Source organism: Pseudomonas sp. 21LCFQ010, assembly GCF_024129905.1.
Classification (GTDB): domain Bacteria; phylum Pseudomonadota; class Gammaproteobacteria; order Pseudomonadales; family Pseudomonadaceae; genus Aquipseudomonas.
This window is the reverse complement of record NZ_JAMYDZ010000012.1, coordinates 57,672-115,342: the sequence shown is the minus strand read 5'-3', so window position 1 is coordinate 115,342 and position 57,671 is coordinate 57,672. Positions and strand designations below refer to the sequence as shown.

General features: G+C 60.7%; 41 protein-coding genes (1 of these 41 only partly in view). 25 read left to right on the top strand and 16 right to left on the bottom strand.

Annotated features, from left to right (window positions below):
• The 3 genes from NJC38_RS15635 to NJC38_RS15625 all read right to left on the bottom strand — a co-directional run.
• Positions 1-171: the 5' portion of a biopolymer transporter ExbD gene (locus tag NJC38_RS15635; RefSeq protein ID WP_045481128.1), read on the bottom strand. Its footprint begins 261 nt before the window's first position; only the first 171 of its 432 coding nucleotides appear in the window; the start codon lies at positions 169-171; the stop codon falls past the left edge of the window.
• Positions 168-842, bottom strand: coding sequence for a MotA/TolQ/ExbB proton channel family protein (locus NJC38_RS15630; protein ID WP_045481131.1), 675 nt, complete (start codon positions 840-842; stop codon positions 168-170). Before NJC38_RS15630 ends, NJC38_RS15635 begins: the two co-directional genes overlap by 4 nt.
• 71 nt (positions 843-913) lie before the next feature.
• Positions 914-3,130 (bottom strand): DNA internalization-related competence protein ComEC/Rec2, encoded by a 2,217-nt coding sequence (locus NJC38_RS15625; RefSeq protein ID WP_253115585.1) that lies wholly within the window; start codon positions 3,128-3,130, stop codon positions 914-916.
• Positions 3,131-3,332: 202 nt separating this feature from the next.
• On the opposite strand from NJC38_RS15625, the gene tssI reads away from it, so the two are divergent.
• From tssI to NJC38_RS15600, 5 genes are all read left to right on the top strand, one after another.
• On the top strand, positions 3,333-5,348 hold the full coding sequence (gene tssI / locus NJC38_RS15620; protein ID WP_253115583.1) for a type VI secretion system tip protein VgrG: 2,016 nt from the start codon (positions 3,333-3,335) through the stop codon (positions 5,346-5,348).
• Positions 5,345-6,196, top strand: a complete 852-nt coding sequence (locus NJC38_RS15615) for a DUF4123 domain-containing protein (protein ID WP_253115581.1) — start codon at positions 5,345-5,347, stop codon at positions 6,194-6,196. Before tssI ends, NJC38_RS15615 begins: the two co-directional genes overlap by 4 nt.
• Positions 6,193-9,477, top strand: coding sequence for a toxin VasX (locus NJC38_RS15610; protein ID WP_253115578.1), 3,285 nt, complete (start codon positions 6,193-6,195; stop codon positions 9,475-9,477). The genes NJC38_RS15615 and NJC38_RS15610 overlap by 4 nt, the downstream gene beginning before the upstream one ends.
• Positions 9,478-9,514: 37 nt before the next feature.
• Positions 9,515-10,405, top strand: a complete 891-nt coding sequence (locus NJC38_RS29175; RefSeq protein WP_366856018.1) for a DUF6708 domain-containing protein — start codon at positions 9,515-9,517, stop codon at positions 10,403-10,405.
• A gap of 203 nt (positions 10,406-10,608) precedes the next feature.
• The gene (locus tag NJC38_RS15600) at positions 10,609-11,535 is read left to right on the top strand and encodes a DUF6708 domain-containing protein (protein ID WP_253115576.1); all 927 of its coding nucleotides are present in this window, start codon (positions 10,609-10,611) and stop codon (positions 11,533-11,535) included.
• 19 nt (positions 11,536-11,554) lie between these two features.
• Here the strand turns inward: NJC38_RS15600 and NJC38_RS15595 are convergent, their stop codons facing one another.
• From NJC38_RS15595 to NJC38_RS15585, 3 genes are all read right to left on the bottom strand, one after another.
• Positions 11,555-12,343: an ABC transporter permease gene (locus NJC38_RS15595; protein WP_045481157.1), complete on the bottom strand. Its 789-nt coding sequence runs from the start codon at positions 12,341-12,343 to the stop codon at positions 11,555-11,557.
• On the bottom strand, positions 12,343-13,275 hold the full coding sequence (locus NJC38_RS15590) for an ABC transporter ATP-binding protein (RefSeq protein WP_045481161.1): 933 nt from the start codon (positions 13,273-13,275) through the stop codon (positions 12,343-12,345). The genes NJC38_RS15595 and NJC38_RS15590 overlap by 1 nt, the downstream gene beginning before the upstream one ends.
• Positions 13,276-13,444: 169 nt before the next feature.
• A complete protein-coding gene (locus NJC38_RS15585; RefSeq protein WP_253115575.1) occupies positions 13,445-14,068 on the bottom strand; it encodes a glutathione S-transferase in 624 nt (207 codons plus the stop codon).
• Between the two features lie 135 nt (positions 14,069-14,203).
• On the opposite strand from NJC38_RS15585, the gene NJC38_RS15580 reads away from it, so the two are divergent.
• Together NJC38_RS15580 and NJC38_RS15575 are read left to right on the top strand one after the other, a co-directional pair.
• On the top strand, positions 14,204-16,651 hold the full coding sequence (locus NJC38_RS15580; RefSeq protein ID WP_253115573.1) for an acyl-CoA dehydrogenase: 2,448 nt from the start codon (positions 14,204-14,206) through the stop codon (positions 16,649-16,651).
• A 66-nt stretch (positions 16,652-16,717) separates the two neighbouring features.
• A complete protein-coding gene (locus tag NJC38_RS15575; protein WP_045481171.1) occupies positions 16,718-17,128 on the top strand; it encodes a PA2817 family protein in 411 nt (136 codons plus the stop codon).
• Between the two features lie 108 nt (positions 17,129-17,236).
• Here the strand turns inward: NJC38_RS15575 and NJC38_RS15570 are convergent, their stop codons facing one another.
• A complete protein-coding gene (locus NJC38_RS15570) occupies positions 17,237-19,537 on the bottom strand; it encodes a FimV/HubP family polar landmark protein (RefSeq protein ID WP_253115650.1) in 2,301 nt (766 codons plus the stop codon).
• A gap of 147 nt (positions 19,538-19,684) precedes the next feature.
• Positions 19,685-20,122, bottom strand: a complete 438-nt coding sequence (locus tag NJC38_RS15565) for a MarR family transcriptional regulator (RefSeq protein WP_045481173.1) — start codon at positions 20,120-20,122, stop codon at positions 19,685-19,687.
• A 208-nt stretch (positions 20,123-20,330) separates the two neighbouring features.
• On the opposite strand from NJC38_RS15565, the gene NJC38_RS15560 reads away from it, so the two are divergent.
• Positions 20,331-21,392, top strand: coding sequence for a transposase (locus tag NJC38_RS15560; protein ID WP_253115572.1), 1,062 nt, complete (start codon positions 20,331-20,333; stop codon positions 21,390-21,392).
• A 13-nt stretch (positions 21,393-21,405) separates the two neighbouring features.
• Here NJC38_RS15560 and recQ read toward each other — a convergent pair whose 3' ends face one another.
• The gene (recQ, locus tag NJC38_RS15555) at positions 21,406-23,544 is read right to left on the bottom strand and encodes a DNA helicase RecQ (RefSeq protein WP_253115571.1); all 2,139 of its coding nucleotides are present in this window, start codon (positions 23,542-23,544) and stop codon (positions 21,406-21,408) included.
• A 201-nt stretch (positions 23,545-23,745) separates the two neighbouring features.
• On the opposite strand from recQ, the gene NJC38_RS15550 reads away from it, so the two are divergent.
• The 3 genes from NJC38_RS15550 (at position 23,746) to NJC38_RS15540 (ending at position 25,047) form a co-directional block, all read left to right on the top strand.
• Entirely contained in the window at positions 23,746-24,333 is a 588-nt protein-coding gene (locus NJC38_RS15550) for a YecA family protein (protein WP_045481178.1), read from the top strand.
• 1 nt (position 24,334) lies between these two features.
• A complete protein-coding gene (locus tag NJC38_RS15545) occupies positions 24,335-24,739 on the top strand; it encodes a YbaN family protein (RefSeq protein ID WP_253115569.1) in 405 nt (134 codons plus the stop codon).
• Between the two features lie 149 nt (positions 24,740-24,888).
• Positions 24,889-25,047, top strand: coding sequence for a hypothetical protein (locus NJC38_RS15540; RefSeq protein WP_158497577.1), 159 nt, complete (start codon positions 24,889-24,891; stop codon positions 25,045-25,047).
• On the opposite strand, the gene pap is transcribed toward NJC38_RS15540, so the two are convergent.
• On the bottom strand, positions 25,048-26,547 hold the full coding sequence (pap, locus tag NJC38_RS15535) for a polyphosphate:AMP phosphotransferase (RefSeq protein ID WP_045481184.1): 1,500 nt from the start codon (positions 26,545-26,547) through the stop codon (positions 25,048-25,050).
• A 128-nt stretch (positions 26,548-26,675) separates the two neighbouring features.
• On the opposite strand from pap, the gene mnmC reads away from it, so the two are divergent.
• The 5 genes from mnmC (at position 26,676) to NJC38_RS15510 (ending at position 33,677) form a co-directional block, all read left to right on the top strand.
• Entirely contained in the window at positions 26,676-28,661 is a 1,986-nt protein-coding gene (mnmC, locus tag NJC38_RS15530; protein ID WP_253115567.1) for a bifunctional tRNA (5-methylaminomethyl-2-thiouridine)(34)-methyltransferase MnmD/FAD-dependent 5-carboxymethylaminomethyl-2-thiouridine(34) oxidoreductase MnmC, read from the top strand.
• A gap of 103 nt (positions 28,662-28,764) precedes the next feature.
• Complete coding sequence (locus tag NJC38_RS15525; protein ID WP_045481191.1) at positions 28,765-29,457, top strand: MBL fold metallo-hydrolase; 693 nt, start codon at positions 28,765-28,767, stop codon at positions 29,455-29,457.
• 21 nt (positions 29,458-29,478) lie between these two features.
• Positions 29,479-30,147, top strand: coding sequence for an ABC transporter ATP-binding protein (locus NJC38_RS15520; RefSeq protein WP_045481194.1), 669 nt, complete (start codon positions 29,479-29,481; stop codon positions 30,145-30,147).
• A gap of 1 nt (position 30,148) precedes the next feature.
• Positions 30,149-32,617, top strand: a complete 2,469-nt coding sequence (locus NJC38_RS15515; protein WP_253115565.1) for an ABC transporter permease — start codon at positions 30,149-30,151, stop codon at positions 32,615-32,617.
• Entirely contained in the window at positions 32,607-33,677 is a 1,071-nt protein-coding gene (locus NJC38_RS15510) for a lipocalin-like domain-containing protein (protein ID WP_253115563.1), read from the top strand. The genes NJC38_RS15515 and NJC38_RS15510 overlap by 11 nt, the downstream gene beginning before the upstream one ends.
• 298 nt (positions 33,678-33,975) lie before the next feature.
• Here NJC38_RS15510 and NJC38_RS15505 read toward each other — a convergent pair whose 3' ends face one another.
• The 6 genes from NJC38_RS15505 to NJC38_RS15470 form a co-directional block, all read right to left on the bottom strand.
• Positions 33,976-36,108 carry an HlyD family efflux transporter periplasmic adaptor subunit gene (locus NJC38_RS15505; RefSeq protein ID WP_253115561.1) on the bottom strand — a complete coding sequence of 711 codons (2,133 nt, stop codon included), beginning with the start codon at positions 36,106-36,108 and terminating at the stop codon, positions 33,976-33,978.
• Positions 36,109-36,118: 10 nt separating this feature from the next.
• Complete coding sequence (locus NJC38_RS15500) at positions 36,119-37,477, bottom strand: HlyD family efflux transporter periplasmic adaptor subunit (RefSeq protein WP_045481203.1); 1,359 nt, start codon at positions 37,475-37,477, stop codon at positions 36,119-36,121.
• Entirely contained in the window at positions 37,474-44,235 is a 6,762-nt protein-coding gene (locus NJC38_RS29050) for a DUF4347 domain-containing protein (RefSeq protein ID WP_290447271.1), read from the bottom strand. The genes NJC38_RS15500 and NJC38_RS29050 overlap by 4 nt, the downstream gene beginning before the upstream one ends.
• A gap of 76 nt (positions 44,236-44,311) precedes the next feature.
• Positions 44,312-45,157 (bottom strand): sulfotransferase, encoded by an 846-nt coding sequence (locus NJC38_RS15480; protein ID WP_253115559.1) that lies wholly within the window; start codon positions 45,155-45,157, stop codon positions 44,312-44,314.
• Positions 45,158-45,175: 18 nt separating this feature from the next.
• Positions 45,176-45,964: an efflux RND transporter periplasmic adaptor subunit gene (locus tag NJC38_RS15475; protein WP_253115557.1), complete on the bottom strand. Its 789-nt coding sequence runs from the start codon at positions 45,962-45,964 to the stop codon at positions 45,176-45,178.
• On the bottom strand, positions 45,961-47,535 hold the full coding sequence (locus NJC38_RS15470; protein WP_253115555.1) for a TolC family protein: 1,575 nt from the start codon (positions 47,533-47,535) through the stop codon (positions 45,961-45,963). Before NJC38_RS15470 ends, NJC38_RS15475 begins: the two co-directional genes overlap by 4 nt.
• A gap of 715 nt (positions 47,536-48,250) precedes the next feature.
• On the opposite strand from NJC38_RS15470, the gene NJC38_RS15465 reads away from it, so the two are divergent.
• From NJC38_RS15465 to NJC38_RS15425, 9 genes are all read left to right on the top strand, one after another.
• A complete protein-coding gene (locus tag NJC38_RS15465) occupies positions 48,251-48,895 on the top strand; it encodes a tail fiber protein (protein WP_253115553.1) in 645 nt (214 codons plus the stop codon).
• An 85-nt stretch (positions 48,896-48,980) separates the two neighbouring features.
• Positions 48,981-49,637 carry a phage tail protein gene (locus tag NJC38_RS15460; protein WP_253115551.1) on the top strand — a complete coding sequence of 219 codons (657 nt, stop codon included), beginning with the start codon at positions 48,981-48,983 and terminating at the stop codon, positions 49,635-49,637.
• An 87-nt stretch (positions 49,638-49,724) separates the two neighbouring features.
• Complete coding sequence (locus NJC38_RS15455) at positions 49,725-50,384, top strand: tail fiber protein (protein WP_253115549.1); 660 nt, start codon at positions 49,725-49,727, stop codon at positions 50,382-50,384.
• A 70-nt stretch (positions 50,385-50,454) separates the two neighbouring features.
• Positions 50,455-50,937: a GNAT family N-acetyltransferase gene (locus NJC38_RS15450; protein ID WP_253115547.1), complete on the top strand. Its 483-nt coding sequence runs from the start codon at positions 50,455-50,457 to the stop codon at positions 50,935-50,937.
• Entirely contained in the window at positions 50,934-51,650 is a 717-nt protein-coding gene (locus tag NJC38_RS15445) for an aspartyl/asparaginyl beta-hydroxylase domain-containing protein (RefSeq protein ID WP_253115545.1), read from the top strand. Before NJC38_RS15450 ends, NJC38_RS15445 begins: the two co-directional genes overlap by 4 nt.
• Positions 51,640-52,689 carry a sulfotransferase gene (locus NJC38_RS15440; RefSeq protein ID WP_253115543.1) on the top strand — a complete coding sequence of 350 codons (1,050 nt, stop codon included), beginning with the start codon at positions 51,640-51,642 and terminating at the stop codon, positions 52,687-52,689. Before NJC38_RS15445 ends, NJC38_RS15440 begins: the two co-directional genes overlap by 11 nt.
• Before the next feature lie 94 nt (positions 52,690-52,783).
• Positions 52,784-54,556: an N-acetylglutaminylglutamine amidotransferase gene (locus NJC38_RS15435; RefSeq protein WP_253115541.1), complete on the top strand. Its 1,773-nt coding sequence runs from the start codon at positions 52,784-52,786 to the stop codon at positions 54,554-54,556.
• Between the two features lie 3 nt (positions 54,557-54,559).
• Positions 54,560-56,308, top strand: coding sequence for an N-acetylglutaminylglutamine synthetase (ngg, locus tag NJC38_RS15430; RefSeq protein ID WP_045481219.1), 1,749 nt, complete (start codon positions 54,560-54,562; stop codon positions 56,306-56,308).
• Between the two features lie 101 nt (positions 56,309-56,409).
• Positions 56,410-57,606 (top strand): osmoprotectant NAGGN system M42 family peptidase, encoded by a 1,197-nt coding sequence (locus NJC38_RS15425; protein ID WP_045481221.1) that lies wholly within the window; start codon positions 56,410-56,412, stop codon positions 57,604-57,606.
• Positions 57,607-57,671 lie beyond the last annotated feature (65 nt).

Sequence of the window (57,671 nt, the reverse complement as noted above, 5' to 3'; positions counted from 1 at the left end):
ATCGTCATTGGACGCACCGGTCACGGCCTGGGGCAGATCGACACGCAGTTGGGTTTCACGGGTGAAGGTGGTGGTCAGGATGAAAAACAGCAGCAGAATGAACACCACATCAATCAGCGCTACCAGATTGATATCGATATTGTCGCGCTGCTTGCGGCGGCGAAACTTCACTTGCGCTTGCCTCCGGTCCTGGCAAGGGACTTGAGATCGACCGGTGCGTCGACCAGGTCTACCTCGCGGTCGCCCTGCACCACTTCAACCAGACGAATCGCCTGCTGTTCCATGCCGACCACCAGCTCATCGACCCGGCTTTGCAGGTAGCGATGGAAGAAAATCGCCGGGATCGCCACCATCAGGCCCGAGGCAGTACAGATCAGCGCCTTGGAAATACCACCGGCCAACACCACGGCATTGCCGGTATTACCGGCTGAATTGAACGAAGCGAAGATGTCGATCATGCCCAGTACAGTACCGAGCAGGCCGAGCAATGGCGCCATGGCCGCCACCGACCCGAGTGCCGCGAGGTAGCGCTCCAGCTCATGGATCACCCGTGCCGCAGCCTCTTCGATGCTTTCTTTCATGATCTCGCGACCATGCCGGGAGTTGGCCAGGCCAGCGGCGAGAATCTCGCCCAGCGGCGAATCAGCGCGCAATTGCTTGAGCTTTTCGCCGTCGAGCTTGTTTTCCTGAATCCACTGCCAGACCTGCCCGAGCAAGTGTGGCGGGGTGATTCGGCTGGCACGCAGGGTCCAGAGACGTTCAATGACGATGCCGGCCGCGACAATCGAACTCAGTATGATCGGCAGCATCATCCAGCCGCCGGATTTGACCAGTTCCCACACAGTGCCGACTCCCTTGAAAAAATTGGCGCCACTTTAACATAGGGTCGAAAGAGGGTGCTTGAGATTGCCGGTCAATCTCGCCAGAAACGCCGGTTTTCACGTTCACCCCGCGGTTGCTCGAACGCTCCCAGGCGCCAACTGATCGCGCCTTGCCCGGCGCTGTCGTGAATATCGATGCCCAGCGCCCGATAGCGCGCAACCACTATCGGGTGCGGATGGCCGAAGCTGTTATTGCGGCCACGGGAAATCAGCACGCCTTCAGGCATTACCCGGCGCAACAAAGGCGCTGAAGACGAGGTGCGGCTGCCATGATGCGGTGCCTGAAGCCAGCGGGCACGCAGGTCGAAGTCAGCCTGGCGAATCGCCCACTCAGCCCCGGCTTCAATATCACCGGTCAACAGCAGCCGCTCACCGCTGGCATCGATCCTCAACACACACGACGCCTCGTTGCTGTTGTAGGCCTTATCCCAACGCCAGGTCTCGAAACGCACGCCGTCCCACTCCCAGCGCTCGCCGGTGCGGCACGGCTGCGCGTGTAGCGATGCGTGCATTGCCTCGGGCTCGCCGCCAAGTACCCGCTCAACCGGCACACTGCGCTGCACCGCCAGGGCGCCACCGGCATGATCGGCATGTGCATGGCTGATTACCAGCGTGTCGAGGCGGCGCACGCCGGCCTTGCGCAACACCGGCACCACCACCCGCTCGCCCAGATCAAACTCACCCGAGGCAGGGCCTGCGTCATACAGCAGGTTGTGATGGCGGGTGCGTATCAGGATCGCCAGCCCCTGGCCGACATCCAGTTGCAACACCTCAGCCTGACCCGGCGCAATCGGTTGTCTGGGTACAAACACACAGAGTAATAATAAAGGCCAACCCAACGGTCGCAGTGGCACACCGGCTGGCAGCAACAACAGCACAGCCCCCAGCAGACACAGCAACCACACCCAGAGCGGCAAGGCCTCCGGCAACCAGGCCGGCAGCCAGGCGGCAACCCAGCCCAGCGCAACAAACAGCAATTGCATGCTGCCCCCGGCCAGCCATAGCAGGCTTGCCCCCAACCAAGGCACAGGCAGCAGCAAAGTACCGAGCAACGCCAGCGGCAACACCACCAGACTGACCCAGGGCACTGCCAGCAGATTGGCCAGCGGCGCACTGAGGCTGACCGGCAGCTCAAGCACAATCAGAAAAGGCAGCAGACCGATTGCGATCAGCCATTGGGCACGGCTCCAGGCCTGCCACCAGCGCCAGCTCCCCAAACGGCCGGCGAAAACCAGAATCAGCACCGCCACTGCCGCAAATGACAACCAGAAGCCCGCTTGCAGACTGGCCAGCGGCTCGAAGATCAGCACCAGATTCAGCGACACCAGCCAGGGCCAGAGCAGACCAAGATGCCGAAAGCGCAAGCGCCAGAGCAGCACCATCCCGACCATTACACAGGCACGCCGCACCGGCACCTCGAAACCTGCAAGCAGGCCATAGCCCAGCGCGGCAACAAAGGCCAGCCCACACGCCCAAGGTAACCAGGGCAAGGCCGCAGGCCACAGCCCCCGGCGCGCCAGCGCAGCAATCAACAGATACACCGCGCCCGCCAGCAAACCGACATGCTGCCCGGAAATCACCAGCAAATGCACCGTGCCGGTTTCTTGCAGTATCTGCCAGTCATCCCGTGACAGCCCTGAACCATCGCCCAGCACCAGGGCCGCCAGAGCGCCTTCACGGCCTTGTGCATCAACGGCCAGCAAACGCTGGCGGATAGCATCACGCCAGGCGGCACGGGCAGGTGCCAGACGCTGACCATCGAGCACTGTCCCGGTCGCACCAATACGCTGTGCCAACAGCCAGGCCTGATAATCAAAGGCGCCTGGATTGACCAACCCGTCCGGCCGCCGCAACTTGACCGCCAGTCGCCAACGCTCGCCACTGGCCACCGGCGGCCCGCCATACCAGCTCACCCGGATACGTTGCGGCAAACGGGCACGTCGCGACTGCGGCTGATCCAGCTCAAAACGCGTCACACCATCGTTCGCACTCGGCAGCCCCACCACCCGCGCTTCCAGCCATAGCGTACCGCCATCCAGGCGCGGCAGCAGCCGGTCATCCAAGGCATTCTTGGCCGAAAAACAGGCCCAGCTGAACCCCAGCAGCCATAACGCAACAGGATAAGTGCGCCAGGGCAATAGCATCAGGGCCAGCACCGGCATCAGCAGCAATAGCCAGCCAGGCGGCAGGGCCGGCAAAAAGCGCAGGGTCAGCAAGCCCAGCGCCAGTGCGACCAGCGCAGTACGCATGGTGAATCCTCAAGGGCAAAAAGGTCTTGAGGATGGGCAAATCAGTGAGGGGGTGCAGGCGCAGATTATTGCGGGATTTGACCGGCGAATGTTCGCTCAGTCGTGCACCGACTTCCTACAAATACCGCAGAAGCATCCTGCATTTTTCCGTGTGGCCGCTTGGTAGGGTTTCAACTTTGGCGCCTTGAACGGGTAACAGCAGATGCATGCCACAGATCAGCTATTGAGCCTGCACCTCAAGAATCCGCAGCACGACCTGCAAGTGCTTTCGTTTAGCGGCGAAGAAGCCATCAGCATGCCCTATCGATTCAATATCGAAGCGGTCAGCGAAGACCCGCAACTGGATCTGGACGCATTGCTGCATCAGATGGTCTTTCTGGCTTTCAACAGCCAGGGCGCAGGCATTCACGGCCAGATCCAGCGGGTCGAGCAAGGCATCAGCGGCATGCGCCTGACACATTACAGACTGACTCTGGTGCCTCGTCTGAGCTATCTGCAATACCGTATCAACCACCGCATCTTCCAGGCCCGCTCAGTTCAACAAATCATTGAGCAGATCCTCAAAGAGCATGGGCTGTTCAGCGATACCTGCCAATTCCGGCTCACAATGAAATACAAACCTCGCGAATATTGCGTGCAATATGGCGAAAGCGATCTGCAATTCGTCCAGCGCCTGTGCGCGGAAGAAGGCCTGCACTACCACTTCGAGCACAGCAGGGATATGCACATTCTGGTGTTCGCCGACCACCAGACGATGTTTCGCAAACTGGGTTTCGAGCTGCGCTACCAACCGGTCGCAGGCCTGCAAGCCGAAACGCAGGTGGTCCGGCGTCTGGGTGTGCGCCTGGAAGCACGCACCGCCCGCACCACACGCCGTGACTATGACTTCCGCAAAGCCGGCCGGCGTCTGGAATATCAGGCAGGTCCCGACCCGCAGATCATCCAGCCGAATCTGGAAGACTATCGCTGGCCAGGGCGCTTCACGGGTGAAGAACGCGGCAAACCCTTGACCCAGCGGGCGCTGGAAAGCCGCCGGGCAGACTACCGTCAGGCAGATGGCGAGAGTGACCATCCCGGCCTGGTCAGCGGGCATTTCGTAGCACTCACCGATCACCCCCGCACGGAGTGGAACGATACCTGGCTACTGACCCGGCTTGAGCATCAGGGCTACCAGCCGCAGGTACTTGAAGAAGCCGCACGCAAAGTCGACGGTATGGTAGAAGGCTATCGAAACCGTTTTACGGCAACACCCTCGGACACGTTCTTTCGTCCACCGCTGCCCCACAGCCGACCCAAAATTGCCGGCAGCCAGACTGCCCGGGTAACAGGCCCTGACAACCATGATGTTCATTGTGATGAATACGGGCGAATCAAGGTGCAGTTCCATTGGGATCGGAACGACCAAGCGGGCGAGTTCAGCAGTTGCTGGCTGCGAGTAGCCTCCAGTTGGGCTGGCGATACATTTGGCGCAACGGTCCTCCCTCGGGTCGGCATGGAAGTGTTGGTGAGCTTTCTCGAAGGCGACCCGGACCACCCGATTGTCAGTGGCTGCCTGCCCAACAACCTCAACATGCCGCCCTACCCACTGCCCGAGCGCAAGACCCGTAGCGTGCTGCGCAGCCACAGCACACCGCACAATGGCGGTTTCAGCGAGCTACATATCGAAGACCTGGCCGGCCAGGAACTGATCTACCTGCGCGCCCAGCGTGACATGGAACAGAAGATCAACCACGACAGCCGTCTCGAGGTGGGCAACGACCGGCAGGAAACCATCAAAGGCAACAGCACCAGCGTGCTGGAAGGTGAAGAACAGCGCACGGTCAACGCCGACCGCAAGACACAAATCAAAGCCGACGATTATCTGCAGGCTGACCAGAACCGCCATGTTCGGGTCGGCCAGATTCTGACAGTTGAGGCTGGCCAGCAGGTGCATATCAAATCCGGCGCGCACCTGATTATCGACGGTGGCGCCAGCATCACCCTCAAGGCCGGCGGCCAGCACTTGCTACTCGGCGCTGGCGGTATTTTCAGTAGCAGCCCAATCCTGCCCGGCGGCGTCCCGCTACCCGGCGCACCGGCGTTAGCGGCGCAGCCCGCACCGCTGACAGCACTGCAAAACCTGACCCTCAATGTACAGAAACAGGCATTGCGCAACGCCGCAGGCAAGGCCGCCCCGGTATGTGCTGTGTGCCACAAACTCAAGGAGCGCAATGCATGAGGCGTTCCTACCTGCTTCTGGACAGCGCGCAGATCGACGGTCTGGATCAACACTTATTACAGGTTGGCGAGTTCATGGCATGCCATCCGCTGTACCTGAACACAGCCTATGCCGAGCTGGCCGACTGCGGCCCGCTACTGGTTCCCGTAGTCGCTGGCAGCAAGCTTGCAGACCTGTTCCACACGCAGTGGCGCTCGCGAGCAGGAATCTGGCTTGAAACCGAGGCCAGCGAAACCGAGCTGCTGGATCACCTGCGCAGCCTGGTACATGTCAACCTCGACGGCGACGTGACAGTGTTATTCCGCTATTACGACCCACGTATTACCCGCCTGTGGCTGGCAGACCTGCAAACGTTCGAACAAGACCGTCTCATGGGCCCCGTGCAATTGATCCGCCTGCCCGACGATGACAACAACGAACTGCTGATCAACCGCAGCGAAACTGCAGCAGACAGCCAGCGTTACCAGGCAAAACCCTGGCTGCACCTGAGCGCAGAACAGCTCGATGTCCTTGGCCAGGTGCAACGCCAGCAGTTCGATCAACACTTGATTGAGCATTGCCGCCGCTACTTCCCCTTCGCTTTGGCCGGCATGGACACCACCGCGCATCGTGCATGGGCAAAGGCATGCAGGCTCAGTGCCGCTCGCCATGGCTATGGCACGGATGACCAGGTCACTCGCTGGGTCAGCCTCTATGCCCATCTAGGCCCTGATTTTCCTGCGGCACCTGCGCACCAGGCATACCGCCAGATCCTTGAAGCACCCAGCTCCAGCCCCCAGCAACGCCTGGATGCGCTGCTTGAAGAATTGACCCTGCAACTGACCCGCACGGCGCAAGCAAAGACATGACCGACAAATCCTCTTCATCCGCACTGCTGAACCTGAGCCAGGCCGAACGGGCTGCCGGGCAACGCCCTCGTCAGGATATAGACAGCCTGGTTGCTACCTGCCCGGCCAGCCAGGGCAAGCTCTTCGTCGTACCGACACGTTACGCCCTGGCGGAGTACCCGGCCGACCATGCCAGTTGCCAGCCCGGTGTCGAGCCGCAGAGCCACCCCATGGCGGTACGCCGGCTACGCGAAGGTTTTCTCTACCTGTGGCAAAGCCCCGGCCCGCTACAACGCTTTGCAATCTGCCCGCAAGGCATGCTCGAACCGCAACCGCTGACCGATGATGACACCATCACCCTTAACGGCAGCCTTACGGGACTTGCGCTAGACAAACATTCGCCTGCCTGGCTGATGTATGCCGAGTACCCGCTCAATGCCCGGAGTTGCGAAGCACTGAATGACCCCGGCACCCGCCAGAAACGCATGCGTCGGCTGGATTTACCACAGGTTGCCAACCACTTGAGCGCCGCCCATTGCCCACCACTGGAGGCAGCAGAACAGGTCATTGCCGAACTCATGCCGCAAACCTACCACTGGGGCGTGGTCAGTGATCACCAGCTCAATGGTGATGCCGAGTACAAGAAGGCAGAACAGCTCAAGGAACAGATGTTTGCCAACCCGACCGCTGAGACCAGCAAGGCTTGGACGGATGCCATGTATTGGGTCGGCGAGCGTGACCGCATCGCCTCCAAGCACGCTGAAGCACCTCAGGGCCGCCCCGCTCCAGGCCAGTGGAGCGCCGCAGCATGGCAGCCTCTGCACACCCGAAAATGGCTGGACAGCGCACGACAAGAAGCCGCTGAGTGCTGGGCAGTGTTTGCCTGCCTGGATGATGACTTGGGTGTGTTGCGTGATATCGACCGGGACCAGAGTCAGTTCGAAGACGCCCACCAACAGTGGGTCAGCGACAACCAGATTCGTCTGACCGTGGGTGGATTCATCCGCAGCCTGATGACAGAGGATGGGGCGGAGCTGGCGAACCTGATTAATTATCGGTTTAAGGAGGAGAAGCTAAAAATAACCCCGGAACAAGGAAATACGCTCTTAAAAATCCATGAGCGTCTGGATCCTCTTCGCTTCGAAGAATCACGACTCGCAAACGCCAGTGCTGTATTGATCACCCCGGAAGGCAAGCAGAAACTCGCCAGCCTCAAGGAAGAAATCAGCCTGTTAAAAAAACCAGTGAACAATTTCATCCCTGTAAAGCTACAAAAAGATGTGGAAATAGAGACTCGTGTTTATAGACAACATAAGACTCACAATCAAAGATCAGGTAAATTCAGTGGCAAGATAGGAGAATATATTGACCTGAGCACAATGAATAACTGGCTGGACGTGACCGCCCCCGACCACTACAAAAGCGTCGAAGTACACCACAGACGGCTCCATGCAGACAGGGATATCTTTCTTTACCGTCACGAGAGTGGTACTTGGTTCGTCGATTACGACGACATTAATTATCGTAATTGGCTGGACCAGCTGGCCGCCGCCTGCCTTTCCGAACAATGTAATTACAGCCAGGGCGCAGAACAGTTCGCAGAGTATGTGCGTAGCCAGGACAAGGGTGCATTGCGCCAACTGTTCTTTTCCTGGAGCCCCAGCCTGGAAATGGCCTTGAACTCTGAAACTCGTTTAGGAGAAGTACTTGTAGCGCTTGGAGACGAAAATCGAAGCAATATTCAGGCTGGCTTATCCGGAATATTGGGGGCATCAACCAGATCAATACTGACGTTCATGCAGCGCACGGAAAGCAACAGTCGCTGGGTAACCTTGGTCAACCGCATGGCACCTACCGTGATGCTCCTGAAGGGGGAACTCGACCGCATAAGCCGTGTATGGATGAGTCTGATGATATTTACCCATATCAAAACCCAGATCGCATTCAGATGGGTAACCAATAAAAACTTCCGGACGCTAGAAGCATTTGGTAAAAATGTCGATGAACTGAAGGACTGGACGAAACTCACCAGCGACCATATCAAAAGCGGACGTGCAGCCCAGATTATTAATAGCAGAGCTGTAAAGAGCAGCGGCGGCGTGACCGCGCTGATTGTTTTGACCTTGAACATCTGGAATGCCAGCAGATATCTGAATCAGGCTAATGCGGTCGAGAGGATGGATGAACAGAGAAACTATGAAACAGCTTCGGCTACGCTTTATGCTTCTGCGGCGTTAGTGGCTGTCATCGATAGCGTGATCCGTAAAGGTTTCGGCATCAACCAGCTAAAAATTGGCCTAAGCTTTACCGCGACTCAAACCTTTTTCAGCTCAATCATAGGAGCCTTGTCAATCGGAGCAGCCGTCAATGAATTTCAATCGTTGAAAAAACAAATCGATAGTTCGAACTACATTGTGGATCCTTGGCTAGAAGCACGCAAAAACATCGTTAGTTTACAAATATTGGCGTTCACCGCTCAAACCCTAATAGCCTCTCGCTACACCATAGCTATATTGGCAGGCACAATGACCATTGGAGCGGGATTGGCCGGTGCAGGTGCCGCAATCGCACCACTGCTCGTAATAATTGCGATACTCGGCGGAGCCTACCTTATAACATGGCTCTTCCAACAAACCCCACTCCAGAACTTTCTCTACCAATGCTGCTGGTCCATCCAACGAGCTAAAGAGAGGTCACCACTTGATCATGGGACTCAACAAAAAGAGCTGGAGCACTTGCTCGCTCTAGTTTATACGCCGCGCATAAATTACGAAAGTATAAGCTCACACGTACCTACTGACGGTCAGTTTCCGATGCGTAACAAACCGCATCTGCAATCGTTATCTATCGACTTGCCGGGAGCCACCCCCGACGGCGTTTACCTGGAACTGGCAATGATCGGCGACCCGGTTGATTACCGGCTATGGATGGACATCTGGGGAACGCCAGGGTTGACCGAACCTCCTTACCGAATGCGAGATATGGGCAGCCACTGGTTAAAAACAGCTCATTACAAATGGATTCCTGCCAACGAAGGGCAAGGCCTGCGCCTTACGGGTCGCTACCTAACAGACACTGTGATGGGCTCACTTCCTAGAAGTATTTCCATAAAGATAAAATACAGCACCCCTATAACGTCTTTACTGGGAATAAATCATTCTATTGGCGGTGATTCTGGGCTGATCTATACCATCACTGCAGAAGATGGAGTTATTTCACTTAGGCCTCATGAGGCCCCTACGTTGAGCAAAGCCAGACTTCATAGAATCGGCGTCCAGCGCCGCTCGCTTCCGCTCCACTGAGCGCACAACTACAGACACCTCTTCCAGAGAACTTAAATTGGCCCTTAGAATAACTCAATTCTCCCCACTGCCTTTACCTACCGGACGCTCGCCCTCTGACGCCTCAGACATAGCCTGGCGGAAGAACGAGGTATTCCTTGACATAAACCAGTACAACACCGGCACAGCCGCAACACTAATATGGTTTAACGTAATTCTTTACCTGTCACTGGCACTCGCATTAAAAAACCTTACACCTAACGTCGTCCCCTGGCTATTAATAACCAGTCTAGCCATAACACTGGCCACACTCCCAATTTTTTATAAAGGCTTAAAAAAACCAACACCTTTACCTGTACGCTTCAATCGCCAACGTCGAGAAATATGTGTTATGAGAGCACAAGACGTCTATTGGATAATACCTTGGGAAAGCGTAATAGCCACGGCGCACTACACTTCAGAAACCGCTAGAAGAAGCGGCATGAGTCTTGGGTTCCTGAATGTGCGTTTCGACAGCCCACATCCTAGAGAGCGTGTTGAAAAAGATTGTCACGAGTTAACCTTTAACTGCCCAGATGAAGAAATGGCGGCAAGCTATTGGGAATACATACGCACCTACATGGAATCAGGTCCCGATGCGGTCCATGAACCCTCAAGAAAATTCACTCGCACCAAAGGCATCTTCGCCAGCTACCTGGATGACCTGAAAGAAGCCGCCAAGCGCAAAGGCTGGATCCTCACCCTGATCTGGGATGGCTTTTTTGGCCTGGTCTTCTTCAACGTACTGCTGGCCGATTATCTGGAGCGCAAGAAGCTTTATCCTCTCCCCGACCTCGACCACCCCGATATCATCGAATGGTCAAAACCCCTGCCGCCGGAGCAGTGGGCCAGGCCTTCTGCCGAATTTCAGGTCGCGCTGGCCGAGTACGAGGCGCGCCGGGTCTCATGACCCGGCGGGCAATCAGCGGTTACTGACGCATGCCGCGTCCGCTGACCAGCATATCATCGGTGGCGAGGACGGCTTGGCTTTTACCATGGACCCCAACAATGGCCCCATCCCCTTACGCAAGCACGAAGCCTATATGCTGAACAAGGCGAAATTACACAAATTGGGCACTTACGAGGAAACACTCACAATACCGGGACCAAAACATGACGTTCCCTGAAGCAGGCACATGCAAAAAGACCGTATTTCGCCGAAGCGACTATTTGGCTCCATTACCAATACCCACCGGCCAGAAGCCTGGGGACTCATTAGGGATTATCTGGCGAAAGAACGATACATACATGGACATCGGAAGCTTCACCCTTTCCGCCACCATTCGTCTTGTATGGTTTCAACTCCTGCTCTTTTTAGGAATGGGTTCTCTGCTGAAATACCTAAACATAGACACATATTGGATGATTTGGGCAGCAGGGTTAGTTGGATTGTGCATCGCCCTTTACTTTATAGCACCCGCCTTACGCCGCCCGTCCCCCAACCCTGTTCGTTTCAATCGCCATCGACGTGAAGCTTGCGTCGTCAGAGAAAACGGCGATTACTGGTTTGTGCCTTGGGAGCAAGTCGTTGCAGTGGCCACTCAGGCTTCGAGCATGAGTCAAGGAGGAAAAGTCACTCAAGGCATGCTGTATATAGGTCTGAATAATCCTCTAACAGTGAAGAAAGATAATCAGAACTACCTGCTAGGTTTTTATTGTGGGGGCGGTGAACCTGCTATGGCGTTGTGGGAATGCATCCGTACCTATATGGAAGTAGGACCCGACGCTGTGGTCTCGACCGGAACCTCCAGATTCACCCGCACCAAAGGCATCTTCGCCAGCTATCTGGATGACCTGAAAGAAGCCGCCAAGCGCAAAGGCTGGTTCCTCACCCTGCTCTGGGATGGTTTTTTTGGCCTGTTCGTCTTCAACGTACTACTGGCCGATTATCTGGAGCGCAAGAAGCTCTATCCCCTGCCCGACCTCGACCACCCCGATATCATCGAATGGTCAAAACCCCTGCCGCCGGAGCAGTGGGCCAGGCCCTCCGCCGAGTTTCAGGCCGCATTGGCCGAGTACGAGGCGCGCCGGGTCTCATGACCCGGCGGGCAATCAGCGGTTACTGACGCATGCCGCGTCCGCTGACCAGCAGGCGGATGCAGAACAGGTAAAGCACTGCGGTTGCACCGACCATGAAGGCCATGGCGATGCTGATGCTGATGTCGGACACGCCGAGGATGCCGTAGCGGAAGGCGTTGACCATGTGCAGGACCGGGTTGGCCAACGAGACGGTCTGCCAGAACGGTGGCAGCAGGCTGATGGAGTAGAACACGCCACCCAGATAGGTCAGCGGAGTCAGCACGAAGGTCGGGATGATCGAGATGTCGTCGAAGTTGCGGGCAAAGACGGCGTTGACCATACCCAGTAGCGAGAAAATGGTCGCGGTCAGCAGCACCACCACGACGGTCACGCCCAGGTGATGGACCTGCAGGTCAGTGAAGAACATCGACAGCAGGGTCACGATCAGGCCGACCATCAGACCGCGCAGTACCCCGCCCAGTACGTAGCCAACAAGGATGGTGTGCGGGGAGACCGGCGAGACCATCAGTTCTTCGATCGAGTGCTGGAATTTGGCGCCGAAGAAGCTCGACACCACGTTGCCGTAGGAGTTGGTGATGATCGACATCATGATCAGCCCCGGCACGATGTACTGCATGTAGCTGAAGCCGCCCATGTCGCCGATCTGGCGGCCGATCAGGTTACCGAAGATCACGAAGTACAGAACCATGGTGATCGCTGGCGGCAGCAGGGTCTGCGGCCAGATGCGCATGAAGCGCCGCACTTCGCGGTAGACGATGGTGTTCAGGGCAACCAGATTGGGGCGCAATTCGCTGTTCTGGGTACTCATTATTGGGCCACCTTGGCCAGGTTCTTCTCCACCAGGGACACAAATAACTCCTCAAGGCGATTGGCTTTGTTGCGCAGGCTCAGCACTTCAATGCCTTGCAGGGCCAGTTGGCTGAACAGCGCGGTGATGCCGATATTCTTGTCGACCTGTACTTCCAGGGTATGACTGTCGATCAGCTTGCTGGCAAACCCCGGCAGTTGCGGCGCAGCGCTGTACGACTGCTTGAGGTCGAGCACGAAGGTTTCAACGGTCAGGGTGTTGAGCAATTGCTTCATCCCCATGTTCTGCACGATCTCACCGTGGTCGATGATGCCGATGTTGCGGCACAGTTGCTCGGCCTCTTCCAGATAGTGCGTGGTAAGGATGATGGTGATGCCTTTCTGGTTCAATTCGGTCAGAAAGGTCCACATCGAGCGACGCAGCTCGATGTCCACGCCTGCGGTCGGCTCGTCGAGAATCAGCAGGCGCGGCTCGTGGATCAGCGCCCGGGCAATCATCAACCGACGCTTCATACCGCCAGACAACGAGCGCGAAGGCACGTCTCGTTTGTCCCACAGGCCCAACTGGGTCAGGTACTGCTCGGCGCGTTCCTTGGCGATACGTGCCGGGATGCCGTAGTAACCCGCCTGGGTGACGACGATGTCGAAGGTCTTTTCAAACTGGTTGAAGTTGAATTCCTGCGGCACGACACCAATCGAACGCTTGAGCGCAGCCGGTTCGCGGTCCAGGTCGTGGCCGAAGATATTCACGCTGCCGCTGGTCTTGTTGACCAGGGTCGACAGGATGCCGATGGTGGTGGATTTGCCGGCGCCGTTGGGGCCAAGCAAGGCGAAAAAGTCACCTTCGGCGACGTCCAGATCGATGCCCTTGAGGGCCTGGAAGCCGTTGCCGTAGGTCTTTGTGAGCTGTCGAATGGACAGAGCAGAACTCATGGCGGAAAACGTACCCATCAGGAAGAAAGTTTCTGGTTATGAACGAGCGCACGAGGCGCTCGAATAGATGCTGCAATGGTGCTAGGACAGACCGCTCAAGTACAGACACATTCATTAATAATAAATATCGAGCCGGGACACGATCGTCTGCCGACAGTTTTAACGCCATTCAGGTCAATGGCGTCATGACCGCCTTGCGATAAGCCGCACGCGTCTTGAGCCGCTCGTACCAGGCCTGCAAATGAGGCAGCTCAGGGCGCTCAATGGGCATCTCGAACCAGGCGTAGGCAAAGCTGCCCAGCGGAATATCGCCCATCCCAAAGGCATCGCCGGACAGGTACGGCTGATCGGCCAGCGCGGCATCAGGGATTGCCAGCAGGCCATGCAGCGTCTGGATACTTTGGTTGATGAAGTCCCAGTCCTGCTTTTGCGGCGCAGTGCGCACAACGCCCCAGAACACCGGTTTAAAGGCTTCGGCCAGCGTCGAGGTGGTCCAGTCCATCCATTTGTCAGCCTGCGCGCGCACTTGCGGATCAGCCGGATACAGCCCTGACGCTGCGCCGTAACGCGCGGCCAGGTAGCGCACGATGGCATTGGATTCCCAGAGCACGAAGTCGCCGTCTTCAATCATCGGCACCCGGCCGTTGGGGTTCTTTGCCCGGTACTCTGGCTCGTCGACCAGGCCAAAGGCACCGCCAGCGTCCTGGCTCAGGTACGGCACTCCGACTTCTTCTGCAATCCACAGTGCCTTGCGTACGTTGCTGGAATTCTTGCGTCCCCAGATCTTGAGCATTTGCTTACCTCCTGTGATGACCGCCATTCGTCGCTGACCAGTCTACCCTGTAACGGTCGCAACTTACTGGCTCATGCAGGGTCACTAACCATGTTATGAACACGGCCCGACCGTCGCCGTCACGGAGGATTATTTATGCTGTTGTTGTGGATCGCAGGATTGCTGGTAGGCAGCGCCTGGCTGGCGCACCGCCGCGTTACCCCTATCGCAATATTGGGTGTAATCGCCCTTTATCTGCTGGCCATGGGCATCTGGAGCCACGCGCCGGGCTGGTTGCTGGGCATTTTCTGGCTGGCATGGCTGGCCGTGCTGCTGCCGTTGGTGCTGCCGGATCTGCGCCGCAAACACTTCAGTGCGCCGATGTTCAAATGGTTCAAGAAAGTGTTGCCGCCGATGTCCGACACCGAGCGCGATGCCATCGACGCCGGTACTGTGTGGTGGGATGGCGAGCTGTTCAGCGGTCGTCCGGACTGGAACACCCTGCTCGCCTACCCGCCGGCGACCCTGACCGAAGAAGAGCAGGCGTTCATCGATGGCCCGACCGAAGAACTCTGCGCGCTGGTCAGCGACTGGCAGATCGGCCAGGACATGGACCTGCCACCAGAGGCCTGGGCGCACATCAAAGCGCATGGCTTCTTTGCCATGATCATTCCCAAGCAGTATGGCGGCAAGGGCTTCTCTGCCTACGCGCACTCGCAAGTCGCAATGAAGCTGGCGACTCGCAGTGGCGACCTGGCCTCCACCGTGATGGTGCCCAACTCGCTCGGCCCGGCAGAATTGCTGCTGCATTACGGCACCGAAGAACAGCGTAACCATTACCTGCCCCGCCTGGCCCGTGGCGACGACATTCCCTGCTTTGCCCTCACCGGCCCACTGGCAGGCTCCGACGCCGGGGCAATGCCCGACACCGGGATCATCTGTAAAGGCCAGTGGCAGGGTCAGGAAGTCATCGGCCTGCGCCTGAACTGGGAAAAACGCTACATCACCCTCGGCCCGGTGGCGACCTTGCTGGGCCTGGCGTTCAAAGCCTACGACCCTGATCATCTGCTCGGCGAGCAGACCGAGCTGGGCATCAGCCTGGCGCTGATCCCCACCGATACCCCCGGTGTCGAGATCGGCCGCCGTCACCTGCCGCTGGGCGCCGCCTTCATGAACGGGCCGAACAGCGGCAAGGATGTATTTGTGCCGCTGGATTACCTGATCGGTGGCCAGCAAATGCTTGGCAAAGGCTGGATGATGCTGATGAACTGCCTGTCGGTGGGTCGCTCCATCTCGTTGCCAGCGGTAGGCACCGGCGCGGCCAAGTACACCAGCCTGGTCACTGGCCAGTACGCGCAGGTACGCGAGCAGTTCAACGTCCCACTGTCGGCCTTCGAAGGTATTCAAGAAGCGCTGGCACGGATCGGCGGCAATGCCTGGCTGATGGACAGCGCACGGATCCTGACCGCCAATGCTGTGGATCTGGGCGAAAAACCGTCGGTACTGTCGGCGATCCTCAAATACCACCTGACTGAACGCGGCCGTGAATGCATCAGCCACGCCATGGATGTGCATGGCGGTAAAGGCATCGTCATGGGTCCGAACAACTACCTGGCGCGCAACTGGCAGACCGCACCGATCTTCATCACCGTCGAAGGCGCGAATATTCTCTCGCGCAACCTGATGATCTTCGGTCAGGGCGCGATCCGCTGCCACCCGTTCGTACTCAAGGAAATGGCCCTGGCCAGCCGTGAAGATCATGACCGGGCACTGTACGAGTTCGATGACCTGCTGATGCGCCATATCGGTTTTGCGGTGGGCAACGCCGCCAGCACCCTGATACTCAATCTGGGCCTGGGACGCTTCGACAAACGTCCCGGCGACAGTCTCAGCCAGGGCTATTTCCGCGCGCTGGACCGTCAGGCCGCCGCCTTTGCCCTGCTGGCTGACCTGAGCATGATGCTGCTCGGCGGCGAGCTGAAACGCCGCGAGCGCCTGTCGGCGCGCCTGGGCGATGTGCTCAGCCACCTCTACCTGGGCTCGGCAGCGCTCAAGCGCTACCACGATCTTGACTCGCCTGATTATCTGCGTCCGCTGTTGCAGTGGGCCATGGAAGAAAGCCTCGGCGAGTCCGAGCGTGCGCTTGATCAGTTGCTGCGCAACTTCCCCAACCGCTTGCTGGGCTGTGCGTTGCGGGCGGTGGTATTTCCGTTCGGCCGCCGTCACAAAGGCCCTGACGACGCTCTCGATGCCCGAGTCGCGCAACTGTTGGGCCGCAGCAAAGGTGATCCGGCCCTGGAGCAACTGCTGGCTGGTTGCTACCGCCCGCAAGCGCAGGAGGATGCCGTCGGTGCGCTCAACCATGCTCACCAGCAGGTTCAAGGCAGTCAGGCGATACGCCGCAAACTGCAACTGGCGGTCAAATCGGGGCAGGTCCAGGTGCACGGTGACGAGTCGCTGATTGATGCCGCGGTACGCGCCGCAGTGCTGCAGAGCGCAGAAGCGCACAGCCTGGAACAAGCCGAGCAGGCGCGGCGCAAAGTGATCGACGTCGACGACTTCAGCAAAGAGCAGTTGGCGCCTGCCCCTGACAAGGTCAGATAACCAATCCCACAGCGGGCGCGATGAGGCTTATACTCTCGCGCCTTTTTTACATCCGAGGATTTCATCATGGCCGACGCCATTCTCAACCATCATCTGGCTCTGCTGACCCACCTGCGCAGCATTCTGGTTGCCTTGGGCGAGGCCGAACAGGTGGAAGAAGCCAACCACGCGCTGTTCATGGAGCGCTTCGACGAGTTGATCGAGCAACTGCCGCAAGACCCGCTGCAAAGCCAGTATCTGGGCCAGGACCTGATGTGCCAGGTGATTCAACGTTACCCGCAGATCGCCCACCTGGTGCCTCGCGACCTGCTGTGGTTCTTCGGCGGCGATTGTCTGCACTTCATGCCAGATGAAGAGATCGACCTCTACCAGGCCCTGGAGGAGCGTCGCTTTGAAGCCGAAGAAAATGACGAACCCTTCGACTGGGCTCAGGAAAAACAGCTGCTGTCGCTGAATACCCAAGGGCCGTCGCACTGATTGCAGAAGTGGCCGGGCGGTGCTCCGCCTTAGCCGCGCAGGCAGCGCCATGGTTTTTGAGGCAAAGAAAAAGGGGTCGTGATCGACCCCTTTTGTTTGCCTGAAGAATCAGTCCAGGCTCGACAACAAGTCTCTGGCCATCTGCTGATGCGCCTCGTCGCCGTGTTCGACCACCTGTTCCAGCAGCCGCCGCGCGCCGTCAACGTCACCTTCATCGATCATCAACTGAGCCTGATTGACTTGAGTCAGCGGCTCTTCGTCCAGTTCCATCAGGTCGAATTCCATGCCGTCGTCGTCGGCAAAACTGTCGAGAAATGCATCGTCCAGCGCGTCATTGTCGCCTGGCTCGACCAGTTCGATGGGCTGGATGTTCTGCTCATCCAGCCCGGAAAACTCCTCCAGCCCGTCCAGCAGATCAAAGCCCGACAGCGACTGATCGACACCGGAGGGCGCGATGATCTCGATAGAATCATCTGCACCATAATCCAGGTCCAGAGAATCATCCGCCTCAAGAGCTTGCGCGGACTCGACAGACGCCACCCGAAACGGCTCGTCATCGAGTTCGAAGACTTCCGGCAATTCGGTGAGGTTGGATGCAAAGTGCGGATCCAGCGGTGCAGCCTCGGGCACCTCGGCCTTGCCATGGCGCGCTGGCTTGTCAAACGGATCGACCAGATCCCAGTCAGCGTCCATGGACAAATCATCCAGGTTCAGCTGGAACTCATCGTCGTGCTCCGGATTGAGCGCAGCGGCTGCAGTTTCGTCCAGTTGTGCCGGGGTTTCAGGCTTCGGTTGCGCGGGTTCAGCAACTGCCGGTCCGGCCATCGCGGTAACCGCAGCAGCCGCCGCTGCGGCGCCCACGGCCACCCCTGTGGCGGCAACGGCGGGTGACGGTTTGAGCTGCGGGTAACGATCACGTATTCCCTGGATCTGTTCACGACTCAGGCCATGTTCCAATGCTGCCTGCTCTTGCTGCTCGAATCCCGCGATGTCGCCCTGTTCGCCAAGCAGCTCAAGAATACGTTCGCGAACGTCTGCTCGCTCAGGCTGCTTGCTCAGGGCGTCACGCAAGATAGCCAAGGCTTCATTAAAACGCCCATAAGCGATGTAGATGCTCACACCATCCAGCGCATCCGGCGCCGCCCCGGAAAGACGCTGGCTGCTCGTTACCTTGTTCAACGACGCGCCATTACTGGCGCTCTGCACAGGCGCGGCAGCCGGAGGCGCGACGACAGGAACTTCGTAGACGGGCAGCGCCACCGCTTGAGCCGGCTTGATCAGCCGCTCGTCACTGACGGCTGGCTCAACATGCTCAGGCGTCGACACGCTCTGGCGACGTTGGCGCAGCCGCAAACCGAGGATCAACAGCAGCAACGCTGCAACCACACCGAGTAACACCGGCAGGCTGAACAGAGGATTGTCGGTGCTGGCCTGTTCAGCTGCGGGCGCCGCGGCTGGCGCAACCACAGCAGCAGGTGCCGCCGGGTTACCGGCAATCGCTCGCGTGCTCAGGTCCGGAGCCTGAGCGGCATCACGCATTTCGGCCAGCCGGGCCTGCAAGACAGTGACGGCCTTGTCGCGCTCGAACACCTGTTCCTGCAACGCGCGATTGAGGCTCTTCAAGTCTTCGAGCTGTTGGTTTTCAATGGCATCGGCAGCCAGTTGCGCCGCTTTCTGGGCATCCGCCACAGCAGGCACTGCAACGGCGTCAGCGGCTGACGGTTCGACGGCAGGCGGTTTGGGAACTACCGCAGCGTCTGGTAACAGCAGGTTTTGCCCGGCCCGCAGGGCACTGCCCGCGCCAGTCGGAAATGCCTGCGGGTTGAGCGCCTGGATGCCGTCTGCCAATTGCGCCGCCGAACCGTTGCTGCCGGGGCCCTGCAACCGGCGAGCGATGCTGTTGAGCGTGTCGCCGTCGGTAACGATGTAATGCTTGCCCTGCACCGCCATGGGGGGCGCCTTGGGCATGCGCGAATCCTGCACGGTTGTTTCTTGAAGCGGCTTGCGGTTACGCGTCGCCGCCAGGCCCTCGGGGGTGTTGGCCGGATCGAGCAACAAGGTGTATTCGTGCAGCAGGTCACCGTTGGGTCTGGACAACTGCACAACAAAACTCAGGTAGGGCTCGACCACAGCCTTGTTCGACGAGACCTGTATATAGCCACTATTGCCGCGAATGACCGGCGTAAAGCGCAGGTCATTGAGGAAGAAGACCCGTTCGATACCCGCTTTGGTGAATGCGTCGGGTGAAGCAAGCTTGACGACGATGTCTTCAGGGTCGAGGCCAGCGGTCTCGATCAACTGAATCTCGGCGTTCAACGGCTGGTTGAGCGCCGAGTGCAAACGGATCTCGCCCATCCCCAATGCCGCGGCCATACCCGACCAGCCCAGCGAGCAAAGCGCTACCCACATCGCCAACCCGTGGCGACGTCCGCCTGCCTTCAGGGCAACTTTTACGCCGCGCTCCACTCTGTTCAGCATGCGACCCCTTATGGAAACCGATCCTGGCTTCCCGCATTGAATTGTGCCCAAGTATGAGCGAGAACCCGCTGCCACGCTTCAGGTTCTTTCCAGGTTTTCCAGTATGCGCGCATGCACCCGCATGCAAAGTTGCAGTTCTGTTTCATCGACACCGGTGAGCAACTCGGCGCGCAGGGTATTGGCGATGGATTCGATCTGCGCGATCAGCGGCGCGGCGCTGTCGCAGAGCAGGATCTTCTTCGCCCGACGGTCTTCGACAACCGCCTGGCGGCGAACCAGGCCCTGGGTTTCAAGGCTGTCGAGTAAGCGGGCCAGGGTCGGCCCTTCGACGCCGACGCTCTGCGCCAGCTCACGCTGGGTCGGCGCCTCATCATTGAAGCGGGCCAGATGCAGCAGCACCAGCCAACGGGCCTGGGACAAGCCCAGACCCGCCAGCCGCCGGTCCAGCTCGGCGCGCCAGCCACGGGTCATCTGGGCCAGTTGCATCCCGAAGCGGTGTTCATCAGTCAAAGGCATAACAAACTCATGGTTAATCTAATTATTAGCCAGCTAAGCATGGCCTCTTGCCGCGATCAAGCGCAGCGCCGAGACCTTTCGTCGCAACCTGTTACCAAGCTGGCGCGAAAAGCCCCTTCCTTCAGGTGGGGGATGAAAGCGCCACCGCGAAGCGGTCATAGGGGTTAAAATCCACAAAACCGCCCCTATTCTGTATTTCATGACTGAAATGAAAGCGACCAAAACCCTCAAGGTTCGAGTGCGAGACAAGCACGCAGCGCAGCTGCGTGAAGCTTCTCGTGCCGTGAATTTTGTGTGGAACTACGTAAACGAGTTGAGCCGTCGCTCGATTCGTGAGCGTGGTCGTTTTCTGTCGGCGTTCGACATTCACAAGTACACCAACGGGGCCGGCAAAGACCTGAGCCTGCACAGCCAATCGGTGCAGGCTGTTGCCGACGAATATGTCACACGGCGCAAGCAGTTCAAAAAGCGCCAGCTACGCTGGCGCTGCTCGGGCGGCGCTCGGCGCAGCCTGGGCTGGGTGCCCCTCAAGGCCGGCGCTGCTGTCTGGAAAAACGGCCAGGTCGTCTTCAACAAACAGCACTTCAAGGTCTGGGACAGCTACGGCCTGGCGGGTTTTAAATTCAGATCCGGTAGCTTCAACGAAGACACCCGTGGACGCTGGTATTTCAACGTCGTGGTCGAGGTCGACCGCCAGTTATCGCCAGGCCAGGACGCAGTGGGTATCGACCTCGGACTGAAAACCACGGCCACCTGCAGCGACGGTGATCGCCTTGAAAGCGGCAAGTTCTACCGGGATCTGGAGAGCGCGCTGGGCACGGCCCAGCGCGCTGGCAAGAAGGCCCGTGTGCGGGCGATTCACGCCAAGATTGCGAACCGCCGCAAGGATTGCCTGCATAAGTTCAGCAACGCGCTGGTAGCGCGTTGTGGCGTTATTGTGGTGGGCGATGTGAACTCACTGAAACTCGCAAAAACCAGAATGGCCAAGTCGGTGCTGGACGCCGGCTGGGGTCAATTGAAAACCATGCTGGAATACAAATGCGATTACGCAGGCACGGTTTTCAAGATTGTTAGCGAGAGAAACACCACCCAAACCTGTTCGAGCTGCAATCAATTGCCGGACTCGAGGCCGAGAGGTATCGCAGGGCTTGGAATAAGGGAATGGACTTGTTGTGGGTGCGGTGCCACCCACGACCGCGACGTCAACGCCGCAAAGAACATTCTCGCGCTCGGGCATGAGCGTCCAGTTGTGGGAATCCCCGCCCTTTAGGACGGGGAGGATGTCAAGCCTCGAACTCCGACTGCAGGGCGGCACGCACGCAATACAACACCCCTTCTGGGACCCGACCGCTGAATCGCGCGGCCACATCGCTGACCGCCGGCAGCTCGCCCTCGCCGTCGAGAAACGCGTCCTGGATTTCTTCTTGCAGTTCGGCCTGCAGATCAAGCGCCTGCTCAAGCGACAGTTGCTGGCTGGCAATGGCTTCAGCCAGCAGGCTGTAGACATTCTTTTCCGAGCATTGCAACTGCCCGGCGATCTGAATCGGGGTCATGCCGGCACGGGCCAGACTGATCAGTTCGTGGCGCAGGTCGGCCACCACCTTGGGCGCCTCGGCCTGACCACTGAGCACTTCAAGGAAGGCTTCGCCGTAACGCTCCAGCTTGCGCGCGCCCACGCCACTGACCCTGGCCATCTCGGCCATCGAGCGTGGCTGACCCCGGAGCATTTCCAGCAGGGTCGAGTCCGGAAAGATAACGTACGGCGGCACCCCATGCTCTTGCGCCAGGCGTCGGCGCAGGGCACGCAGCGCGTCCCACTGTTCGCGCTCTTCACCACGCACCAGTTGGCTGGCCGGGCTACCGCTGCCGCCGCTACTGCGGCTGGTACTGGTCTGGGCCTTGAGATCGCGGCGCAGTTCTAGGCTGACCTCACCGCGCAGCAAGGGCCGGCAACTGTCGGTCAGGCGCAGCCCGCCGTAACCTTCCAGGTCGATATCGGCCAGGCCACGGGCGACCAGTTGCCGGAACAAGGTGCGCCACTCACCTTCCGAGCGGCTTTTGCCAACCCCGAACACCGCCAGATGCTGATGACCGAAGTTCTGCACCTTGTCGGTAGACTTGCCGAGCAAGACGTCCACCAGATGGCCCACCCCGTAGCGCTGGCCGGTCCGGTAGATCGCCGACAGCGCCTGGCGGGCAGGCTCGGTGGCATCCCAGGTCTGCACCCCGTCGACGCAATTGTCACAGTGCCCACAGGGTTGTGGCAGCTCTTCGTCGAAGTAGGCCAGCAGTGCCTGGCGCCGGCAGCGAGTTTCTTCACACAGTGCCAGCATGGCATCGAGCTTGTGCTGCTCCAGGCGCTTGTGCCGCTCGTCGCCCTCAGAGTTTTGCAGCATTTGCTTGAGCATCAGCACATCCTGCAGGCCGTAGGCCATCCAGGCGTCAGCGGGCAAACCGTCACGCCCTGCGCGGCCGGTCTCCTGATAATAAGCTTCCAGCGACTTGGGCAGGTCCAGGTGCGCGACAAAGCGCACGTTGGGCTTGTCGATGCCCATGCCAAACGCCACGGTGGCGACCATGATCAGGCCTTCCTCGTTAAGGAAGCGCCGCTGGTTGCTGGCCCGGGTCTCGGCGGGCAGGCCGGCGTGGTAAGGCAGCGCCGGGTAGCCGCTGTTGCTGAGAAACTCGGCCACTTCCTCAACCTTTTTGCGCGACAGGCAATAAACAATACCGGCATCACTGCGCCGCTCGGACAGGAACGCGAGCAACTGCTTGCGCGGCTGCTCTTTGGGCACGATGCGATAAAAGATGTTGGGCCGGTCGAAGCTCGACAAAAAGCGCTCGGCATTTTGCAAATGCAGACGGGTGACGATCTCTTCGCGGGTCCGCTTGTCGGCTGTAGCCGTCAGGGCGATGCGCGGCACATCGGGAAACAGCTCGGCCAGTTGACCCAGTTGCAGGTATTCGGGACGGAAATCATGACCCCATTGCGATACACAGTGCGCTTCATCAATAGCGAACAGCGCAATATTGAGGTTCTGCAGGAACGACAACATCCGTGGCTGAACCAGCCGCTCGGGCGCCAGGTAAAGCATTTTGAGCTGGCCCTGGCGCATGCGCGCGGCCAGTTCACGCTGCTGCTCGGCGCTCAGGGTCGAGTTCAGCGCGGCGGCCGACACCCCCAGTTCATCGAGGGTCGCCACCTGGTCGTCCATCAACGCGATCAGCGGCGACACCACCACGCAAAGGCCGTCGCGCAACAGGCCGGGCACCTGGAAGCACAGCGATTTGCCGCCGCCGGTGGGCATTAACACCAAAGCATCGCCGCCGCTGGCCACGCGCTCGATAATCGCACCCTGGCGCCCCCGGAAGCTGTCGTAGCCGAAGATGTCCTTGAGAATGCGTTGAGCCTGTTCGAGCATAAAAACCCCGGGTTGTGCTGCTACAGCAGGCCGCGTCGGTCGAGCCGCGCGGCTACAAACGCGGCAGTATACCCGAGCGCCCTACTCAGCGGAGGCTCTGTACATCAGCTGTCAATATTGCCCGGCAGTGCTCACGCTGCTGGCGCCCAGGCCGTTGAGAGCCTAGAATTTGGCATCGTTTATTTCCAAGGTAGTCCGTCAATGTCCTTCGCTGAGCAACTTACCCGCCTGCAAGTCTTCCTTGATGCAGATGATCTGCACGATGAAGCACTGGACTACGTGGCCGCCCATGGCTACCTGACCGCCCTGTCAATCTGCTCGGAGCAGGTGCCTGAGCGCGAGTGGATCGAAGCACTGTTCGCTGAGCCACCGCACTACGCCAGCGACGCGCAGCGCGAAGAAATCGAAACCACTCTGGTCTTGTTGCAAGCACATATTGCCCGCCAATTGGCCTCGGACGAAGAGTTCGAACTGCCTTGCGACCTGGACCTGGGCGACGACCCGGACGACTCGGAACTGCGCGGCTGGTGCATCGGCTTCATGGAAGGCGTGTTCCTGCGCGAGAACGCCTGGTTCGAAAGCGCCGAGGAAGAAGTCAGTGAAATGCTGCTGCCGATCATGGTCGGTTCGGGCCTGTTCGACGAACAACCGGAATTCGCCGACATCGCCCAGGACGCCGGCCTGATGGACGACATGATCGTCCAGATCCCTGAAGCCCTGACAGCCCTGTTCCTGCTGTGCCAGGCACCGGAAGAAAAACCGGCAATCCTCAAGCCTCGCCACCACTGAGTTGGTCACCCCGTCATCGCGCACCCGCTCACACGGGCTGGTGCGCTATGCACTGCTGGCGATCGGCTGGCTGAGTGTCCTGCTCGGAATCATCGGCATCTTCCTGCCGGTGCTGCCCACCACTCCCTTCCTGTTGCTGGCCGCGGCGTGTTTCGCGCGCAGTTCGCCGCGATTTTACCGCTGGCTGGTCGAACACCCGCGCCTGGGCCCGTGGATCCGGGACTATCTGGAAGGTCATGGCATTCCGCTCAAAGCCAAGGTCTACGCCATCGGCCTGATGTGGTTCAGCATCGGGGTGTCGTGCTGGTTCGTGCCGCTGACCTGGGTGCGCGTGCTGTTGCTGCTCTGCGCGGTGCTGGTCAGCCTGTGGATTGCACGGCAAAAGACACTGCCGCCACGGCGCTAGCGCCAGGCTTGATGCTTGCAAAACCGCTATAAGCCTTATGCAAAAAACGTCTGACCTTCGCGCAAAGTTGTTCTTAGCTGTTGTTACGCCGCTGTAACGCCCAAGACCGTTGCAGCGCGTGGACATCACCATTGATCAAGGACAACCCCATGCGTGACCTCCCTCCCCTGTACAGCGCCATCCTGCGCGCCCTGGCCGAAGCGTTGGCTGCCAACCTGCCGAACCGCAGCCCCGAGCGGCACGATGCTGCGCCAACGCTCAGAGACTGCACCCCCGCGCAGCACGCCAGCGATCAGCGGCCTGCGTAACTATTTTTTCTTGCTGTCGCGGGCAAATGCCGCTTCCAGCGCTTCGTTGAGGGTACGCAGCACCTTGACCCGCGCCCAGCGCTTGTCGTTGGCCTCCACCAACGTCCACGGCGCAATCGAGGTGCTGGTGCGGTCAACCATGTCACCGACTGCGCGGCGATATTGCGGCCATTTTTCGCGGTTGCGCCAATCGTCTTCGGTGATTTTGTGGCGTTTGAACGGGATCTCTTCCCTGGCCTGAAAACGCTCCAGCTGGGTCTGCTCGTCGATCGCCAGCCAGAACTTGACCACCACCACCCCGGCGTCGGTCAACTGCTCTTCGAAGTCGTTGATCTCGCCGTAGGCGCGTAACCAGTCGGTCTCGCTGCAGAAGCCCTCGACTCGCTCGACCAGCACCCGGCCATACCAGGAGCGATCAAACACGGTGAACTTGCCGCGTGCCGGGATCTGCCGCCAGAAACGCCACAAGTACGGCTGGGCGCGTTCGTCTTCGGTGGGCGCGGCAATCGGCACGATGTGGTACTGGCGCGGGTCCAGCGCCGCCGCCACGCGGCGGATCGCGCCGCCCTTGCCGGCCGCATCGTTGCCTTCGAACACGGCCACCAGCGCATGGCGTTTCATGCGTTTGTCACGCATGTTGCGCGACAGACGCGCCTGCTGGGTGATCAACAGATGCTCGTACTCATCCTTGTCCAGTTGCTGGTTCAAATCGAGGCTGTCGAGCAGGGTCAGTTCATCGTCATGGGTGCCGCGCGGTCCGACCGCCAGCGCCTGGGGTTCGACTGGCGGGGTGTTCAGCGCCGCCTGCATGCCTTCGAGCAGTAAACGGCCAACGGTCAGGCTGCGATAGTTGGCATCGGCGCCTTCGATCACATGCCAGGGCGCATATTCACGGCTGCTGCGGCGCAGCACCCGCTCGCCGAAGCGCACAAATTTGTCGTAGGTCTTGGACTGCTGCCAGTCCAGCGGGCTGATGCGCCAGCTGTGCAGCGGATCGTCGCGCAGGCTTTTGAGGCGTTGTTTCATCTGTTTACGCGACAGATGGAACCAGAATTTGAAGATGATCGCGCCTTCATCGCTGAGCATCTTTTCCAGCCGCTCAGCGCCGCTGATCGCCTGGTCCAGTTGCGCGTCCTTGAGCAGGCCATGCACCCGGTCCTGAAGCATCTGGCTGTACCAGTTGCCAAAGAAAATGCCCATCCGGCCCTTGGCCGGCAATTGTCGCCAGTAGCGCCAGGCCGGGGGATGATCGAGTTCTTCGTCGGTCTTCTGGTCGAAGGTGCGCACCTCGATGAAGCGTGGGTCCATCCACTCGTTGAGCAATTTAACCGTCTCGCCCTTGCCGGCGCCCTCGATGCCATTGATCAGCACAATGATCTGCCGCCCGGCCTGCTCATGCAACTCGTACTGGGCTTCAAGCAATGCCTCGCGCAATGCGGGCACCTGCTCGTCGTACGCCTGCTTGTCGATGGCATGGCCGATTTCAGCGGATTCGAACATCCTGGAACTCCCTTTACGAATCTTCGTTGATAGCGCTTTGCCCATTAAGACCATCAATTCGCCCGATGGGTCAATCCGTTCAGCCCGCGACCGGGTAAAATGCCGCCTCGTCCACCGCAGAGCCCGCCATGACCGCCCCCTTCCAGAACGCCCAGCTCAGCTGGGACGAAAACGGCAACCCACGCTCCAACGCCTTCGATGACGTGTATTTCGCCACCGATGCGGGCCTGGAAGAGACCCGACATGTGTTTCTGATCCAGAACGACCTGCGCGCCCGCTTTACGGCCTTGCCGGCGGACGGGCGGCTGGTCATCGGCGAAACCGGATTCGGCACCGGGCTGAACTTCTTCTGCGCCTGGCAGTTGTTCAACGAGTGTGCACCGGTCGGCGCACGCCTGCATTTTGTCAGTGTCGAGAAGTACCCCCTCAGCCATGCCGACCTGCAACGCGCCCTGGCGCTGTGGCCTGAACTGGCTGCGCAAGCCGGGCAATTACTGCACCAGTACCGAGCCATTCATCCAGGCTTTCAGCGGCTGCTGTTCGACGACGGGCGTATTACCCTGACCCTGCTGATTGGCGATGCGCAGCAGATGCTGGAACAACTGGACGGGCGCATCGACGCCTGGTTTCTCGATGGTTTTGCCCCGGCTAAAAACCCTCAGATGTGGAACGAGCAGCTGTTTGCGCAACTGGCGCGGCTGTCGGCGCCCGGCACCACGCTGGGCACTTTCACCAGCACCGGCTGGGTACGCCGGGCGTTGGGGGCGGCCGGTTTCAAGATCAAGCGCGTGCCGGGCATCGGCCATAAATGGGAAGTCATTCGCGGCGCCTTTATCGGTTGGCCCGACGAAGCCGAGGCGCCCCCTGCGGTCAAACCCTGGTTCGCCCGCCCACCGCGGCCTGCCGGTGAACGCAAAGCCCTGGTGATCGGCGGCGGCCTGGCCGGTTGCAGCACGGCACGCAGCCTGGCCGTGCGTGGCTGGCAGGTCAGCCTGCTGGAGCGTCATGAACAGTTGGCCAGCGAAGCCTCGGGCAACCCGCAGGGCGTGCTGTACCTCAAGCTTTCAGCCCATGGCACGGCGCTGTCGCAACTGATCCTCAGCGGCTTCGGCCATACCCGGCGCCTGCTGGAGCGTTTGCAGCGTGGCAGCGACTGGGACGACTGCGGCGTGCTGCAACTGGCGTTCGATGACAAAGAGGCGCAGCGCCAGGCAAAACTGGCCGAAGCCTTCCCGGCCAGCCTGTTGCACGTGCTGGACCAGCACGCCGCCGAACAACAGGCCGGGGTGAGCCTGCCCGGCGGCGGGCTGTTCTACCCCGAGGGCGGCTGGGTGCATCCGCCGTCGCTGTGTCAGCAACAGGTCGAGCACCCGAATATCACGGTTCTGACCCACCACCAGGCGCTGGATCTGCGCCACGAAGATGGCCTGTGGCAGGCTTGGGCCGATGACCGGTTACTGGCCAGCGCTGCGGTGGTGGTTCTTGCCAATGCCGCCGATGTGCAGCGCTTTAGCCAGAGTGCCGAGCTGCCGCTCAAACGGATTCGCGGGCAGATCACTCGCCTGCCGGCGACCGCCGCCAGCCAGGCGCTCGCGACCGTGGTCTGCGCCGAAGGGTACGTGGCGCCGGCGCGTGGCGGCGAACATACCCTGGGCGCAAGCTTTGACTTTCATAACCAGGACTTGAGCCCGACCCTGGCCGAACATCAGAGCAACCTGCAATTGCTGGAGGACATCTCGCCGGACCTCAGCCAGCGCCTGCATGGCGCCGGTCTGGACGGCGCGCAATTGCAAGGCCGGGCTGCCTTTCGCTGCACCAGCCCCGATTATCTGCCTATCGTCGGCCCGCTGGCTGACGGGCAGGCGTTCGCCCACACTTATGCGGCGCTGAGCAAAGACGCCCGCCAGATTCCGCCCCTGGCCTGTCCATGGCTCGACGGCCTGTACGTCAACAGCGGCCATGGTTCACGAGGGTTGATCACCACACCGTTGAGCGCCGAATTGCTCGCGGCCTGGCTGGACGACGAACCGTTGCCGCTGCCGCGCAGTGTGGCCGAGGCCTGCCACCCCAATCGCTTCGCGCTGCGCAGCCTGATTCGTGGGGGCAAAAGCTAGATTCGGCGGGTTTTTGTAACAGGCATTTGCACAGGCGGCTTTGACCTGAGCGGCGATAAGCCCTACGGTGGTTACCTGCACACGCTGAAAAACGGAGACTCGCATGCTGTTTCGTCAACTGTTCGACAGCCAGACATCCACTTACAGCTACCTGCTCGCCGATCAGGGTCAGGCGCTGCTGATCGACCCGGTCAAAGAGCATCTGGACGATTACCTGCGGTTGATTTCCGACCTTGATCTGCGCCTGATCATGGCTATCGACACCCACACGCACGCCGACCACATCACCGGCCTGGGTGATCTGCGCGATGCCACCGGCTGCAACACCGGCCTGGGTCAGGAAAGCCACGTGCCTTGCGCCAGCTTCAACTTCCATGACGGCCAGAGCCTGGCCTTTGGCAGTCGCGAATTGAAGGTCTGGCATACGCCGGGGCACACCAGCGATTCGTACTGCTTTCTGCTCGCCGCCCGCGGCCGTCAACCGGCCTGGTTGTTCAGCGGCGACACGTTGTTGATTCGCGGCAGTGGCCGCACCGACTTTCAAAATGGCAGCGCCCGCCAGCAGTGGGCCAGCCTGCAACGCCTGCTGGATCTGGGCGACGACACGCTGGTGTTCCCGGCGCACGACTACAAGGGCTGGACCTGTTCGACCATTGGCGAAGAGCGCCGTCACAATCCGCGCCTGCAAGTGGCCAATGCCGAAGAGTACGCCGCGCTGATGGACGGCCTGCACCTGCCGCCACCCCGCTTGCTGGACGTGGCCCTGGCGGCCAATCGGGCTTGCGGGCAAAACTGACCGCTCATAGAGAACCGCGCCATGCTGCAGGTTGACGACCTCATCAAGCACTACCCCACCGCCCAGGGGCCGCTGCAAGTGCTTGATGGCGTGAGCCTGCAACTGGCGCCTGGCGAAAGCCTGGCGTTGATGGGTGAGTCGGGCAGCGGCAAGAGCACCCTGTTGCACCTGATTGCCGGCCTGGACCGACCAGACAGCGGCTGTATTGCTGTCAACGGCCAGCGTCTGGACGGCTTGAATGAATCCGCTCTGGCGCGCTGGCGGCGCAGCGGTATCGGCCTGGTGTTCCAGCAGTTCAACCTGATCGGCAGCCTCAAGGTGGCAGACAACCTGGCCTTTCAGGCGCGTCTGGCCGGGCGCCACGACCGCGCCTGGCAAGCGCAACTGGCACAGCGTCTGGGTCTGAATGGCTTGCTGGATCGCTATCCCGAGCAACTGTCTGGCGGCCAGCAACAACGGCTGGCCATTGGTCGCGCACTGGCCGCACGGCCGGCCTTGCTGCTCGCCGACGAGCCGACCGGCAATCTCGACGAAGCCAGCAGTGACGACGTCATGCAACTGCTCATGGAGCTGTTGGCCGACAGCCCCACCAGCCTGCTGATGGTCACCCACAGTCCGCGCATCGCCGCCCGCCTGGCTCGCCGGGTGGTATTGCATAAAGGGCGGCTCGACGACGCCGCAGTCCACTGAGATGAGCGCACTCGGCTGGACGCTGTGCGCCCTGCTGAGTCACTGGCGGCGTCATCCGGTGCAGTTGGCCGGCGTGCTGGTCGGCTTGTGGCTGGCAACCGGGTTGCTGACCGGCGTGCAGGCGCTCAACAGCCAGGCTCGCGACAGTTATCAGCGCGCCAGTCAGTTGCTCGGCGGCCAGGCCCAGAGCTGGCTGGTCAGCCCCGAGGGTGGGCCATTTTCCGAGCGGTTGTTTGTCGAGCTGCGCCGGGCCGGCTGGCCGGTGTCGCCGCAACTGCAAGGCCGGGTCAGCCTCAACGGTGAGCGCCTGCAACTGCTCGGCATCGAACCGTTGACCCTGCCACGTGGCACTGCGTTGGCGGGCCAGACGCTGGGCAACGACCAGTTGCTGAATTTCCTGCGCCCGCCCGGCGTCACCTGGATTGCCAGCGATACGCTACGGGCGCTGGGTTTGCAGGAAGGCCAGCAACCAGCACTGGACAACGGCCAGCGCCTGCCGCCATTGCAAAGCGTCGCAACGATGCCACCGATGCTGCTGTTGACCGATATCGGCCAGGCGCAAACCCTGCTGGCAATGCCCGGGCAAGTCAGCCGCCTGCTGCTGGCCAGTGACTTCGCCGCCACCCAGCCTGAACTGCCGCCGCGGTTTGCCGACCGGTTACGCCTGCAGCACGGCGATGCCAATGATGATCTGGCGCGCTTGACCGACAGTTTCCACCTCAATCTCGATGCCTTGGGGGCTTTGGCTTTCGTGGTCGGCCTGTTCATTGTCCATGCGGCTATCGGCCTGGCGCTGGAACAACGTCGCGGCCTGCTGCGCAACCTGCGCGCCAGCGGGGTCAGCGTGCGCATGCTGGTGGCCGCGCTGGCCCTGGAGCTGGTCGGCATGGCTGGGCTGGCCGGCATCGCCGGGGTGTCCAGCGGCTTTGTGCTGGCCAGCCTGTTGCTGCCTGACCTGGCCGCCAGCCTGCGCGGCCTGTATGGCGCACAGGTGGCCGGGCAGCTGAATCTGGGCGCGGGCTGGTGGCTGGGCAGCCTCGGCGTGGCGCTGCTCGGTGCCCTGCTCGCCGGCACCAGCAGCCTGCTACGCGCCGCCCGCCTGCCAGTGCTGGCGCTGGCCCGTGCTCAGGCCTGGCGTGAAGCGCATCAACGCTGGCTGCGCCATCAGCGCCAGATTGCCCTGGCGGGTCTGGCGGTGGCGCTGGGCGCCGGGTTCGGTGACAGCCTGATCAGCGGTTTTGTGCTGGTCTCGGCACTGTTGCTCAGCGCGGCGCTGGGCCTGCCGGTGATTCTCGACGGGGTGCTGGCGGTGGCTGTGCGCCGTAGCCATTCGGTGCTGGGTCAATGGTTCATTGCCGATTGCCGGCAGCAGTTGCCGACCCTCAGTCTGGCGTTGATGGCGCTGTTACTGGCGATGGCCACAAGCATCGGTGCCGGCGGCATGACCGCAGGCTTTCGCCAGACCTTCAACACCTGGCTGGAGCAGCGCTTGAGCGCCGAGTTGTACGTCACCGTCGCTACCCCGCAACAGGCCCGCACCCTGCCCGACTGGCTGGCGCAACAACCGGGGGTCAAAGCGGTACTGCCGGACTGGCAAGTCAGTGTGCGCCTGCAAGGCTGGCCAGCTGAACTGCATGGGGTGATCGACCATGCGCATTACCGCGAGCATTGGCCGCTGCTGTCAGCCAGCGCCGAGAACGCATGGCAGCAACTGGCGCAACAGGACAGCGTGATGCTCAGCGAACAGTTGGCCCGGCGTCTGGGCCTGGACGTTGGTGACACGCTGGAGATCCCGGTACCGCAAGGCCGCTGGCACCCACGCATCATTGGCCTGTATGCCGACTACGGTAATTCACGTGGCCATTTGCTGGTCGATTCGCGGCACCTGTTACAGCACTGGCCCGACCTGCTGCCTGGCCGTTTCAGCCTGCGTACCGAGCCGCAGGCCGCTGGCGTGTTGAGCGCCGCGTTGCAACAACGCTTCGGCCTCGACGATAGCCGGATCGTCGATCAGCAGCAGCTTAAAGACTGGTCCGGTAAAGTCTTCGAACGCACCTTCGCCGCCACTGCGGCGCTCAATAGCCTGATCCTTGGCGTGGCGGCCATTGCGCTGTTCATCAGCCTGCTGACGCAAAGCCAGGATCGTCTCGGGCAACTGGCGCCACTCTGGGCCTTAGGGGTCGACCGTCGTCGTCTGGTACTGCTCAACCTCGCCCAGACCTGGCTGCTGGCCAGCCTGACCTTGCTGGTCGCTGTACCGCTGGGCGTGCTGCTGAACGGGTGCCTGAACGCGGTGATTCAGGTCCAGGCGTTTGGCTGGCGGCTGCCCACTCAGCTGTTCCCGCTGCAATGGCTGAACCTCACGGCGCTGGCCCTGCTCGCCACCTTGCTGGCCTCGGCCGGGCCGCTCTGGCGGCTGTACCGCAGCCAGCCCACCGACCTGCTCAGGAGCTTTGATCGTGACCAGTAGCTGGCGTTTTGGCGTGCTGAGCCTGTTGCTGCTGGTCGGCTGTGACGACAAGCCGCCAGCAGAACAGGGCTTTGCCGGCATGGGTGGGCAGGCTGATGGCTACACTCAGGTCACTGCGGGCCGGCCGTTCAGCTTTCCTGCCGATCACGCCCCGCACCCGGGCTTTCGCATTGAATGGTGGTATGTCACGGCCAACCTGCAAGACCCGCAAGGCCGGCCCTTCGGCGTGCAATGGACGCTGTTTCGCAATGCCCTGCAGCCCGGCAGCAGCGGCGCCGGCTGGCAAGACACCACGCTCTGGATGGGGCACGCGGCAGCCACCTCCGCCACCTCGCATCACGCTGCCCAGCGCCTGGGACGCGGCGGTATCGGTCAGGCCGGCGTCAACCTGACACCGTTCGCGGCCTGGATTGACGACTGGTCAATGACCAGCAGCGCCAGCGAACCGATGCGCGATCTGCACCTGCAAGCCAGCGCTGCCGCTTTCAGCTACACGCTGCACCTGACCAGCGAACGCCCCATGGTGCTGCAGGGCGAGCACGGCTACAGCCGCAAGTCCGAACAGGGCCAGGCATCGTATTACTACAGCCAGCCGTTCTACACGGTTAAGGGTCAATTGCAGATTGACGGCCAGACTCATCAGGTCAGCGGCCAGGCCTGGCTGGACCGGGAATGGAGCAGCCAGCCGCTGACCGCCGAGCAGAACGGCTGGGACTGGTTTTCTCTGCATCTACAAGATGGCACACGGCTGATGCTCTACCGCATCCGTCGCACCACCCGGCCGGCCTACCTGATCGGCAGCTGGATTGCGCCGGATGGCCAGATCCAGCCACTCACTGGCGATGACATTCGTCTTGCGCCGCTGAACGAAACCCGCGTGGCAGGCCGAAGCCTGCCGACCCGCTGGTCGATAGAAATCCCCGGCAAGAACCTGTCGATCATCACCGAGGCCCTCAACGCCAAAGCGTGGATGGACCTGGACGTGCCTTACTGGGAGGGGCCGGTGCGTGCCAGCGGCAGCCAGAGCGGGGTCGGGTATCTGGAAATGACCGGGTATTGAACGGTGGTTTGCGGTCAGGCGCAATATTGTTCAGTTAGGCACCATAGGTCTCGGTGGGAGCGACCTTGGTCTGGGCGGCATCCCGACGAAGACGGCGGCACATTCGCAGCAGTTGCTGTGACTTTACCGGCCTCTTCGTCGGAGTGCCGCCCATACCAAGGTAGCTCCCACAGAGGTATACGGCGCCTAAACGAACAGTATTGAGTCTTCGCTGGGAACACTTTCCAAGGAGCAGCGTGATCAAAAAAGCCAGAAGCCCCCGGCAGTCGACCTGGCTAGCCAGCCTGGCGCAGCCGCCTCAGAACCCGGTCTCGCGCCAGATCACTACCAATACCGAACGCAGGAAGCTTTGCGCCAGCGATTGCCAGTCACCGGCAATCACCACCTTGCCGCGCCAGCTTTGCAGTTGCGCCAGCTCTGGCGGTTGCTCGCTGCTCAGCGTCACCCGGTACACCGCCCGCTCCGGGATCAGTTTGCCGTGTTTGTCGCGGGTCATCACCGAGCCGCCGGCGGCGCTGGACAGCTCACCATTGAGCAATTGCCGGGTGGCATCCTGTTCGATGGCCTCCACCCGCAACGACAGGCTCAGGTCAGCGCGGCCGTCGGCGTAGAAGCGCGCACGGTCGCCGACCTTGATCCGCCTTACATCGTCCTCATCCAGATAAGTTTCCACCCGCCAGATACCGGGCTGCACCAGGGTCGCCAGACGCTCGTGGGCACTGACCCAGACGCCGGGCTTCAGGCCCGGTTCGAGGTTGTACAGCACGCCATCGAACGGCGCACGCGGCGCATAGCGCGCCAGTTCGGCCTGAACACTGGCCAGTTCGGCGCGCGCCGTGCTTTCCTGTTGCGCGAGCAATTGCATGTTCTGCCGCAAGGCGGGGTCGATGCCGGTATTGGCCGCCTGCTGGCGGATCGTCTCAAGCTGCGTGCGGGCCAGGCTCCAGCGCCGCTGCAGGTCCGGCGAGGCCAGTTCGAGCATGACCTCACCGGCCCTCACGGGCTCACCGTTGGCCTTGCTCAGGCTGACCAGCTGTGCGCCGGCCGGCGCATGCACCGGAAAACTCTCTGCCGGGCGCAACAGCCCCGAAGACCCAACCCGCGTGGGCAACGGCACCACCAGCAACAGCACCAGCGGCAGCACAATCAGTGCCAGCCGCCATAGCCCCCGGCGGCTTCCCTTGAGCGTCAACAACTGCGGCCACAGACGCACTTCCTTGATCAACGGCATCAACACGAACCAGCCTATTTCAACGATGAACAACACAATGCCCACGGCCTTGATGAAGAAGTGGTAAACCAGCACCGCGATACCCAGAAACAGCACCAGCCGGTACAACCACGTGGCGTAGGCGAACAGAATCAGCCCCAGCGTTTTACTCCGGGAAAAATACTCCGGCGGCTCAAGCCCCAGGCCAAACAGCTTTTCGCGCAGGTGCCAGCGCGCCAGGGCAAACGAGCGGCCATGCAGGTTGGGCATGTCCAGCCAGTCAGACAACAGGAAGTAACCGTCAAAGCGCATGAACGGGCTGGTATTGATGGCCAGCGTCGCAATCCAGGTGGTGGTCGCCAACATGAACGCGCACGACTTGGGCAGGCCATCGGGCAGCAGCGCCCAGGCCAGGGTCGCCCAGGCCGCGACCACCAGTTCGGTCGCCACCCCCGCCGAAGCCACTGCCAGACGCTGCTTGTGGCGGGCCAGCTTCCACACCTCGTTGGTGTCGGTGTAGGCCATCGGGAACATCACCAGAAACGCCACACCCATCGCCGGGATCCGGCAGCCATAGCGCTTGGCGGTGTAGGCATGCCCCAGCTCGTGAAGGATCTTGATCAGCACGATGGTCACACCGTAACCGGCCAGGCCTTGCCAGGAAAAGGTATCGATCAGGGTGGAGGTGAAGCGGGTCCATTCGCGTTCGACCAGAATCAGCCCCAACACCAGCACCATCAGGGTCAGCCAGGCAAAGCCCTTGCTGAACAATGGCGCCACCCAACCCTGGGTGCGTTGCAACCAGGCATCCGGGCGCACCAGCGGCACCCGGAAGAACAGATAACCGTGCAACAGGTTGTGCCAGAAACCGCCCTTGCGCTGACGCACCTGCGCGGCCATGGCTGTGGCACTGCCGGGCAGGCGCTGCAACAACTGGTTGTCGTGCAGGAAGCGGGTGAACTCCAGCACATCTTCTGCGAGCACCTGCAGCGTGGTCTGGCGCGAGATGTCCGCTGCAATCGCTGCGGCCTCAGCCATCTCCCAACGCGAAATGATTTCGAAGCTCAGCCAGTCGATGCGGAAAAACTGGTTGCGGATCGGGTCGTGCAAGGTCCAGCTCGGTTGCCCATCGCTCAGGGCGGGACCTGGAAACAACGCCAGTTCCTCGCGCAGCGGCGCCATGACCGGCGCCGCCGCAGGCCCGGCGGCCGCAGCGGCCATGACCGCCACCTCAGACCCCCAGCATCTGGCGCACCGCGGCCAGCGGGCGACGCAACACCCAGTAAGCCAGCGGCACCTGCTCGGCACTCAGCCTGACCGTGCCTTTGAGGCCCACACGCTGATCAGTGGTGGCATCCAGGGTGGCCCGCACCCGATAGGCGTAGCTGCCGTCGGGTTGCTGCTCGGCGTCGTGGGCGATATAGCGCAACCGGGCGGCCACGGGTGTCAACGGGCTGGCATTGAGGTACAACCTGACCGGTGCTCCGGCCTCCAGCGGGATCGCATCGCCCACCGCCAGCCAGGCCTGGATTTCAACGTCCTGAGGCAGTGCGATGCGCATGATCCGCTCACCGGTGGTCACCGGTTTGCCAATCCACTCACTGGGGTCATCGAACAGCGCAATACCGTCCTGTGGCGCCACCACCCGCGAGCGTTGCAACTGACCTTGCAGGTAGTCGGACTCGGCACGGCGCTCTTCGATCTTGCCGGCCAGAATGGCCAGTTGCGACTTGGCCTTGGGGTCGTAAACCGCCATCTGCGCGGTTTGCCGGTATTCAGCCTCGGCAGTGACCAGCGCCTGACGGGCCACCTCCAGACGACTGGTCAGGGCGGCCTCGTCAAAGGTGAACAACGGCTGGTCCTTGACCACCTGCTGATTGGGCTCAACCATAAACGCGCCCAGCACACCATCCATCGGCGCCCGCAAGGTGGCCGGGTTGGCCGGCACAAGTTCGCCAGGTGCCAGTACCGTAAGGTGAATCGGCAGGCACCCCAGAGCGATGATCAGTCCAGCCAGCAATGCCAGACGACGCGGGCGCCGCCAGCTACGGCGCAGCCCCGCCAGCCGGCGACGCCACGACGGCGGCTCGCTGCGCAGGCGCGCCTCGAACGCGTGCTGCAACACATCACGCCATTCATCCAGCAACGCCACCTCAATGGGCTGCCAGGGCGTGTCGCGCATCAGCAGCAAGGCCCCAGTGGTGGCCTCCCCCGACATCGGCAGCCACAGCAGGTACACCGGCAGCCAGTCACCCCACTCACGGGCCAGTGCCTCAGGCACATCAACGGAGGTGACCTGGCGAGGCCCCTGCCCTTGTGCATGCAGCGCCCGGCACAGTTGTTCCAGCCACTGCACATAAGGTGCGTTGGCTTCCTTCTGCACCACGCCCGACAGCGCCCTTATCCCTTCTTGCTCGAACCACAGCGCCGCCTGGCGATAGGGCACCAGCGCATGACCTTCGTTGACCGCCAAAAAGTCCAGCTCGACGCTGTCGCTGGCATGCCTGGCCCGGCGAGCCAGGCTCAGCAGCAGGTCCAGCGCCGCGGCCGACACGCCTTGCGGTGGCTGCGGCGAAGACAAATCGGTCATGCGCCCGCCGCAGCCAGCGACGGCGCCCGCTTGGCTGCGGCACGCAGTTGCTCAGACAAACCGCTACGCCCGCTTGGCGCTTCGGCACGGCCATTCGCACCCGCACTGCCCTGGCCATTGACCCGGAAGTTAGCTTCCGCAGTGCGACCATTCTGGTCACGGGCCTGGACCTTGATCACCAGTTCGCCATTGAAATTTTCCGGCGGACGGCCTTCGAACTGGCCGCTGGCTGCGTTGAAGCTCAACCAGGCCGGCAGCGGCCGCCCATCGGCCAGGGTGGCACGCAAGGTGATGCCGGGGTTCTGCTCGGTGTGGGCGAAGGCATCGGCCGGTACGGTGAAGTTCCAGGTCTGGCCAGCGCTCAGTTGCTGGTCTGCAACGCCGCTCAGCACGCGCAGGCCTGGCTGCTCAGAGACCAGCGACACCACCTGGAAGCCGCCACGGCCAACATCGGTCAGGCCGCTGCTCAGTGCTGGCGAGCTGATAAAGCTTGAACCCTGGCGCTGAGCACTGTCGTTGAGTGGATTGACGAAAACGCCCAAGGTAGCGCCGGAAACCGGCGACTGGGTGAAGCCGGCTTGAGCGCCAGTAGCGGAACCCGCTGCTTCGACGATACTGCGATTGGCCCCCTCAGGGCGCGAAATCTCTATCGCCGTCAGAGTGCTGACACCGCCAAGCTGCTGCTCAGTAATCAACTGGTTGGCATTGACCGTAGCTCCCGTATCCGCCAGTACGCTGCCGGACCCGACGCTCGGCAGAACAACGTTCGTGGCAGGCGCCAGCACTGGCGGCAACGGGGTCGGTGTGTTCGGCACCTGCGGATCAGCGATCTGCACCGGCGGGGTCACCGGATCAACCGGCGGTGTCACAGGTGGCGTGACCGGCGGCGTCACCGGTTCAGTCGGTGGCGTAACAGGCGGCGTGACGGGTTCGGTCGGTGGTGTCACCGGTGGCGTGACAGGCGGCGTTACCGGCTCGGTTGGCGGGTTGACTGGTGGTGTGACGGGCGGGGTCACCACCGGTACAGCACTGGTACGCACGGTAAAAGTCAGGCTCGCCGAAGCGTTGCTCAGGTCCGTCGCCGTGACGGTCACGCGGATATCACCCACGGTGGTCGGGGTGCCGGTAAAGGTACGGGTGGCGGGGTCAAAGCTCAGCCAGGCCGGCAATGCTCCGCCGCCCATCAGGCTGGCACTCCAGGTCAGCGAATCACCGGCATCGACATCGGTGATCATGCCGTTGGGGAACGTATAGGTCCACGGTGTGCCTTCGGTCACCTCGCGCACGCTGACGATGCCATTGACCTCAGGTGCGTCGTTGGCACCGCGAATGGTAATGGTCAGGGTCGAGGTACTGGTGGCCAGGGTATTGTCGGCGATCGTGTATTGGAAGGTGTCGGTCAGGGTGTCAGCCGTGGTGCGCAATGCCTGCACCGCCGCGCTGTTGTTGTTCACCACGTAGCTGTAGCTGCCGTCGCTGTTGAGCGTCAGGGTGCCATAGGTCCCGGTGAGCGGGCTGCCCACGGTGCCCCCTCCCACCGCGGTCACCGTGCGTACATCACTGCCGTCATCGTTGGTAAGCACGTTGCCGGTCGGGTTAACGCCCGGCGTGGCATTGCTCACCCCGCCTGCCTCGGTGGCGAGCGCCGTATCAGGGTTGGCTGCTGGCGGCACATAAGCATTGACCGCAATGCTGTAGCTGCGCTCGAACGAGTTACCGCCGCTATCGGTGCTGCGCACGCGTACCGAATAGATACCGACGGTGAGCGCCTGACTGCTCACCCGCAGCTCATCACCGACCACCGTGAACCTGGCGTTGTCGGTGGAGCCGGTGCCAGCTACCAGCGTGTAGGTAAAGGAGTCCACCACACTCAGGTCGGTGGTACTCAGTGTCCCGACCACCGCGTTGGCGCTGTTGGCGCTTTGCAGGCTGGTGTTGCTCAGTTGCATGCCGCTCGGCGCATTGGCATTGATTGAGTCATTGGACTGGGTAATGGCCGTGGTCCAGGTGGCGGTATTGCCTGCTGCATCCATCAAACCGACGTTCACCGGCAGGCTGGCAGAGCCGGCGTAATCGGTGCCGCCATCGGTCACCACGTATTGCGCTCTGTAGAGAGTGCTACTCATGGGCGTCAGATTGACCAGCGAATATCCGGCAACAGTACTGCCCGGGGCGAGGGTGTAAGGCACGCCGCCATCGTTGCTCACGGTCAGCGTCACGGTGATGGTGTCACCGACCCGTTGTGGCACGTTGGGCCCCTGCAGATTGCTGATCACCGGCGCTACGCGGTCCACGGTGTAGGTCTGGCCGGTAGTGAAGCCGCCGCCGATAGCGGTATTGCTACCCGACACGATGCCGGTGTTGGAGCCTTTGAGATCAAGGCGCAAGGTACCGTCACCGGCCAGGCTAATGACCGTCACTTGCCGGGTATTGCCTGTCCCGCTCACCGAGTCAATAACGCCAGAGGCGTTACCACTGGTGGTCGTCAGGATGAAATCGCTGGTGTCTACGCCAGTGACCGCCACGTTGAAGGTCACGTTGTAGACGATGCTGGTCGCCGAGGCGAGCACCACCTCGGCCGAAGCACGATCGATCGAGCTGACTGCTGGCACGACCCCGGCAACGGTCGCTGATGGCCCGCTGAACAGAGTTTCCAGGGTGCCACCGTTATCCGTGTAGGTAACCTTGTCGCGCACCGACTTGCCGACCTGATCGCTGCCCAGAACAAAGCTGGCAGCGTTGGCGCCGTTGATGTCTGACCAACTGCCGTTGGCAAACTCCTGCCATTGGTGGTTGAACGTGACGCCTGACAGGCCATCGACATCGACAATACCCGAAGTGCTGGCCGTCAGGGTCTGGCCCTCCTGAGCGCTGCCAGTGACGGTCGGACTTCCCGAGGGTGCGTCATTGACCGCCGTTACACTGATAGTGAAGGTCTTTTCGACGAAATTCACTCCACCATTGGCGGTGCCACCACTGTCGCTCAGCCGCACGGTAACAGTGGCGACCCCATTGGCGTTGGCCGCCGCAGTGAAGGTCAGGTCACCGGTACTCGGGTTTATCGCTGGCTGGACGCTGAACAGCGCGTTATTGCTATTGGTGGTGATAAACATCAGGGACTGCCCGGACTCGTTGGCAGGCCCGACCGACAGATTGGTGGCCCAGCCCGCGATGGTCTGCGGCCCGGCGTCCTCCAGCACAGTCACATCGGCCCCCGCGGTGAAGTCCGGCGCATCGTTGACGCTGGTCACGCTGATGCCAATGGTGTTGGTGCTGGCCGCGAACGGCGTCGAGCCACCATTGCCAGACACATCCAGTCGCGAGGCGGTGCTGGTGCTGTAAGCACCAGCGAAGGTGTTGTCTATCGCTCGCACGCTCAACGCAGCCGGACTACCGAAGTAGTTGGCAGCCGGCAGAAAACGCAACTGCGTGCTGGCCGACAGCAGCAGGGCATCGGTATTGCTGACCGTACCGACCGCATACCAGTCGCTGCCATTGACCGAATACTGCCAGAGCCCATCGGTTACGGCATCGGCAGTGTTGGCCACTACAGCGATGCCACTGAGGCTGGAACCGGCATCGACATCAACGAAATTGAAGCCCGGCAGAGCATTGATCGCAGTACCGGCAGGGCTGCTCGCGTCTTCCAGAATCGCCGGCAAGGTCAGATTGCCCAACCCGGTCGGTGCATCGTTGACCCCGGTGACGGTGATGGTGAAGGTCTGCGCCGCACTGGTGTCGACCCCGCCATTGGTGGTGCCGCCTGAATCTTTCAGGGTCACAGTAACCGTCGCAGTACCACTGGCGTTGGCAGCGGCGGTAAACGTCAGATTGCCTGTCGCATCAATGGTTGGCTGGGTACTGAACAGCGCATTGTTATCGTTGCTGACGGTAAAGGTCAGGGTTTGCCCTGACTCGTTGCCCGGCCCGACACTGAGATTACTGGCCCAGCCAGTCACCGTTTGCGCACCGGCGTCCTCCAGCACGGTCACGTTACCGCCCTGGGTGAACGAAGGCGCGTCGTTGACCGCCGTGATGGTGCCGCTGATGGTTCTGGTCGCAGCAGAAATAAACGTGCTGCCACCGTTATTGCTGGTATCCATGGTAACGCGAGTTTGAGAAGCCGCTGCGCTACTGGTAGAACCCGGGAACGTATTGTCCAGCGCACGAACCGTCAAGGCCGGAGTGGTGCCGTTGTAGTCGGCCACCGGCACGAAACGCACCAGCGTCGCAGGCGAAAGTATCAGCCCGGAAGTAACGCTGACCGTACCGATTGCGTACCAATTGGTACCGCCATTGGTGGAGTACTGCCAGAGGCCTTCAGTTGCCAGGTTGGCCGGGTTGCCCACCACGATCAGGGCAGCCAGCGACGCATTGAGATCCGGGTCAGAAAAGGCGGCGCCAACAATGCTGGTGATCGATGTACCGTTGTTGCTGCTGGCATCTTCTAGAACCGTCGGCACCGTCATGTTGCCGGTCAGGGTCGGCGCATCGTTGATCGAGGTGGCGACCACCGTGGTAGTGCTGTTAGTTACCGCCGGGTTGGTGCCGTCGTTGACCGACAACGTGAAGGTAGTGGTCTCGGTACTGCCGACCGCCACATGGTTATTGGCCGGTTGGTAGACCAGGGCGCGCAATGCAGCCTGCACAGAAGCAGCACTGCCAGAGGCGCTGGTATAAGTCAGACCACCATTGCTGCTGGTGAAACCCGCCGCAGAAGTGAAAGCCCCTTTGCTCGCGTTATCCAGAGTGATAGTGACAGTAACGTTGCCGCCGGTGAGGGTGACACCGGAAAACGGCTGCAGCGTGGCATTGTCGTTGACCGGCTGGCTGGCGACGGTGCCGCTGATGGTCGGAGGAAGGGCAGTTGCCGCATCGCTGACAGCGATGCCGTCAGCGGCCTTGCCGCCGGTCCCCTCTGCGCCCTTACCGGCGACTGCAAGGTTATTGGAGACATCACTGCTGGTCACGGTCAACGTTGCACTACCGATACTGCGAATCCCGGCGTAGGCGTCACCGCCTTTACCGCCGATGCCCAGGGCACCATTACCAGCGCTGCCAGCGCCACCGCCACCGCCACCGCCTGCCGCCATGTTCCCGGTGACGGAGCTGCCGGTGATCGTCAGCGTACCGGCATTGTAAATGGCCCCCACCGCCGTTCCACCGTTGCCACCAATGGCACTTTCACCCTGCCCGCCACCGCCGCCACCAATGGTCACGCCGTTGAGGGACACAACGCCGCCGTCACCACCAGTGGCGAAGCCGGCATACACTTGAGCTTTACCACCGGTGACAGAGCCGGCGACCGAAGAACCTCCGTTACCACCGAGCGGACGAGCGTTTGCTGCGTAAGGGTCGCCAGCTCCCGCACCGCCTTGCCCCCCACCACCAGCAGCGCCTTGGGTGGTAACACCGCCTGGATTATAACCAGCAGTTGTGTTGTGGGTGCCGCCGCTGGCACCACCGTTTCCGGCGGCACCACTGCCACCGCCACCAGCGCCACCGGAACTTGAATTGAGATGACCGCCGCCACCGCCGCCGCCTGTGGCCTTGTTGTTGATGATCGAGCTATTGACGATGCTCAATGTGCCCGCATTGTAGATGGCGCCACCCAAAGCGCCCTCAGCCGCATTCGGAGTTGTCGTGGCAGCAGAATTGGTCTCTTCAACACTGTCGCCACCCCGACCACTGGCCATACCATTGGTCAAGGTCACACCTTGCAGCTCAATACTGCCGGAGCCTGCATTGATATGCATGATCTGCGTATAGTTCTGGGCGTCGATCTTGAAACCATTGCCAATGATGGTTGTCTTGAAGCCGTCATTGATCGAGAAGGTCAGGGTGAGATCGCTGCTACTGAAAAGAATATCATTGGCCAACGTGATGGTGTCAGCCTGGTTATTACCACCTGATGTTGTCAGGAAACCCTGCAACTGAGAGACACTCGTGGCACTGAACGAAGCCAGCGTGTAGTCATAGTCGGCCAACCGTGAAGTATTCAGCACCGCGGCACTGGTGAGGCTCCCGGTCGAGATCTCAAGATCCCAGTTGCCGCCACCGGCGAGATTACCCGTATCGTCACTCGAAGCGGCGACAACAGCACCCGTTGCATCTGCAAGGTTATGGATGAAGCTGTCACCCAGACTGCCTGCGCCTACATCGCAACCATACAGAAGAATTTCGCCCCCGGACCGCAATGCAGTACCGATTGTCGTGAGCTCAGCGCGGTAACGCTCCAGGTTGTCGCTGTAGAGCGCGCTGTTGCCCAATAGCAGCAACCCGTCACTGCCATGGGACACAATGCTGATCGAAGTCACATCGCGCATGTCCTTGAGCGCATCGGCGATCTGCACGATGCCGTCGCGCGCAGTATCAAGTACTACGACTTTCACGTCCGGCTGCGCCGCATCGACAATTTTTTGGTAATCACTGACCGCAGCGTCAACGAACAGCACTTTGCTGCCCGAACCATTCTGAGGTTCGCTGACGCCCTCAACTACCAGACGTTCCTCGCCCGCCGCCCTGGCTGTATCCGCATTCCGGCTGCCAGTCTGCGCTGCTGCGGCCTTGGCCAACTCGGCAATGTGCGATGCCGGCGCTTCGCCTGCTACTGCCGGCTTGGCCGCGTCGGCTGCGGTGGCAACGGCAGCACCATCAAACATGATCCTTGCTTCCAGCGCCAACGGCGAAGGCTTGCGACGCTGAAGAGCTCGGGGAGCGTTAGAGAAGGCCTGGGGCGGAGTATGATCTTTGCTCATGGGGCAGTCCTTGCAGTACAAGCGTTGCGAGGCAAACAACGATTCAGGGAATATATCGGTAGCGTCTGGCTTTGCATTAACAGCCAGTCGTCGGTTTAATCGTGATAACGCTGGCGGCACTGCCGTCCTGATTTTGCCAGAACGCAAGTTCGTTGAACTGGGCGAACAGGTCAGGAGGCAAAACGGTACGTCGTTTCTGCAGTTCTACCTTACTGCGCACGGTGTGCAGACCGTGCACGCCCAGCGCTGCGTCGAACTGTTGCGCCTCATAACTGACAGCCTCGAAATCGTGGTCAAACAACGGTTCATCGATGAATGAATACAGCAGTGGCATGACCTTCTGAGGTGCCTGGGCCAGCAAATCGTAGTCAATGATCAACAGTCGACTGGCGTACTCGCCGTAAAACGCTTCCTTGAGCGCCGTCCACGGGTAGCCGACCAAGCGATTGCGCTGGCCCAACGTTTCTACCCGGCTGTAAACGGTATTGCGCTCGACACCATCGCCGAACAAACGAGTGATTTCATACGGATTGGCGCGAAAACGACGCTCCAGGCTGTCCATGACCCATGCCACATTGCGCACACAGGCAATCACTTTGGCCTCGGGAAATTGCTCAGCCAGCAAAGGCATGCTGGCGCTCCAACTGCGATTGGTGTCGAAAATCACCTGCTTGTCGGATTTGTCCGCGTAATACGCATCAAAAACACCACGCACGAGTCGTTGCCGCTGAGGCTGGCTAAGCATGCTACCCAGCTCGGTACCTGCGCCAAAATGGGTAATCAGGTTATTGACCAATATGCCGACCGGACTGGTCATGCCTGCATGAAAGCGTGGATTCTGCAGCAATAGCGCAGACAGGAGCGTAGAGCCCGAACGGGGTAACCCGGTAATGAAATGATACTTCTGAGCAACGACGGCCATGGCGATATCCTTGTCGCGTCAGGGGCTGACGGGTGATTTGATCAGCACCGTACCGCTCATGCCTGCAATCAGTTCGGGAAAATGCCCATCAATAGTCGCCACCAGCTTGACAGACTGGCTGACTGGATCGACCCGGGCGCCGATACGAGTAACCTTGGCCGGGTACTGCCTGGCAGTTTCGTCAACGTTCAACTGCAAAACGGTGCCCACCTTGAGCCACGCCAGCCAGCGCGACGGGGCAAGGAATTCAACCTCCAGCACACTGTCATCGAGAATGTCGAGAATCGCCTGGCCGGGCTGCGCAAATTGCTGCTCGCGCATTTTCTGCTCGACCACACGACCATTGAACGGCGCGGTGATGCTGCACTTGCCGAGCATGGTGCTCATCAGCGACACATCAGCACGGTTCTTCATGACCTCGGCTTCAGAAACCTGCAACTCCACCTGGCCGATGGAGTTCAGTTCATTGAGGCGCTTGTTGGCGCTCCAGGTCTTGTCAGCGGCGCTCAGCCCGGCGCGGGCCTTGTTCAACTGCGCCTGCTGCAACGAACAATCAAAACCGACCAGTGTCTGGCCCTTCTTGAACGCACCGCCTTCGGACACCGGAAGGCTGCTGATCTTGGCGCCGATTTCTGCCGCCAAGGTGGTGAACTGACGCGGCGCCAACTGGGCGCGGATATCTCGCACCTCAGTGCCCGCCGTTGCAAGGGTAGACGGCATGGCGGCAGGATCGGCCGCCAGCGCCACAGGCAAACAGGCCAGTCCAGTGATCAGACCAAGGCCCTGCAACAGATTGCGATGGATCATTTGCCGGCCTCGACGGCTGGCGCCGCCAGTTGCCCCTGGTTCCACTGCGCCAACGAGGCGTGCACTTCTTGCTGCAATTGCGCCAGAGGCACTTCGTTCAGATTACCGATGGCCGGTTCCATGCCCAATGTGGCCTGCAGCTTGCTGGCGGCAGCATTGGCCAATGCCATGGCCTGATAACGGCGTAGCTGGCTGAGAATCGCGGAGGTATTGCTGGCAACCGTATCAAGCGCACCCACCGCCTGGGCTTGAGCACGGTTGGCAGTTTGCTGGTTGAGGCGGTCGTCAACTTGCCAGATAGCGTCGGCACGCTGGAACTGCTGCAGGGCATTGGCATATTGCAGGCGAGCGATATGCACTTGAGCCAGCACGGCCATCTGAGTCGCCACACGACGCTGGTCGGCAACAGCAATGCCGGCCTTGGCCAAACGCATCTGCGCCGGGGCACTGAGAATATTCAACAGGTTGAAGGAAAGCTGGGCCCCCGCCTCGTTCCAGTTGTTATTGATCAGGTACTTGTCCGAATCGTGACGCAAGCTGTAGTTCAGGCTGAGATTGGGAAACAGCCGCAGCAGGGTTTTGCGGGTTTCCTGGCTGGCAATACGCGTGTTGTAGTTCTGCTCGCGCAACAGGGCATTCTGCTCCAGCGCATGGGCTTCAAGCTGCTCAACCGGCAGGTCCAGCACGCGCTTGTTGAAGGTTTCGGCGGGTTCTACCACGGTCAGATTGGCGCCGAGCGGTGCGTTGATCAACGCCGCCAGCTCAACCTTTGCAGTGCCCAGTTCCTGTTCGATGGCTTCCAGCAGGCGCAGGTTTTCCAGCACCTGACGCTGGTAGCGCAGCGACTCGACCGGCGAGCGCAAGCGCTCGGTCTCAGCCTGACGGGCATCAGCCAGTGCCGACTCGGCCAAAGCAGTGGACTGCTTGACTGAAGCTTGCAGCTTCTGCGCACTGGCGGCACGCCAGAACGCGCTGCGCACGTCCTGCACCAGCACGTGCATGGCCTGACGGCGACGCTCGGAGGCGATCAGCACGCGGTCTGCGTTCTGCTTGGCTTCGTAGTACGACAAGCCAAAATCCAGCACGCTCCAGGTCAGACCCAGATCGCTGGTGGCATGTTGCTTGTCGCTGGAAATATAGGGGTTGGCCAGCGATGGTTGGCCAGTGACCGAATCCACCGCCCGGGTGGTGGCGTACTCACTGCGACGGCTGTAGCCAGCCGCGGCGATCATCTTCGGCAGCATGTCGAAGTTACCGACATCGTACTGGCTCATCGCGAGCGCCTGTTCCATCTCTCGGGAACGGGAGTCGAGGTTGTACTTCAAAGCACGGGCAATGGCTTCGTCGAGTGTCAACGGGCCAGCAATGGCGGGAACGTTCTGCCGGGCAGTGAGCGTATCCTGATGGACTTGCTCCTGCAGCGCACCGCGTTCCAGCGGTTGTGGATCGAGGCTCATACACCCCGTCAGCAGCAGCACGCCTGACACTGTGCCGGCTTGCAACACAGTGGCGACATGACGGTTGAAAAAGCTGGCGCCGGTGGTGTTGGTCTTGATGTTGCGGACAGACATAGGTGGTCCTACCTTCCCTTATGAATACGTAATACACGCATCGCAGCTGGCAAAATCAGTGGTCATTTGATGGGTTTGACCCATCCGTGCAATATCTTTCCGTCGAGCACATACAGCACCCTGCTAAATGACACTTTGACCAGCAAAGCGGCACAGGTAGAACCTTTCAACAGGCCAGGCAAACCCGACTGCAGAATCTAGCGCCAATGAGACGTGAACGGCATAGCTGACACAATTGCATCGGCCGCGGGAACCTTTTCTTTAGTGAGCTGTATCGCTGTGTATTTATCCACCTCCGACAGGGTGAGTATCAATTAGCCACCCCAAAAAAAGCAGTCCGCCACCCCCTCAATTAAAATGAAATAAAAGCTTGCAAAAACTGTAGCCTTTATGAACTATGTTTCAGCATAAGGAACGGCCACTGGCCATGAAACATCTCTCGTGTTGCTCATCAAGGATTGATTTGATGGTATTTCCAGCACTCCCTCAGCATGCGCTCTTCCTTCACGCTTCGCCTCGCTCGCCACTCTTCTTAATCATCCGATATTGACTCCCGGCAATGCCTGACCTCAGGCCGTCGGCGCACGTTTTGTTGTGCGGTTTCAGATCCACGCCCGCGATTTTCAAACCTCTTGACCATAGAAATCCAACCGACCGGGACTGTTACTGACACCGACGGTCGATTGTGTAACGAGTGAATCAAAAAGGAGATGTTATGGATGTTTTCGTTGGGTCTATTTACATGTGGGCAGGCATTCGCATCCCCACCGGCTGGCATCTTTGCGATGGGACAACACTCAAGATTCAGGACTACCAAATCCTGTATTCTCTGATCGGCACAATCTATGGCGGCGATGGCGTCACGACCTTTGGATTGCCTAATCTGGTCGACCGCTTCCCCGTGGGCTCTGCAACGCCCCCCGATGCTTCGCAGCTGCAAAAAGGGAGCGCAGCACAAGCGACTGTGCTCAAAACCACTGCGGTACTGGCTGCCAATAATCTGCCCGAGCACACCCATCCGGCCACGATGTCGCTGGCCAACCTGTCCGGCAGCACGTCGATAAGCCTGGGCACCGGTACGACCGGCGGCGTGCCTCTGGCCAGCGCCAATGCTGTGCTCACAGGCACCTCAAACAATCCGGGGGCTGCGGCCATCTACCAGGCTGCCCCACCTGCGTCAGGCAGCACTGTCACTCTGGGCGGAGTCAAAACCGAGATATCAGACGTCCCCAAGGTCACCGTGGGTAATAACGTCGGCGGCGCGCCAATTCTGATAGAGAAGCCAGTCAGCAACCGTCCGCCGTCGGTCGCAATCAACTACATCATCTGCCTTGAAGGCCTTTATCCGAGCAGACCCTGAGAGCTTGCTCCAGAAATTACGTAGCCACTGAATTTATCAATTAAAACAAAGGCTAAGTCACTAGCCTTCATGTGAGAACAGATCGATGGATGCTTTTTTCTACGGAACGATCCTTCCATGGCCAGTTGGCTACCCCCCCCAGGGCTGGATGTACTGCCGCGGCCAGTCCTTGCAAATCCAGCGATACGCTGCGCTCTACTCATTGATTGGCACCAAATACGGCGGTGACGGGACGACCACGTTCAATCTTCCCAACCTTTCTGGCAATTTTCCGGTCGGCGCCACAACCATTGGCACCGTCGGCGTCGCCAGCGGCGCACCAACCGTCACATCCAATCAGATGGGTGTGCTCACTGCCAACCAGGTACCTCCCCACACCCATACGGCCACAGGGACCGTTACCGGCCTGACCGGCACCACGTCCATCACTGCAAGCACGGCGAACACCGGTGGTGCCATGGTCCCAGCCGATCAGTGCTCACTCTGTGGCACCGGCGGCACCGGCTTTACCGGCAACCCCTCGGCAGCCATCTATCTGGATAAGAGTGTCACGCCGACCAAACCGGTGAACCTGGGCGGCGTGCAGTCGCAGATTTCGGGCGGTGAGGTGACATTGCAATTGAACAATACGAATACACCGGCCCCTTTTGGCACACCAGTCACATTACCTTCGGTACCGCCTTACCTGACGTGCGATTTCATCATTTGCGTGGACGACGGCATTTATCCGAATTTCAACTGAAAAACGGGTCAATGACCAGTACAGCACCTCGTACAGAACGAACGTCAAGGCAAGCATTCAACCGGACAACGTCCGAAAGGAAATTCCATGGAAGCATTCATCGGTACCATCCTACCCTGGCCTCTGAACTGGGCTCCAAAAGGCTGGATGTTCTGTGACGGCAGTAGCTTGCCCATCCAGCAAAATGCCGCTCTTTACAGCCTGTTGGGCACTCGGTATGGCGGCGATGGCCAGACCACGTTCAAGTTGCCGGACCTGCGCAAGGCAACGCCAATTGGTGTGAGCGGCACCCCGCTCAACGGGCAGGACATCTCAAAACTTGGCGCCAAGGGCGGTAATCTGTCGTCGTCCACCACAACCACTGCCGTACTTACAGTGGCCCAGTTGCCTGGACATATTCACCCGGCATCGGTCGAGATCAATGCCACGACCACCGTTCAGGTAGGCACTGCACTTACCGGTGGCGCCTTAGTGCCAACCCAGGACGCTGTCCTCACCAGTACGACCGCAGGGCAGACCAACGCCGCCGCAATCTACTTGCCATCGACAGCGACGCCTGTGGCACCAGTAACGCTTGCCGGAGTCAAAACCCAAGTGGTCAATACTGCGACCGGCAAAGTGACGGTCGACAAAAATATCACAACCAATGCCCCTGTAACGCTGACATCAACGGCCGACATGACACCGCCGTACCAGACACTCAACTTCATCATCTGCTTGCTCGGTATCTATCCCCCACGCAACTGAACCTTGCTCACGCCCTCGCTGATCCGGGGGCGTGTATCGCCGGCCCGACATTCTCGACAGAGTCGACAAAATGCCCAACTCCCTTTACGCATCCGGCATGCGAGAAGCCATGGCGGACGATCATGCGTTTCTCAAAGCCCTGTATCGTAGCAGCCGCAGCGATCTCGCCATGCTGGCTGAAAACCCTGTGCTTGAACCGTTACTGGACATGCAACAACGCGTGCAAGAGCAGGGCGTACAGCGTGAATTCCCTGACGCACGTCATTGGCTAATGCTGGACCAGGAGGAACCTGCCGCACGGCTGATCCTCGACACCAATCATCAGCGCCTGCATGTCATCGACATTGCTGTACTGAGCCCCTGGCGTAATAAAGGCCTGGGCACCCGACTATTGCGCTGGGCGCAAAATCAGGCAGCCGAGGCTCATTTGCCGCTGGAACTACGCGTACAACACTCAAACACATCCGCGCTACGCCTTTATAAGCGGCTGGGCTTTCGAGTAGTGGACAGTGATGAGCTATCGCAGCGTATGCGCTGGCTGGCCGACACATGAGCGGTTCTGACTACCCCTGTCGCTACCTGAAGCTGCCGCTGAGCTTCGATACCAGCGAAATGGAGCAGCAAATTCGCGCCCTGCCTCAGTCACGCTGGATCAGCCACATGAACACTGGTACGTACGAAGGAGACTGGCAATGCTTGGCGCTGCGCTCGATCAATGGCGAGGCCGACAACATCATGGCAGTGGATGATGCCAGCTACCAGGATACCGAAGCCCTAGCACAATGCCCCCTCGTGCAGCAGGTTCTGGCTCGTTTTGACTGCGAAAAACTCTCTGTGCGCCTGATGGCTCTGGCACCAGACGCACATATCAAACCCCATCGTGATCGCGGCGGTGCCTTCGAAGACGGCATTGCCCGCTTGCACATTGCATTGCAAACCGGACCGGAAGTGGTGTTTGTCGTTGAAGACGAAAGTGTCCATTTCAGCCGCGGCGACACCTGGTACCTGAACGCAGCCTGCACTCATGCCGTTTATAACCGCAGCCGGCAACCCCGTGTTCACCTGATGCTCGACTGTGTGGTCAATCCCTGGCTGGAGCGCCTGTTCGTTGCCAGCGGATTTGTTGCTCGTGACCCCGGACCTTACGGCGACCCGAGCATCTGCCATGATAATGCCTTGAAGATCATCGCCAACCTGCGGGCACTGCCATCACCCGCAGGCCTGGCGATGGCACAGCGCCTGGAAAAAATCTATCGTGCCCGATAATCACCAGCCCGACCGCCCAATTTTCGCCCCTGCGTACAAGCATTTGCTACGAGCTGTGGAGCAACAGCCTGAGTCGCTGCAAGGCTGGTACCCGATACTCATCAGGACTGCACCGGCTGGGGTATGGTGGCGTCATCTCGAAACGCTGCGCTTTGACGACCCGTTTTTCATTGAAACGCTCAATCGCCAGCCTTTCGATCAACGCCAACGCTGCTTCACTGATTTTTCAGTCCTGGATGAGCTATCTGACGGCATGCCCCTGAGTGCGCTGATATTTCACGTTTCACGCTGCGGCTCGACCCTGCTCACCCAGATGCTGGCAACCCTGCCGCAATGCGTGGCGCTATCCGAACCGCCAGTGATCGACTCTTTGCTTTATCAATACCAGCAAGGCGCTCTTGAGCGTGAGAGTTGCATTAACCTGCTCCGCGGCGTGGTCCGTGCATTGGGCCAACGCCGCACTACGCAGCAACAGCATCTGGTGATCAAGCTCGACTGCTGGCACCTGCAACACCTGCAAATCCTGCGCGAAGCCTTCCCGGATGTTCCTGCTCTGTTTCTCTACCGTCAGCCGTTGCAGGTCATGGCCTCACATCAGCGCCAGCGCGGCCCGCAGATGCTGCCCGGCATGCTTGACCCTGCATGGGTACAGGCATCGGACGATCTTTTGCCGGGCAATCTGGACATCTACTGCCTGCATGTATTGAACCGCTTCATGCAGACCGCACTGACAGCGGCAGAACAGGGCCAGCTTGTACCGGTGAATTACGCCAGCCTGCCCGACGCCGTACCCGACCGTCTGTTACCGCTGCTGGGTATCACACTGGATACCGACCAGCGGGCCAGCATGCTGGAAAGAACCCAGCGGCATGCCAAAGGCAGAGAGCCGTATCGAGGCGATCCGCCCTCTGCCACCTGCTGGGGCGAGGCGCCGGATGCTGATTTACTGCAGCGTGCCCAAGCGCTATACGACGCACTGAACGCCCTAAAAGTGGTGCAGAAGACCAGCAAGCAGCCAGACACTGCCGCCTCCTTATAACCGATTGATCTAAAACTCCCACCTCTGCTCCGGGTCAGTTTCAGAGTGACCGCTTTCGCGATCACCCTCCCCAACGGAAACCCGGTAAGGACTTATGTGCGGAATTGCAGGCGAACTTCGTTTTAACCATCAACCGGCGGATCTTGCCGCCATTGAACGTATCACCCATCACATGGCACCTCGCGGCCCGGACGCCTGGGGTTTTCATAGCCAGGGGCCGATTGCCCTGGGGCATCGACGGCTGAAGATCATGGACTTGTCGGACGGCTCGGCGCAGCCGATGATCGACAACCATCTGGGCCTGTCGCTGGCCTTCAACGGGGCCATCTATAACTTTCCGGAATTACGCGCCGAGCTTGAAACGCTGGGCTACGCCTTCCATTCCGGCGGAGACACCGAGGTGCTGCTCAAGGGCTATCACGCCTGGGGCAAGGAACTGCTGCCCAAGCTCAACGGCATGTTCGCCTTCGCAATCTGGGAACGTGACGCCAAACGGCTGTTCATTGCCCGCGACCGACTCGGCGTCAAGCCGCTGTACCTGTCGCGCACTGGCGAGCGCCTGCGCTTCGCGTCGAGCCTGCCAGCGTTGCTCAAGGGTGGCGACATCAGCTCGCTGCTCGACCCGGTGGCGGTCAATCACTACCTGAACTTCCACGCGGTGGTACCGGCACCACGCACACTGTTGGCCGGGGTGGAAAAGCTGCCGCCAGCCAGCTGGATGCTGATCGATGCCCAGGGCAATACCGAGCAGCAAGTCTGGTGGACGCTGCCTTATGGCCCGCATGACGACGAGCGCGATCTGAGCTTTGAAGACTGGCGCGAGCGGGTCCTGGACAGCACCCGTGAAGCGGTGGGCATTCGTCAGCGTGCTGCGGTGGACGTCGGCGTGCTGTTGTCGGGCGGCGTGGACTCCAGCCTGTTGGTTGGCCTGCTGCGTGACGTGGGTGTCGAAGACCTGTCGACCTTTTCAATCGGTTTCGAAGATGCCGGTGGCGAGCGCGGTGACGAGTTCCAGTACTCTGACCTGATCGCCAAACACTACGGCACGCGCCATCATCAGTTGCGCATTCAGGAAAGCGAGATCATCGAACAATTGCCAGCGGCCTTCCGGGCCATGAGCGAGCCGATGGTCAGCCATGACTGCATCGCCTTTTATCTGTTGTCCCGGGAAGTCGCCAAACACTGCAAAGTGGTCCAGAGCGGCCAGGGCGCGGATGAGCTGTTTGCCGGTTACCACTGGTATCCGCAGGTCGATGGTGCAGCCGACCCGGTTGCCGCTTACCGCGCAGCATTCGTCGACCGCAGCTATGAAGAGTACGCCGCCACCGTACAGCCGAAGTGGCTGGTCGATCACGACGCTGCGGGTGAGTTCGTGCGTGACCACTTTGCCCGGCCAGGTGCCGAGGCGGCAGTGGATAAAGCGTTGCGGCTCGACAGCACAGTGATGCTGGTCGATGACCCGGTCAAGCGGGTGGACAACATGACCATGGCCTGGGGTCTGGAAGCCCGTACCCCGTTTCTCGACTATCGCCTGGTCGAACTGTCGGCACGAGTACCGGCGCGCTTCAAGCTGCCCGACGGCGGCAAACATGTCCTCAAGGAAGCGGCCCGCCTGGTGATTCCGGCCGAGGTGATTGACCGCAAGAAGGGTTATTTCCCGGTACCGGGCCTCAAGCACTTGCAGGGTAATACCCTGAATTGGGTGCGCGAGCTGCTGCTCGACCCGAGCCAGGATCGCGGCCTGTTCAACCCGGCAATCATCGACACGTTGCTGACCAACCCCAAGGACCAGCTCACCCCGCTGCGCGGCTCCAAGCTGTGGCAACTGGCAGCCCTGAACCTGTGGCTGAGCGAACAAGGACTCTGATCGATGAAACCCCATGCAACGGCTTACAGCCAGCGACTGTTGCGGCGCCAGTCGCCGTCCTACGAACGCCTGCAGGCGCGCTTGGCCGAAGACGGCGGCCAGCCGGACAGCGAGCCACTGGCCCTGCATTGCGGTTGGGGGCGGCTGCTGATCGGCCACACCTACCCGGAGCCGGCGGCGCTGGCCCAGGAGCTGCTCAACGAAAAATCCGGCGAGCGCGATATCGCGCTGTATGTGGCTGCGCCGCAGCAGGTGCTGGCCCAGGCACCGCAACAGCTGTTTCTTGATCCGTCCGACACGCTGCGCCTGTGGTTCAGCGACTACCGGCAGGCGCATCGGGTGTTTCGCGGTTTCCGGATTCGTCGGGCCCAGAGCGAGGCCGACTGGCAGGCGATCAACAACCTGTATCTGGCTCGCGGCATGCTGCCGATTGATCCTGAATTGCTGACCCCACGCCATCAAGGCGGCCCGGTGTACTGGCTGGCCGAAGACGAAGGCAGTAATGCGATCATTGGCAGTGTCATGGGGCTTAATCACCTCAAGGCGTTCAACGACCCGGAAAAAGGCAGCAGCCTGTGGTGCCTGGCGGTGGACCCCAACTGCAGCCGTCCGGGTGTCGGCGAAGTGCTGGTGCGCCACCTGATCGAGCACTTCATGAGCCGCGGCCTGAGCTATCTGGACCTGTCGGTACTGCACGACAACCATCAGGCCAAGGCGTTGTACGCCAAGCTGGGCTTTCGCACCCTGCCGACCTTCGCCATCAAGCGCAAGAACGGCATCAATGAAGCGCTGTTTCTCGGTCCTGGTCCGCAAGCAGAGTTCAACCCCTATGCGCGGATCATTGTCGAGGAAGCACATCGGCGGGGTATCGATGTGCAAGTCGATGATGCCGATGCCGGGTTGTTCACCCTGAGTTACGGTGGCCGTCGGGTGCGTTGCCGCGAATCGCTCAGCGACCTGACCAGCGCCGTGAGCATGACCTTGTGCCAGGACAAGAGCCTGACCCATCGCGCCTTGAAAGCCGCTGGCTTATGCCTGCCCGCGCAAGTGCGCGCCGGCAGCGCCGACGACAACCTGGCGTTTCTCGAAGAGCATGGCCGGATCGTGGTCAAGCCCCTCGACGGCGAGCAGGGCCAAGGCGTGGCAGTGGACCTGCGCAGCATCGAAGAAGTACAGCAAGCCATCGAGCGGGCCCGGCAGTTCGATACCCGGGTCATTCTGGAAAGCTTCCACGAAGGCTTGGACCTGCGCATTGTGGTGATCGGCTTTGAAGTGGTTGCAGCGGCGATCCGCCGCCCCGCAGAGGTGGTCGGTGACGGCCGCCATACCATCAAGCAGCTGATCGAAGCCCAGAGCCGCCGCCGCGCGGCGGCAACCGGCGGAGAAAGCCGGATCCCCATGGACGAGGAAACCGAACGCACAGTGCGCGATGCCGGTTTCGCTTACGACGATATCCTGCCCATGGACCAGCGCCTGGCCGTGCGCCGCACCGCCAACCTGCACACCGGCGGCTGCCTGGAAGATGTCACAGCGATCCTTGACCCGGTGCTCAGCGACGCCGCCGTGCGTGCGGCACGGGCACTGGACATTCCGGTGGTCGGCCTGGACCTGATGGTGCCTGCCGCCGACCAGCCCGAGTACGTGTTCATCGAGGCCAATGAACGGGTCGGCCTGGCCAATCATGAACCACAACCCACCGCAGAACGCTTTGTCGATCTACTCTTTCCCCATAGCCTTCCAGCTCATAGTTGAAACACAGCTACAACCACCAGGTTACAAGCTGCAAGCCATATCCACTCCGGCTTGCAGCTTGTAGCGTGTAACCAGTAGCTGCTCCAGAGGAGCCCTCCATCATGTCTAATGCAACCATCCCTGATCCGGATCTGAATTACCTGCAGAAAGTCCTGCTGGAAATGCTCGCGATTCCCAGCCCCACCGGCTTTACCGATACCATCGTGCGCTATGTCGCCGAGCGCCTTGAAGAACTGGATATTCCTTTCGAGTTGACCCGGCGTGGCACCATTCGCGCTACCCTCAAGGGCCGCAAGAGCAGCCCGGACCGTGCGGTATCAGCCCACGTCGACACCATCGGCGCCTGTGTCCGCGAGGTCAAAGACAACGGCCGCCTGAGCCTGGCGCCGGTGGGCTGCTGGTCGAGCCGCTTTGCCGAGGGCAGCCGGGTCAGTGTGTTCACCGACACCGGCGTGATCCGTGGCAGCGTGCTGCCGCTAATGGCCTCCGGGCACGCCTTCAATACCGCCGTGGACCAGATGCCGGTCAGTTGGGATCATATCGAACTGCGCCTGGACGCTTACTGTGCGACCCGCGCCGACTGCGAGTCGTTAGGTGTGGGCATCGGTGACTATGTCGCCTTTGACCCGCTGCCGGAGTTCACTGAAAGCGGCCACATCAGCGCCCGCCACCTGGACGACAAAGCCGGTGTAGCTGCCCTGCTGGCATCGCTCAAGGCGGTGGTCGACAGCGGCCTGGAGCCGGTGATCGACTGTCACCCGCTGTTCACCATCACCGAAGAAACCGGCACCGGTGCGGCCGGGGCACTGCCTTGGGACGTCAGTGAGTTCGTCGGTATCGATATCGCGCCGGTCGCCCCCGGCCAGCACTCCAGCGAACACGCGGTCAGTGTGGCGATGCTCGACTCCGGCGGCCCGTATGACTATCACCTGTCGCGCCACTTGCTACGGCTGGGCGCCGAGCAGGAACTGCCGGTACGCCGCGACGTGTTCCGCTATTACTTCAGCGATGCCCATTCGGCGATTACCGCCGGCAATGACATCCGCACCGCGCTGATCGCGTTCGGTTGCGATGCCACCCACGGCTACGAGCGCACCCACATCGACAGCCTGGCGGCGCTGAGCAAACTGCTGAGCGCCTACATCCTCAGCCCGCCGGTATTCGACAGTGACGCGCAACCGGCCAAGGCCTCGCTGGAAAGCTTCAGCCACCAGCTGGAGCACGACACCCAGATGGAACCGGAAACCCGCGTGCCGCCGGTCGATAGCCTGATCGGCCAGGGTCGCGAAAGCAGCTGAGCCGGCCTGGCTGCCGCAGGGCATGCATCCTGCCGGGTGCATAACCTGCGGCCCTGCACTATCAT

Bases quoted from the DNA above. Each gene is read 5' to 3' on its own strand.
- NJC38_RS15560 (WP_253115572.1), top strand. From the start codon at position 20,331: ATGAAAGCGACCAAAACCCTCAAGGTTCGAGTGCGAGACAAGCACGCA.
- mnmC (WP_253115567.1), top strand. From the start codon at position 26,676: ATGACCGCCCCCTTCCAGAACGCCCAGCTCAGCTGGGACGAAAACGGC.
- NJC38_RS15470 (WP_253115555.1), bottom strand. From the start codon at position 47,535: ATGTCTGTCCGCAACATCAAGACCAACACCACCGGCGCCAGCTTTTTC.
- NJC38_RS15540 (WP_158497577.1), top strand. From the start codon at position 24,889: ATGCGTGACCTCCCTCCCCTGTACAGCGCCATCCTGCGCGCCCTGGCC.
- NJC38_RS15590 (WP_045481161.1), bottom strand. From the start codon at position 13,275: ATGAGTTCTGCTCTGTCCATTCGACAGCTCACAAAGACCTACGGCAAC.
- NJC38_RS15595 (WP_045481157.1), bottom strand. From the start codon at position 12,343: ATGAGTACCCAGAACAGCGAATTGCGCCCCAATCTGGTTGCCCTGAAC.
- NJC38_RS15425 (WP_045481221.1), top strand. From the start codon at position 56,410: ATGTCTAATGCAACCATCCCTGATCCGGATCTGAATTACCTGCAGAAA.
- recQ (WP_253115571.1), bottom strand. From the start codon at position 23,544: ATGCTCGAACAGGCTCAACGCATTCTCAAGGACATCTTCGGCTACGAC.
- NJC38_RS15435 (WP_253115541.1), top strand. From the start codon at position 52,784: ATGTGCGGAATTGCAGGCGAACTTCGTTTTAACCATCAACCGGCGGAT.
- NJC38_RS15610 (WP_253115578.1), top strand. From the start codon at position 6,193: ATGACCGACAAATCCTCTTCATCCGCACTGCTGAACCTGAGCCAGGCC.
- NJC38_RS15465 (WP_253115553.1), top strand. From the start codon at position 48,251: ATGGATGTTTTCGTTGGGTCTATTTACATGTGGGCAGGCATTCGCATC.
- NJC38_RS15565 (WP_045481173.1), bottom strand. From the start codon at position 20,122: ATGCCTTTGACTGATGAACACCGCTTCGGGATGCAACTGGCCCAGATG.
- NJC38_RS15575 (WP_045481171.1), top strand. From the start codon at position 16,718: ATGGCCGACGCCATTCTCAACCATCATCTGGCTCTGCTGACCCACCTG.
- NJC38_RS15570 (WP_253115650.1), bottom strand. From the start codon at position 19,537: ATGTGGGTAGCGCTTTGCTCGCTGGGCTGGTCGGGTATGGCCGCGGCA.
- tssI (WP_253115583.1), top strand. From the start codon at position 3,333: ATGCATGCCACAGATCAGCTATTGAGCCTGCACCTCAAGAATCCGCAG.
- NJC38_RS15475 (WP_253115557.1), bottom strand. From the start codon at position 45,964: ATGATCCATCGCAATCTGTTGCAGGGCCTTGGTCTGATCACTGGACTG.
- NJC38_RS15505 (WP_253115561.1), bottom strand. From the start codon at position 36,108: ATGGCCGCTGCGGCCGCCGGGCCTGCGGCGGCGCCGGTCATGGCGCCG.
- NJC38_RS15500 (WP_045481203.1), bottom strand. From the start codon at position 37,477: ATGACCGATTTGTCTTCGCCGCAGCCACCGCAAGGCGTGTCGGCCGCG.
- NJC38_RS15580 (WP_253115573.1), top strand. From the start codon at position 14,204: ATGCTGTTGTTGTGGATCGCAGGATTGCTGGTAGGCAGCGCCTGGCTG.
- NJC38_RS29050 (WP_290447271.1), bottom strand. From the start codon at position 44,235: ATGAGCAAAGATCATACTCCGCCCCAGGCCTTCTCTAACGCTCCCCGA.
- NJC38_RS15445 (WP_253115545.1), top strand. From the start codon at position 50,934: ATGAGCGGTTCTGACTACCCCTGTCGCTACCTGAAGCTGCCGCTGAGC.
- NJC38_RS15455 (WP_253115549.1), top strand. From the start codon at position 49,725: ATGGAAGCATTCATCGGTACCATCCTACCCTGGCCTCTGAACTGGGCT.
- NJC38_RS15460 (WP_253115551.1), top strand. From the start codon at position 48,981: ATGGATGCTTTTTTCTACGGAACGATCCTTCCATGGCCAGTTGGCTAC.
- NJC38_RS15600 (WP_253115576.1), top strand. From the start codon at position 10,609: ATGACGTTCCCTGAAGCAGGCACATGCAAAAAGACCGTATTTCGCCGA.
- NJC38_RS15525 (WP_045481191.1), top strand. From the start codon at position 28,765: ATGCTGTTTCGTCAACTGTTCGACAGCCAGACATCCACTTACAGCTAC.
- NJC38_RS15480 (WP_253115559.1), bottom strand. From the start codon at position 45,157: ATGGCCGTCGTTGCTCAGAAGTATCATTTCATTACCGGGTTACCCCGT.
- NJC38_RS15515 (WP_253115565.1), top strand. From the start codon at position 30,149: ATGAGCGCACTCGGCTGGACGCTGTGCGCCCTGCTGAGTCACTGGCGG.
- pap (WP_045481184.1), bottom strand. From the start codon at position 26,547: ATGTTCGAATCCGCTGAAATCGGCCATGCCATCGACAAGCAGGCGTAC.
- NJC38_RS15550 (WP_045481178.1), top strand. From the start codon at position 23,746: ATGTCCTTCGCTGAGCAACTTACCCGCCTGCAAGTCTTCCTTGATGCA.
- NJC38_RS15520 (WP_045481194.1), top strand. From the start codon at position 29,479: ATGCTGCAGGTTGACGACCTCATCAAGCACTACCCCACCGCCCAGGGG.
- NJC38_RS15585 (WP_253115575.1), bottom strand. From the start codon at position 14,068: ATGCTCAAGATCTGGGGACGCAAGAATTCCAGCAACGTACGCAAGGCA.
- ngg (WP_045481219.1), top strand. From the start codon at position 54,560: ATGAAACCCCATGCAACGGCTTACAGCCAGCGACTGTTGCGGCGCCAG.
- NJC38_RS15450 (WP_253115547.1), top strand. From the start codon at position 50,455: ATGCCCAACTCCCTTTACGCATCCGGCATGCGAGAAGCCATGGCGGAC.
- NJC38_RS15615 (WP_253115581.1), top strand. From the start codon at position 5,345: ATGAGGCGTTCCTACCTGCTTCTGGACAGCGCGCAGATCGACGGTCTG.
- NJC38_RS15625 (WP_253115585.1), bottom strand. From the start codon at position 3,130: ATGCGTACTGCGCTGGTCGCACTGGCGCTGGGCTTGCTGACCCTGCGC.